At 59.7% G+C, this 55,767-nt stretch carries 57 protein-coding genes and 1 riboswitch (1 of these 58 cut by a window edge); of the genes, 16 read left to right on the top strand and 41 right to left on the bottom strand.

Annotated elements, in window-relative coordinates:
- The 3 genes from cas6 to ftsH all read left to right on the top strand — a co-directional run.
- Window positions 1-236: the 3' portion of a CRISPR system precrRNA processing endoribonuclease RAMP protein Cas6 gene (gene cas6, locus LDN04_RS15475; RefSeq protein ID WP_223912644.1), read on the top strand. It extends 670 nt beyond the left edge of the window; the window shows 236 of its 906 coding nt (coding positions 671-906); the start codon falls outside the window, past its left edge; its stop codon occupies window positions 234-236.
- A 73-nt stretch (window positions 237-309) separates the two neighbouring features.
- On the top strand, window positions 310-507 hold the full coding sequence (locus tag LDN04_RS15470; protein ID WP_223912642.1) for a hypothetical protein: 198 nt from the start codon (window positions 310-312) through the stop codon (window positions 505-507).
- Window positions 507-2,357 carry an ATP-dependent zinc metalloprotease FtsH gene (gene ftsH, locus LDN04_RS15465; protein ID WP_223912639.1) on the top strand — a complete coding sequence of 617 codons (1,851 nt, stop codon included), beginning with the start codon at window positions 507-509 and terminating at the stop codon, window positions 2,355-2,357. Before LDN04_RS15470 ends, ftsH begins: the two co-directional genes overlap by 1 nt.
- A 21-nt stretch (window positions 2,358-2,378) precedes the next feature.
- Here ftsH and dinB read toward each other — a convergent pair whose 3' ends face one another.
- The 3 genes from dinB to lexA form a co-directional block, all read right to left on the bottom strand.
- The gene (gene dinB / locus LDN04_RS15460) at window positions 2,379-3,647 is read right to left on the bottom strand and encodes a DNA polymerase IV (protein ID WP_223912636.1); all 1,269 of its coding nucleotides are present in this window, start codon (window positions 3,645-3,647) and stop codon (window positions 2,379-2,381) included.
- A gap of 11 nt (window positions 3,648-3,658) precedes the next feature.
- Window positions 3,659-3,907 (bottom strand): hypothetical protein, encoded by a 249-nt coding sequence (locus LDN04_RS15455; RefSeq protein WP_223912625.1) that lies wholly within the window; start codon window positions 3,905-3,907, stop codon window positions 3,659-3,661.
- 69 nt (window positions 3,908-3,976) lie between these two features.
- Window positions 3,977-4,588 (bottom strand): transcriptional repressor LexA, encoded by a 612-nt coding sequence (gene lexA / locus LDN04_RS15450; protein WP_223912622.1) that lies wholly within the window; start codon window positions 4,586-4,588, stop codon window positions 3,977-3,979.
- 248 nt (window positions 4,589-4,836) lie between these two features.
- Between lexA and LDN04_RS15445 the strand changes: the two genes are divergently transcribed.
- Together LDN04_RS15445 and LDN04_RS15440 are read left to right on the top strand one after the other, a co-directional pair.
- Window positions 4,837-6,144: a hemolysin family protein gene (locus tag LDN04_RS15445; RefSeq protein ID WP_223912618.1), complete on the top strand. Its 1,308-nt coding sequence runs from the start codon at window positions 4,837-4,839 to the stop codon at window positions 6,142-6,144.
- Between the two features lie 27 nt (window positions 6,145-6,171).
- On the top strand, window positions 6,172-7,275 hold the full coding sequence (locus LDN04_RS15440; protein ID WP_223912615.1) for an AI-2E family transporter: 1,104 nt from the start codon (window positions 6,172-6,174) through the stop codon (window positions 7,273-7,275).
- Here the strand turns inward: LDN04_RS15440 and LDN04_RS15435 are convergent.
- Both LDN04_RS15435 and LDN04_RS15430 read right to left on the bottom strand, forming a co-directional pair.
- Window positions 7,272-8,207 (bottom strand): TerC family protein, encoded by a 936-nt coding sequence (locus LDN04_RS15435; RefSeq protein ID WP_223912610.1) that lies wholly within the window; start codon window positions 8,205-8,207, stop codon window positions 7,272-7,274. The two genes, LDN04_RS15440 and LDN04_RS15435, sit on opposite strands and share 4 nt — an antisense overlap.
- 41 nt (window positions 8,208-8,248) lie before the next feature.
- The gene (locus LDN04_RS15430) at window positions 8,249-9,010 is read right to left on the bottom strand and encodes a TerC family protein (protein ID WP_223912605.1); all 762 of its coding nucleotides are present in this window, start codon (window positions 9,008-9,010) and stop codon (window positions 8,249-8,251) included.
- Window positions 9,011-9,390: 380 nt separating this feature from the next.
- Here LDN04_RS15430 and LDN04_RS15425 point away from each other — a divergent pair, with 380 nt between their 5' ends.
- Window positions 9,391-9,975, top strand: a complete 585-nt coding sequence (locus tag LDN04_RS15425; RefSeq protein ID WP_223912603.1) for a TMEM165/GDT1 family protein — start codon at window positions 9,391-9,393, stop codon at window positions 9,973-9,975.
- Window positions 9,976-10,045: 70 nt separating this feature from the next.
- A complete protein-coding gene (locus tag LDN04_RS15420) occupies window positions 10,046-10,909 on the top strand; it encodes an energy transducer TonB (protein ID WP_223912601.1) in 864 nt (287 codons plus the stop codon).
- Between the two features lie 46 nt (window positions 10,910-10,955).
- Here the strand turns inward: LDN04_RS15420 and galU are convergent, their stop codons facing one another.
- From galU to LDN04_RS15375, 9 genes are all read right to left on the bottom strand, one after another.
- Window positions 10,956-11,822 (bottom strand): UTP--glucose-1-phosphate uridylyltransferase GalU, encoded by an 867-nt coding sequence (galU, locus tag LDN04_RS15415; protein WP_223912598.1) that lies wholly within the window; start codon window positions 11,820-11,822, stop codon window positions 10,956-10,958.
- On the bottom strand, window positions 11,822-12,691 hold the full coding sequence (locus tag LDN04_RS15410; RefSeq protein ID WP_223912596.1) for a methylenetetrahydrofolate reductase: 870 nt from the start codon (window positions 12,689-12,691) through the stop codon (window positions 11,822-11,824). The genes galU and LDN04_RS15410 overlap by 1 nt, the downstream gene beginning before the upstream one ends.
- A gap of 162 nt (window positions 12,692-12,853) precedes the next feature.
- The gene (locus LDN04_RS15405) at window positions 12,854-13,501 is read right to left on the bottom strand and encodes a methylenetetrahydrofolate reductase C-terminal domain-containing protein (RefSeq protein ID WP_223912593.1); all 648 of its coding nucleotides are present in this window, start codon (window positions 13,499-13,501) and stop codon (window positions 12,854-12,856) included.
- A gap of 79 nt (window positions 13,502-13,580) precedes the next feature.
- Complete coding sequence (gene folD / locus LDN04_RS15400) at window positions 13,581-14,438, bottom strand: bifunctional methylenetetrahydrofolate dehydrogenase/methenyltetrahydrofolate cyclohydrolase FolD (protein ID WP_223912590.1); 858 nt, start codon at window positions 14,436-14,438, stop codon at window positions 13,581-13,583.
- 138 nt (window positions 14,439-14,576) lie between these two features.
- Window positions 14,577-14,825, bottom strand: coding sequence for an FmdB family zinc ribbon protein (locus tag LDN04_RS15395; protein ID WP_223912588.1), 249 nt, complete (start codon window positions 14,823-14,825; stop codon window positions 14,577-14,579).
- Window positions 14,826-14,930: 105 nt separating this feature from the next.
- Window positions 14,931-15,395: an HPP family protein gene (locus tag LDN04_RS15390; RefSeq protein WP_223912586.1), complete on the bottom strand. Its 465-nt coding sequence runs from the start codon at window positions 15,393-15,395 to the stop codon at window positions 14,931-14,933.
- Between the two features lie 15 nt (window positions 15,396-15,410).
- On the bottom strand, window positions 15,411-15,719 hold the full coding sequence (locus tag LDN04_RS15385; RefSeq protein ID WP_223912584.1) for a DUF167 domain-containing protein: 309 nt from the start codon (window positions 15,717-15,719) through the stop codon (window positions 15,411-15,413).
- Entirely contained in the window at window positions 15,709-16,158 is a 450-nt protein-coding gene (locus LDN04_RS15380; protein ID WP_223912582.1) for a DivIVA domain-containing protein, read from the bottom strand. The genes LDN04_RS15385 and LDN04_RS15380 overlap by 11 nt, the downstream gene beginning before the upstream one ends.
- On the bottom strand, window positions 16,155-16,472 hold the full coding sequence (locus LDN04_RS15375; RefSeq protein WP_223912580.1) for a YggT family protein: 318 nt from the start codon (window positions 16,470-16,472) through the stop codon (window positions 16,155-16,157). Before LDN04_RS15375 ends, LDN04_RS15380 begins: the two co-directional genes overlap by 4 nt.
- A 188-nt stretch (window positions 16,473-16,660) precedes the next feature.
- Here LDN04_RS15375 and LDN04_RS15370 point away from each other — a divergent pair, with 188 nt between their 5' ends.
- From LDN04_RS15370 to LDN04_RS15360, 3 genes are all read left to right on the top strand, one after another.
- Window positions 16,661-17,161 carry a nitroreductase family protein gene (locus tag LDN04_RS15370; RefSeq protein ID WP_223912576.1) on the top strand — a complete coding sequence of 167 codons (501 nt, stop codon included), beginning with the start codon at window positions 16,661-16,663 and terminating at the stop codon, window positions 17,159-17,161.
- A gap of 276 nt (window positions 17,162-17,437) precedes the next feature.
- A complete protein-coding gene (locus LDN04_RS15365) occupies window positions 17,438-18,313 on the top strand; it encodes a diguanylate cyclase domain-containing protein (protein WP_223912572.1) in 876 nt (291 codons plus the stop codon).
- A 28-nt stretch (window positions 18,314-18,341) separates the two neighbouring features.
- Entirely contained in the window at window positions 18,342-18,686 is a 345-nt protein-coding gene (locus LDN04_RS15360) for a ferritin family protein (RefSeq protein WP_223912561.1), read from the top strand.
- A 147-nt stretch (window positions 18,687-18,833) separates the two neighbouring features.
- Here LDN04_RS15360 and LDN04_RS15355 read toward each other — a convergent pair whose 3' ends face one another.
- The 5 genes from LDN04_RS15355 to LDN04_RS15335 form a co-directional block, all read right to left on the bottom strand.
- Window positions 18,834-19,961: an ABC transporter permease gene (locus LDN04_RS15355; protein ID WP_223912559.1), complete on the bottom strand. Its 1,128-nt coding sequence runs from the start codon at window positions 19,959-19,961 to the stop codon at window positions 18,834-18,836.
- A 64-nt stretch (window positions 19,962-20,025) separates the two neighbouring features.
- Window positions 20,026-21,159: an ABC transporter permease gene (locus tag LDN04_RS15350; protein WP_223912558.1), complete on the bottom strand. Its 1,134-nt coding sequence runs from the start codon at window positions 21,157-21,159 to the stop codon at window positions 20,026-20,028.
- Window positions 21,156-22,130, bottom strand: a complete 975-nt coding sequence (locus LDN04_RS15345) for an ABC transporter ATP-binding protein (RefSeq protein ID WP_223912556.1) — start codon at window positions 22,128-22,130, stop codon at window positions 21,156-21,158. Before LDN04_RS15345 ends, LDN04_RS15350 begins: the two co-directional genes overlap by 4 nt.
- Window positions 22,130-23,068 (bottom strand): ABC transporter ATP-binding protein, encoded by a 939-nt coding sequence (locus LDN04_RS15340; protein ID WP_223912553.1) that lies wholly within the window; start codon window positions 23,066-23,068, stop codon window positions 22,130-22,132. The genes LDN04_RS15345 and LDN04_RS15340 overlap by 1 nt, the downstream gene beginning before the upstream one ends.
- Window positions 23,065-24,078 (bottom strand): efflux RND transporter periplasmic adaptor subunit, encoded by a 1,014-nt coding sequence (locus LDN04_RS15335; protein WP_223912551.1) that lies wholly within the window; start codon window positions 24,076-24,078, stop codon window positions 23,065-23,067. Before LDN04_RS15335 ends, LDN04_RS15340 begins: the two co-directional genes overlap by 4 nt.
- 133 nt (window positions 24,079-24,211) lie before the next feature.
- On the opposite strand from LDN04_RS15335, the gene LDN04_RS15330 reads away from it, so the two are divergent.
- From LDN04_RS15330 to LDN04_RS15315, 4 genes are all read left to right on the top strand, one after another.
- Window positions 24,212-24,775: an ANTAR domain-containing response regulator gene (locus LDN04_RS15330; RefSeq protein ID WP_223912549.1), complete on the top strand. Its 564-nt coding sequence runs from the start codon at window positions 24,212-24,214 to the stop codon at window positions 24,773-24,775.
- 250 nt (window positions 24,776-25,025) lie between these two features.
- Window positions 25,026-26,423: a L,D-transpeptidase family protein gene (locus tag LDN04_RS15325; RefSeq protein ID WP_223912546.1), complete on the top strand. Its 1,398-nt coding sequence runs from the start codon at window positions 25,026-25,028 to the stop codon at window positions 26,421-26,423.
- A 167-nt stretch (window positions 26,424-26,590) separates the two neighbouring features.
- Entirely contained in the window at window positions 26,591-27,571 is a 981-nt protein-coding gene (locus tag LDN04_RS15320) for a rhomboid family intramembrane serine protease (protein WP_223912545.1), read from the top strand.
- Window positions 27,572-27,904: 333 nt separating this feature from the next.
- Window positions 27,905-28,135, top strand: coding sequence for a hypothetical protein (locus tag LDN04_RS15315; RefSeq protein ID WP_223912542.1), 231 nt, complete (start codon window positions 27,905-27,907; stop codon window positions 28,133-28,135).
- Between the two features lie 258 nt (window positions 28,136-28,393).
- Here the strand turns inward: LDN04_RS15315 and LDN04_RS15310 are convergent, their stop codons facing one another.
- From LDN04_RS15310 to LDN04_RS15260, 11 genes are all read right to left on the bottom strand, one after another.
- Complete coding sequence (locus LDN04_RS15310; protein WP_223912539.1) at window positions 28,394-28,615, bottom strand: sulfurtransferase TusA family protein; 222 nt, start codon at window positions 28,613-28,615, stop codon at window positions 28,394-28,396.
- A 2-nt stretch (window positions 28,616-28,617) separates the two neighbouring features.
- Complete coding sequence (locus tag LDN04_RS15305; RefSeq protein ID WP_223912527.1) at window positions 28,618-29,061, bottom strand: hydrogenase iron-sulfur subunit; 444 nt, start codon at window positions 29,059-29,061, stop codon at window positions 28,618-28,620.
- Window positions 29,058-31,022, bottom strand: a complete 1,965-nt coding sequence (locus tag LDN04_RS15300) for a CoB--CoM heterodisulfide reductase iron-sulfur subunit A family protein (RefSeq protein ID WP_223912524.1) — start codon at window positions 31,020-31,022, stop codon at window positions 29,058-29,060. The genes LDN04_RS15305 and LDN04_RS15300 overlap by 4 nt, the downstream gene beginning before the upstream one ends.
- Window positions 31,013-31,504, bottom strand: coding sequence for a hydrogenase maturation protease (locus LDN04_RS15295; RefSeq protein ID WP_223912522.1), 492 nt, complete (start codon window positions 31,502-31,504; stop codon window positions 31,013-31,015). Before LDN04_RS15295 ends, LDN04_RS15300 begins: the two co-directional genes overlap by 10 nt.
- Window positions 31,501-32,997, bottom strand: a complete 1,497-nt coding sequence (locus LDN04_RS15290; RefSeq protein WP_223912519.1) for a Ni/Fe hydrogenase subunit alpha — start codon at window positions 32,995-32,997, stop codon at window positions 31,501-31,503. The genes LDN04_RS15295 and LDN04_RS15290 overlap by 4 nt, the downstream gene beginning before the upstream one ends.
- Window position 32,998: 1 nt before the next feature.
- Window positions 32,999-33,991, bottom strand: a complete 993-nt coding sequence (locus tag LDN04_RS15285; RefSeq protein WP_223912516.1) for a hypothetical protein — start codon at window positions 33,989-33,991, stop codon at window positions 32,999-33,001.
- Between the two features lie 288 nt (window positions 33,992-34,279).
- Entirely contained in the window at window positions 34,280-36,631 is a 2,352-nt protein-coding gene (gene ptsP, locus LDN04_RS15280; protein WP_223912513.1) for a phosphoenolpyruvate--protein phosphotransferase, read from the bottom strand.
- A gap of 232 nt (window positions 36,632-36,863) precedes the next feature.
- The gene (locus LDN04_RS15275) at window positions 36,864-37,364 is read right to left on the bottom strand and encodes a hypothetical protein (RefSeq protein ID WP_223912509.1); all 501 of its coding nucleotides are present in this window, start codon (window positions 37,362-37,364) and stop codon (window positions 36,864-36,866) included.
- Entirely contained in the window at window positions 37,361-38,518 is a 1,158-nt protein-coding gene (locus tag LDN04_RS15270) for a glycosyltransferase (protein ID WP_223912505.1), read from the bottom strand. The genes LDN04_RS15275 and LDN04_RS15270 overlap by 4 nt, the downstream gene beginning before the upstream one ends.
- 44 nt (window positions 38,519-38,562) lie before the next feature.
- Window positions 38,563-39,843: an acetate kinase gene (locus tag LDN04_RS15265; RefSeq protein ID WP_223912503.1), complete on the bottom strand. Its 1,281-nt coding sequence runs from the start codon at window positions 39,841-39,843 to the stop codon at window positions 38,563-38,565.
- Between the two features lie 284 nt (window positions 39,844-40,127).
- Window positions 40,128-40,997, bottom strand: coding sequence for an alpha/beta hydrolase (locus LDN04_RS15260; RefSeq protein ID WP_223912502.1), 870 nt, complete (start codon window positions 40,995-40,997; stop codon window positions 40,128-40,130).
- Between the two features lie 137 nt (window positions 40,998-41,134).
- On the opposite strand from LDN04_RS15260, the gene LDN04_RS15255 reads away from it, so the two are divergent.
- The gene (locus tag LDN04_RS15255; RefSeq protein ID WP_374045177.1) at window positions 41,135-42,655 is read left to right on the top strand and encodes a radical SAM protein; all 1,521 of its coding nucleotides are present in this window, start codon (window positions 41,135-41,137) and stop codon (window positions 42,653-42,655) included.
- A gap of 218 nt (window positions 42,656-42,873) precedes the next feature.
- On the opposite strand, the gene LDN04_RS15250 is transcribed toward LDN04_RS15255, so the two are convergent.
- From LDN04_RS15250 to LDN04_RS15240, 3 genes are all read right to left on the bottom strand, one after another.
- Window positions 42,874-44,148: a hypothetical protein gene (locus tag LDN04_RS15250; protein WP_223912499.1), complete on the bottom strand. Its 1,275-nt coding sequence runs from the start codon at window positions 44,146-44,148 to the stop codon at window positions 42,874-42,876.
- A gap of 97 nt (window positions 44,149-44,245) precedes the next feature.
- Complete coding sequence (locus tag LDN04_RS15245; RefSeq protein WP_223912497.1) at window positions 44,246-45,382, bottom strand: PLP-dependent aspartate aminotransferase family protein; 1,137 nt, start codon at window positions 45,380-45,382, stop codon at window positions 44,246-44,248.
- 1 nt (window position 45,383) lies between these two features.
- On the bottom strand, window positions 45,384-46,526 hold the full coding sequence (locus LDN04_RS15240; RefSeq protein ID WP_223912494.1) for a PLP-dependent aspartate aminotransferase family protein: 1,143 nt from the start codon (window positions 46,524-46,526) through the stop codon (window positions 45,384-45,386).
- Between the two features lie 75 nt (window positions 46,527-46,601).
- A riboswitch (SAM riboswitch) is annotated at window positions 46,602-46,706 on the bottom strand.
- A 235-nt stretch (window positions 46,707-46,941) separates the two neighbouring features.
- Between LDN04_RS15240 and LDN04_RS15235 the strand changes: the two genes are divergently transcribed.
- On the top strand, window positions 46,942-47,433 hold the full coding sequence (locus tag LDN04_RS15235; protein ID WP_223912491.1) for a thioesterase family protein: 492 nt from the start codon (window positions 46,942-46,944) through the stop codon (window positions 47,431-47,433).
- 147 nt (window positions 47,434-47,580) lie between these two features.
- Here LDN04_RS15235 and LDN04_RS15230 read toward each other — a convergent pair whose 3' ends face one another.
- From LDN04_RS15230 to LDN04_RS15195, 8 genes are all read right to left on the bottom strand, one after another.
- Window positions 47,581-48,435: a hypothetical protein gene (locus tag LDN04_RS15230; protein ID WP_223912488.1), complete on the bottom strand. Its 855-nt coding sequence runs from the start codon at window positions 48,433-48,435 to the stop codon at window positions 47,581-47,583.
- 35 nt (window positions 48,436-48,470) lie between these two features.
- Window positions 48,471-49,331 (bottom strand): transporter, encoded by an 861-nt coding sequence (locus LDN04_RS15225; RefSeq protein WP_223912485.1) that lies wholly within the window; start codon window positions 49,329-49,331, stop codon window positions 48,471-48,473.
- 45 nt (window positions 49,332-49,376) lie between these two features.
- Window positions 49,377-49,916, bottom strand: coding sequence for a DNA-binding protein (locus LDN04_RS15220; protein ID WP_223912482.1), 540 nt, complete (start codon window positions 49,914-49,916; stop codon window positions 49,377-49,379).
- A gap of 155 nt (window positions 49,917-50,071) precedes the next feature.
- Window positions 50,072-50,404 (bottom strand): hypothetical protein, encoded by a 333-nt coding sequence (locus LDN04_RS15215; RefSeq protein WP_223912466.1) that lies wholly within the window; start codon window positions 50,402-50,404, stop codon window positions 50,072-50,074.
- Between the two features lie 177 nt (window positions 50,405-50,581).
- Window positions 50,582-51,931: a sigma-54 dependent transcriptional regulator gene (locus LDN04_RS15210; protein ID WP_223912463.1), complete on the bottom strand. Its 1,350-nt coding sequence runs from the start codon at window positions 51,929-51,931 to the stop codon at window positions 50,582-50,584.
- 2 nt (window positions 51,932-51,933) lie between these two features.
- Window positions 51,934-53,169, bottom strand: coding sequence for a nitrogen regulation protein NR(II) (locus LDN04_RS15205; protein WP_223912460.1), 1,236 nt, complete (start codon window positions 53,167-53,169; stop codon window positions 51,934-51,936).
- A gap of 287 nt (window positions 53,170-53,456) precedes the next feature.
- Window positions 53,457-54,269: a sulfur carrier protein ThiS adenylyltransferase ThiF gene (thiF, locus tag LDN04_RS15200; RefSeq protein WP_223912457.1), complete on the bottom strand. Its 813-nt coding sequence runs from the start codon at window positions 54,267-54,269 to the stop codon at window positions 53,457-53,459.
- Window positions 54,270-54,300: 31 nt separating this feature from the next.
- Window positions 54,301-55,602: a nitrite/sulfite reductase gene (locus LDN04_RS15195; protein WP_223912454.1), complete on the bottom strand. Its 1,302-nt coding sequence runs from the start codon at window positions 55,600-55,602 to the stop codon at window positions 54,301-54,303.
- Between the last annotated feature and the right edge of the window lie 165 nt (window positions 55,603-55,767).

The following is a 55,767-nucleotide window of genomic DNA, read 5'->3' as shown; positions in this document are numbered from 1 at the left end:
TTGATTTCAGATGGCTTGCGGAGCGCAGCCTGCACGTCAGCTGCACGGACGGAGATTTTTATTGGCAGGGAGATGCCGGTAAGCATGGCGGCATCGTGGGGAGCGGCACCTTCCGTGGTGACCTGAGCGAATTTCATCCGTTTCTTCTCCTCGGTGAGTACCTGCAGTGCGGAAAGGGGGCAGCATACGGTTATGGGGCCTTCCGGCTGGAAAAGTCGTCCGGAGACTTGTCTTAGCCCTATCTGCGGTTAAACTTACGTGAGAAACCTCGTTGCATGGACGGGCGCGTACCAGGAAGGCGGGAGATGCGTGAAAAAGCGGTCTGAAACGATTACTGAATGTGTTATAGCGGTCAGGAAAAAGCTCGACAGTGTAAAGAGCGACACCAGGAAGGCGAGCCGCCGCATCAAGGAGATGCAGGAGCTGAACAGCCTGTTGAGTGACGACAGTCGACAATTGGCAAAGCTTGACAACCTGCCGGAGGCTGAGGAGAAAGGGTCGCACTGATGGGTCCGACTTTCTGGAAACCGTTGCTGATCATGCTGGTGCTGGCGGTTTTTTTCAACCTGTTCTACGGCATGATCCTGCAGCAGTCTGCGGAACGTGGCGCCGAAATCAGCTACAGCCGCTTTCGCCAAGAGTTGACCGCCGACAATATTGGGAAGGTCACGCTCAAAGGCGCGTCCATCAAGGGTGAGTTCCGCACCAAGGTCGCCGTTCCTGTTGTGGTGCAGGGGAAGCAGACGACGCGCGAGGTGACGGCCTTCTCCACCACCATGCCGGCCATTGCCGATCCGCACCTGATGGACGATTTGACGACGAAAAAGGTTGAAATTGTCGCGCTGTCTACCGAAAGTTCCCCCTATGTCGCCGTTCTGTTCAGTTTCCTCCCGTGGCTCCTCATCCTTGGGATATGGTGGTTTGCGATGCGGGGGATGAAAGGGCAGGGGCCGGGAGCCATGCTGGGAGGTTTTGCCAAGTCCGGCGCACGGATGTACGACGCGGGGGATAAGGTCAAGGTCACCTTTGACGATGTTGCCGGCATGGAGAATGCGAAGCAGGAATTGCGAGAGGTCGTCGAGTTCCTCCGGGACCCGAAGAAATTCCAACGGATCGGCGGCAAGGTCCCCAAAGGGGTGCTGCTGGTGGGACCGCCGGGTACGGGAAAGACCCTCCTGGCCCGGGCGGTTGCTGGTGAGGCGGAGGTGGCGTTCTTCTCCATCTCCGCGTCCCAGTTCATCGAGATGTTTGTCGGTGTCGGCGCGAGCCGGGTCCGGGATCTCTTTACCAATGCCAAGAAGTCGGCACCGAGCATCGTTTTTATCGACGAACTCGATGCGGTGGGGCGGAGCCGGGGGGCCGGTTTTGGGGGCGGCCATGACGAACGGGAGCAGACTCTTAACCAGCTCCTCTCGGAAATGGATGGCTTCGACTCCCATGACGAGGTGATCGTGCTTGCCGCCACCAACCGTCCGGATGTGCTCGATCCGGCCCTTCTCCGGCCGGGCCGGTTCGACCGGCACGTAGTGATCGATCGCCCCGACTGGCGTGACCGGGAACAGATCCTCAAGGTTCACGTCCGCAAGATTGCCATGGACCGGGACGTGGACCTGGCCGTCATCGCCCGGGGGACACCGGGAATGACCGGCGCCGACCTGGAAAGCCTGGTGAACGAGGCGGCCATCCAGGCGGCCCGCGAAAATGCGCCGGTCGTCACCATGTCCCACCTGGAGAAGGCGAAGGACAAGATCCTGATGGGTGGTGAACGGAAGATGTTCATCTCCGACCAGGAAAAAAGCATCACCGCCTATCACGAGGCGGGTCATGTCCTGGTGGCGAAACTCCTTCCTGGCACCGATCCGATCCACAAGGTTACCATCATACCGCGCGGCATGGCCTTGGGTGTGACCCAGCAGCTCCCCGAGGACGACCGTTACCACTACCCCAAGGCATATTTGGTGAATCGCATCTGCGTGGCGCTGGGGGGGAGGGTTGCCGAACGGCTGGTATTCAACGATCTTTCTTCCGGTGCCCAGAGCGATCTGAAGATGGTGACGGATCTGGCGGAGAAGATGGTCTGCCAGTGGGGGATGAGCGACAAGATCGGCGCCATGACCTTTTCCCGCGGCGAGGAGCATCCTTTTCTCGGCCGGAAGCTGGCGGAGGAAAAGAGTTTCTCCGAGCAGATGGCCTGGGTGATCGATCAGGAGATAGCTGCCATCATCAAGGAAGCGGAAGTAAAGGCGGAAGGGCTGGTGGTTGCCAGTCGTCCCAAACTCGATGCCCTGGCCAAGGCGCTTCTTGAGGAAGAGACCCTTGACGGGAAACGGGTGGACGAGATACTCTCTACGTCGTGACCCTCCCCTGACTCTACCAGACTATTCCACCTCGACCCGTTGTATCCCCTCCGGCCGCCAGGCCGGGGAAATGACCCTCGAACCCTTTTCCTCGCCGTCAACGAGGCTCCCGAAGGTGACGGCAAACTCCCCGTAACGGTTGTTGACACTGTCCATGGCACAGGTGGCCAGGGCTTTTTTTCGCTCCGGCCCGAACAGGGGGAGCTGTTCACCCTGGTAACAGAGGTTGGTGATGCGCACCCCCAGGAGCCGGACCGGCTGGGCGAGGCTGATACTGTCCAGGAGTTCCACTGCCGTCCGGTAGAGCTCGTCGCTCCGGTTTGTGTAAGCACGGCGGGTGGTCTGACGACTGAAGGTTGTGAAATCGGCGTAGCGGACCGTGAGGGTGACGGTTTTTCCCAGGACTCCATGTCGCCTGGCCCGCCGGCCGACCATCTCGGCCAGCTGCAGGAGCCAGCGGAGAATATCGTTCCGCCGCTCGATGTCCCGGTCGAATGTGGTGCTGTGGCCGACTGACTTGACCTCTTCCGCCTCCGCCGCCGGTACCACCGGGGAGTCGTCCTCCCCGAGCCCCATCCGGTGGAGACGTTCACCGATGACGCCGAAGTGCCGGGTGAGGATATCAACCGGAAATCGCCCCAGCTCACCGCAGGTCGCGATGCCGTAACGGGCCAGGGCGCGCTGGGTGGTGGCGCCAATGCCGCACAACTCCCTGACGGGGAGCCGTTCCAGGAGATGCGGTATCTCTTCCGGGCGGATGATGGTAAGCCCGTCCGGTTTTTTCATCTCCGAGGCGAGTTTGGCGAGGAGCTTGTTGGGGGCGATGCCGACGGAGCAGGTGAGGCCGAAGTGGTGCCGGATACGGGCTTTCATGAGGTGGGCGACCTGCTCCCCCGAGCCGAACAGCCGAAGTGAGCCGGTAAGGTCGAGGAATGCCTCGTCGATGGAAAACACCTCCACCAGCGGGGTGAAATCGTGGAGCATGGCCATGATGCTGCGGGAGATATGGGTGTAGATCCGGTTGTTGGTAGTAACCAGGATGAGGCCGGGGCAGGCCTCCTTCGCCTCATGGACCCGCATGCCGGTCTTGACCCCAAAGGCGCGCGCCTCATAGGAGGCGGTCAGGATGACGGTCCGCCCCGCCGCGCCGATGACGGCGATCGGTTTGCCCCGGAGGTGTGGGTTTGTCTGTTGCTCCACCGAGGCGAAGAAGGCGTTCATGTCCAGGTGAAGGATGGTGCGATCGTGGATCCGCGCATGTGGGTGTGTGAACGGGTTGTTTTCTGCCATTGACTCCCCTGTCATTGCACGTCTACCGTAGCCAGCCTCCAGGCATGGGCCATGGCGTTGTAGGTCAGCTCGAAGAGGGTTGCCCCATCGCTGACAGCGAAGTGGAAAACGGTGGCAGCTCCCTGTCGTTCCTCCCAGCTGGAGGTGACCTGCAGGATTTCGTATTTGTGCCGGCGCCAGTCGAACCAGACCGGTCTGATGCAGTCCCCCGGCCCGAAGATGACGGCCACCCGAATATGTTCCCCAATTTTTTGCATCATGGTCAACGGTGAAAGGTGAATAGTGAAAGGTGAACAACAGCACCCGTTACCATTTGTCCTTTGCGCTCCTCATTCCAACGGCCGGTAGATTCCCACCACCTTGCCGATAATATTCACCTCTCCCTCTCCATCCCGAACGATGATCGCCGACAGGTTGGGGTTCTCGGGTTGCAGGCGGATGTGCCCCTTTTCCCGGTAAAACCTTTTCAGGGTGGCCTCGCCGTCGACCATGGCAACGACGATGTCCCGGTTTTCCGCCGTCGCCTGGGGACGGATCAGGGCCAGGTCCCCCTCCAGGATGGCGGCGTTGATCATGGAGTCCCCCCTGACCCGCAGAAAAAAAGCTCCTCCCGACCGGGTATGTTCGCGATCGATGGCGAAATACCCCTCGATCTCCTCCATGGCAGGCTGGGGGAGGCCGGCCCTCACCACTCCCACGATGGGGAGGGAGACGGCGGCGGCCATCGCCGGTCGGGCCAGGGCGATGCCCCGGGAATCTCCCGGCTCCCGCCGAATGAATCCCTTCCGGGCCAGGGCTTCCAGGTGCTTCATCACGCCGAGGGTGCCGTTTATTCCGAGGTGGGCGGCGATCTCCCGCAGGGTGGGTGGGTAGCCGCGCCTTTCCAGGCTGGCGGTGATGTGATTGAGAACCTTCTGTTGGCGGGGGGTAAGTGGTCCCATCCGGTACTCCTTTGAGCACGGTTTACATCTGGCTTGTGTGGAGCAGTGGTTGTCAAATGACAACCAAATTGTAGCGACAGAAGTTCAACCTGTCAAGGGGGAGTTTTGCCGAGAGCGGCATGGAACACCGCTACAAACAGTTGACAATCGCGGTTTCTGCGGCGAGAATGGACTGGCATGCATCAAGTCAACTGTGGTGGTGTGGCGCACCATGTCCCCGGTTGTTTTTTACTGCCTGTGGAGGAGATTTGGATACCGTCCTGCTGGAATGCATCATCATTGCGGTTCTTATCGTTATCAACGGCTATTTCGCCTGTTCGGAATTTGCCATCATTTCCATCCGGAAGAGCAAGGTCGCCCAGCTGGTGGAGAGTGGAGACAAGCGGGCGGAGGTGGTGCAAGGGCTTCAGAAAGACCCTCATCGTTTGCTCGCCATCGTGCAGATCGGGGTGACGGTCGTCGGTTCAACGGCTTCGGCGGTTGGCGGAATCATTGCCGTTGAACACCTGAAACCGTTCCTGCTAACGGCATCTTCCACCATGGTGCGGAATGCCGCCGAGCCCATCTCGGTCACCGTCGTGGTTGTCATTGTATCGTATTTCTCTCTGGTTCTCGGTGAACTGGTCCCCAAAACCATCGGTCTGCAGTATGCCGACACCGTGGCTCTCCGGGTTGCAGGCTCTATCAACCTGCTGGAGCGGGTCGGTGGCATTGCCGTCTCATTCCTGACGCTCTCCAGCAGGGCGGTCTTCCGGATTATGCGGATCAAGGGGGAAAAGCGGGCGTTCATCACGCGGGAAGAGGTGCAGCATATTGTGGCCGAAGGGCATGAAACCGGGGTGTTCAGTGCCACGGAGCATGAGTACATCAAGAACATCTTCGACTTTACCCATACCGCGGTGCGGGAGGTGATGGTCCCCCGCACCCGGATGGCAGCCCTCGACCTTGAGCTTTCCCGAGAGGAGATGCTCCGCTTCATTCTCGATAACCAGTATTCCCGCTATCCCGTGTTTCGCGACAGCATCGAGAACATCGTTGGGTTCATCCACGGCAAGGACTTCCTCGGGCGGATGGTGAGTGATCCCCACTTTGACATTACCACCATAACCCGTCCGCCGTTCTATGTTCCGGAGGGGAAAAAGGTCAACGAGCTCTTGAAAGAGATGCAACGCAACCGGGTGCACATGGCGCTTGTGGTGGACGAATACGGGGGGATCAGCGGCCTGGTCACTACCGAGGACCTGCTGGAAGAACTGGTGGGGGAAATCGAGGACGAACACGACATTGGCGAACCGCGGCGGGTGCAGAAGCTTCCCGATGGCAGCCTGGTGGTGGACGCCCTGATATCCATAAGCGACCTGAAAGACCTGCTCTCCATAAAGATGGAGGATGACCTCCCCTACGATACCCTGGCCGGGCTCATCCTGGCGGAACTCGGCCGGTTCCCCGAAAAAGGGGAAGTGCTGGTCTGGCAGCAGTATCTCCTTACCTGTGAAGAGGTGAAGAAAACGGCCATCGTCAAGGTGCGGATCAGTGAAGTACGTAATGATCAGTAATCCGAAGTGATTGGGCTGGAGGGCTCGATGGACCGCAAGATTTTTTTTGCATTGGTGACGTTTTTTCTGCTTGCCCTGGCGTCCACGCTGGTGTTCAAGCTTCTTTCACCCATGTTCGTCCCCCTCGGGTGGGCGATGATTCTCGGGATTGTCACCTTTCCGCTCTACGAAAAGTTGCATCGGCGCCTTCGGGGCCGGGAGACGGTGGCGGCAGCCGTCATGACGGTGGGCATAGTGCTGACACTGGTCATTCCCTTTGTCGGGCTCGCGTTCTTCCTTGTCCAGCAGGGGGTGGTTGCCTACCAGTACCTGGAGACGGCCACATCCCAAGGGGGGAGTGGGGCCATGCTGGAGAGGGTCGCCCATCATCCTGCCATTGCGCCGTTAATTGATCGCATCTGGCCGTACCTGAAACCCCTGGGAATCGACATGGAGGGGACCATCATTCCGGCTGCCAAGAAGCTCGCGGCGTCCTTTCTCGACTATGCAACGGGGATGATTGCCAACCTGTTCGTTTTCGTCTTCATGCTTATCATCATGCTGGTAGTTCTTTTCTTCATCTACCGTGACGGGCGGCGCTTCCAGGAGCGGTTCTGGTCCGTGATCCCCTTGAGCGAGGCACACCGGAAAAAGCTTGAAGATACCCTGGGGAAGGTGGTTTCGGCGGTGGTCTTCGGGTTGCTCGTGACCTGCCTCATCCAGGGGGCGCTTGGCGGTGTCGGTTTCTGGTTTACCGGACTCCCGTCGCCGGCCCTGTTCGGTGCCCTGATGGCCTTTTGTGCCCTGATTCCCGCGGTGGGAACCGCCCTGATCTGGGGGCCGGGCGCCCTCTACCTCTTCGTGCAGGGGGAGACGACCATGGCGGTTGTACTCGTACTCTGGGGGGTGATTGTGGTCGGCTCCATTGACAACTTTATCCGCCCCATCCTTACCGCTGGAAAGGCAAATCTCTCGTTCCTGATGACTATCATCGGGGCGCTCGGAGGGGTGATCACCTTCGGCTTCATCGGCATCGTCACCGGACCGGTCATCCTGGCGCTGTTCATGGCTCTGTTCGATATCTGCCGGGAGGAACTCTTCCCGGGGTCGCCGGCGGAGCCGGAAACCCCGGGGACGAATGACGGGAATTAGGGGGTGTGCGACTTGTGCCCTTTTTGCGGAGCGAGGGTGATGGAGGTAAGGATGGCCAGGGTGAGGGTACCGATGATGACACCGAGGGAGAAATAGACGGGCACGTGGATGATGTCCGTCAGAAGCATTTTCCCCCCCACATAGGCAAGGATGAAGGAGACCCCCAGTTTCAGGTAGGCGAACATCTCCATGACGTTAGCCAGCAGGTAGTAGAGGGACCTGAGCCCCATGATGGCGAAAACGTTGGAGGTGTAGACGATGAACGGGTCGCGGGTTACCGCCAGTACCGCCGGGATTGAATCTACGGCGAAGATGACATCGCTCGATTCGACTACCAGCAGTGTCAGGAAAAGGGGGGTGGCGGCCAGAATCCCCCCCTTATTGATGAAAAACCGGTCGCCCCTGATCCTTTTAGTGATCGGGACGAATTTTCGCACCAGACGCACCAGCAGGTTCTTTTCCGGTTCGATCTTCTCTTCCCCGCCGAACGCCATCTTTATCCCTGTGAAAATCAGAATTCCGCCGAACACGTAGATCATCCAGTGGAACCGCTCGATCAGTTCGATCCCGACGAGAATGAAGACCGCCCGCATCAGGAGCGCGCCGATGATTCCCCATTTGAGGATCTTGGGCTGGTGTGCTTTGGTAATGTGGAAATAGCCGAAGATCATGATGAAGACGAACAGGTTGTCAACCGACAGGGACTCCTCGATGAGGTAACCGGTGAAGAACTCCAGCGCCTTGGTCGGCCCCATGGAAAAATAGATCCAGACGTTGAAGGCGAGCGCCAGGGAAACCCAGACGAGGGTCCAGGCAAGGGCCTCGCGAAAACTGATGGCGTGGCTCTTGCGGTTGAATATCCCCAGGTCGAGGACGAACATCACGGTGATAATGGCGCCAAAGCCGAGCCAGAGCATGGTTTGCGAAGTCATGACGGTTACTCCCTGCGGTTGGTTAAAGTGAGTGGTTTCCCTTATCCCTTGACGTCATGACCGGGTTCGACCACATAGGGCTGATGCAGCTTGACCGGCGTCCCTTTGCCACGGAGTCGCAGGTTCAGCATCTCCACCATGACGGAGAATGCCATGGCAAAGTAGATGTACCCTTTCGGTATGTGCATGTCAAGACCGTCTCCCACTAGGGCAACACCGATGAGGATGAGGAAGGAGAGGGCGAGCACCTTGATGGTCGGGTGCCGGTCGACGAAGGCACTAATCTTGCCGGCAAAAAGCATCATGAACCCCACCGCCAGCACGACGGCCGCTACCATGACCGCCAGCCGGTTGGCCATCCCCAGGGCGGTTATGATGGAATCGAGGGAGAAGACTATGTCCAGCAGCATGATCTGGACGAGGACACCGACAAACGATGCGGCCGCGCGGGCGGACGAGTGCCCTTCCTCGCCCTCCAGCTTCTCGTGAATTTCCAGCGTGCTTTTCCCCAGCAGGAAGAGCCCCCCTGTGATGAGGATGAGGTCACGCCCCGATATCTCCCAGTTGCGGAGCGAAAAAAGGGGTGTGGTCAGTCCCATGAGCCAGGTGAGGGAGAAGAGGAGTGCCACCCGAGTGATGAGCGCCAGGCCAAGACCGATGATCCTTGCCTTCTCCTGCTGATGGTGAGGGAGTTTTCCCGCCAGGATGGAGATGAAGATGATGTTGTCGATGCCGAGGACGATTTCCAGTGCGGTGAGTGTGGCAAGGGCCAGCCAGACCTGTGGATCCGTCAACCATTCCATGTAGATACCTCGATAACCTGAATTTATTCAGGAACATACACCGAATCGCTCGGCCGGATCCCCGGTAACGATGGGTTTCAGCCCCTACGAACAAAAAAAAGACCTTTACCCATGGCGCGGAATCCGCCCTGGATAAAGGTCTTGCATGCGAAGGATCACGTCCTGTGCCCCGGGCCCGGGTGTTGCCACCGTCTTGACGGGCGTCGGGTCGACCATTTCTCCGGCCGATTGCTACTCCCCTTTATTGCTTCGGGGATGATACCCGCTACAACTCCAGCCTGTCAACAGGAAATTGCCGGTTCGTCAGTTCGGGGGGAATCCGGCCTTGCAATTTGCGGTTTAATCTTTTACCATCCCGGGAGTAACTCAGGAGGAAACTTGTGGATATGGCCGTGTTTTTCAGCACCTTCGGCATTATATTCCTGGCCGAACTTGGTGACAAGACCCAGTTGACCGCCATGGCCCTTGCCACCAAGCACCCGTGGAAAAAGATATTTATCGGTATCGCCCTCGCCTTTGCCCTTCTGAATGTGGGGGCGGTACTGGTTGGCAAGCTGCTGTTCGCGTTCCTTCCCCTGTTCTGGATCAAGCTCGTGTCCGGCGGCCTGTTCCTCTTTTTCGGTGTAAGCACGCTGCGCTCCGTCGGGTTCGACGAAGAAGAGGAGGAGGCTGAAGAACGGGGCCTCACGGGGCGGGGGCCGGTGGTTATCTCCTTCTTCATGATCCTCCTGGCGGAGCTGGGGGACAAGACCCAGCTGGTCACCACCAGTCTGGCGGCCCAGCACGAATCGTTCCTGGCGGTATATGCCGGCTCGACCCTGGCCCTCTGGGCTGTTTCCCTGATCGGCATCTTCGTCGGCAAGCAGCTGACCCGCTTCATTCCCCTGGCCCACATCCACCGGGGAGCGGGAACCCTTTTCCTCATTTTCGGTGCGGTCATCCTCTACCAGGTCCTGGCCGGGTGAGGGAATCCGCTGTGCACTATCACGGCGCTAGCCTCATTGGAGGGATAGCACCTTGACCCGGCAGAGTCAGATGTCCGACAGACATATCGAAAAAGTCTTCCTCTACCTGCTTGCCCTCTCCGTGTTGCTCCACGTGGCGATCTTTGCCGTCATCCTCATGGCTCCCGAGAAAAAAACGGTAGCAAAACAGGAGCCGGTAATGATCGATCTCCAGGACCTCCCCCCCGTCAGCCAGCCATCTGCCAGGAATGAGAAGGAAGTTCAGCGCCAGGCTGAACAGTTTCGGCGCGTTCCCCGGGAGACTGCCCCCAAGGGAGAGAGGGAGCGGGACCGGCTAGCCCCCCCGCCGCTCAGGTCTGCACCGGCCCAGCCCTCTATGCCACGGCAGGCTCCAGGGAAGGAGCGGGGCGAGAGTCGGCCGGCGGAAAGGGGGAACGTGCCCCTCAAAGAATCCCCCCGCGGGGTGGATGTCTTCAAGCCGAAGGCGCAACCGGGACCCGACCTCGCAAAGCTCTTGCCGAGCGCCGACAGGATGGCGCACCTGGAAGAGAGCTACCGGAAGAAATACGGACCGGAGGTTGCGGAGGGGGAAACCAGGTTCCTCAACACCGACGACATCATGTTCGGGTCGTTTCTTCGCCGGTTCGAGACCTCGGTCTACGGCGTCTGGCGCTATCCCCAGGAGGCTGCACAGCTCGGTATCGAAGGAGTTACGCCGGTGAGGATAACCTTCAACCGGCGTGGAGAGATCGAAAAGGTGGAAATACTCGAAAGTTCGGGAAGTCGGATTCTGGACAACGAGGTGCTGCGCACCCTGCGGATGGTCGGGCCGATTGGCGGCTTTCCCCGTGGTTACGATAAGGACCAGTTCAACCTGATCGCCTTTTTCCAGTACGGGATCACCCGGGGGGGAAGTCGCGGCATGCTGCACTGACGGGGACACACTGAAAGATACATTGAAGGGGGGGATCCCCCCCATTTTATTTGGCCAGCTTTTCCTTAAGGAACTTACGGAACTCGCCGTTGAACTCCTCCCGCTTCAAAGCCAGATCGACCGTGGCCTTCAGGAATCCCAGCTTGTCGCCGCAGTCGTGGCGTACACCCTCGAACAGACAGCCATAAATAGCCTCTTCCCCGGCGAGTTTGACGAGGGCGTCGGTCAGCTGAATTTCCCCCCCCTTGCCCGGCTCCTGTTTTTCCAGGATCGGAAAGATGTCCGGCGTCAGGATGTAGCGGCCTATGATGGCCATATCCGACGGGGCGTCCTTCGGTTTCGGTTTCTCCACCAGGTCGGTGACCTCGTAAACCTGGTCGGTTATATGGTTGGCCTTGACGCAGCCGTAGGATGAGATATTTGCAATCGGCACTTTTTCCAGGGCGAGGACTGTTCCCCGGTATTTCCGGTAGACCTCCAGAAGCTGGCCGAGGCAGGGCTTTTCACTGTCGATTATGTCGTCTCCCAGGAGGACGGCGAACGGCTCGTCCCCCACGAAGTCCCGGGCGCAGAGGATGGCGTGGCCAAGCCCGAGCGCCTGTTTCTGGCGGACATAGAAGATATTGACCATTTCGGCGATATGCCGCATCTGGGAGAGTTCAACGTCCTTCCCCTTTTCGTAGAGGAGCGCTTCCAGTTCGAAGGAGATGTCGAAGTGGTCTTCGAGGGCCCGCTTGTTCCGGCCGGTGACGAAGAGTATCTGTTCGATTCCCGCCGCCACCGCTTCTTCCACCACGTACTGCACCAGCGGCTTGTCGATGAGGGGAAGCATCTCCTTGGGGGTAGACTTGGTGGCGGGGAGGAACCGGGTGCCGAGCCCTGCCACGGGGAATACCGCTTTCTTTATCTGCATCAGCGTATCTCCTTGATGATCTCCGGAATCAGCTCTTCCCGCCCCATGGCCATGATATGGATACCGTCGCAGTGGTGGCGGGCGGCCGCCGCGAGGCGGGAGGCGATTTCCACTCCCTTGGCGACCGGGTCGGAAGCCTCCTCCAGTTCGGCAATTATATGGTCGGGCACCTTGAGCCCCGGGATGTGCCGTGTCATGTAGCGGGCCATACCGGCGGACTTGAGGAGGATGATGCCGGCGATGACCTTGACGCTGAGGGGTCTGACGGCCGTGGTGAATGCGGCCAGCCGGTCCGGGTCAAAGATGGCCTGGGTCTGGAAGAAACGGGCCCCGGCGGTGGCTTTTTTCTGCAGTTTGAAGAGGGTCAGTTCGAACGGTTCTGCCTCCGGTGCCGCCGCGGCACCGGCGAAGAAGGCTGGAGCACCCTGGAGCCGGTTGCCGGCCAGGTCGAAACCGCTTTCCAGGGTGGAGATTGCCTGGAGAAGCTGGACAGAATCCAGGTCGAAGACCGGCTTTCCTTGCCGGTGGTCGCCGAAGGAGATGTGGTCGCCGGTGAGTGCCAGGATGTTGCCGATACCGAGGGCTGCCGCACCGAGTAGGTCGCTCTGCAGTGCCATCCGGTTACGGTCGCGGCAGGTGATCTGGTAGACCGGCTCGATCCCCTCCCGGACCAGGAGCGTCGCCACCGCCAGGGGGGCGATGCGCATGTTGGCCCCCTGGTTGTCGGTGACATTGATGGCGTCAACCTGTCCCTTCAGGACCCGCGCCTTGCCGAGGAATTCGCCGCAGTCGGCCCCTTTGGGGGGGCAGACCTCAGAGGTGATGACGAACTGACCGGAGGCGAGTTTTTGCTGGAGTCGTGAGATCATATAGTCACCAAAACCTGCCACAGGGACGCGGAGAGAACCAACTGCATTATAGTAGCAAGGATGGACAGGATTTACAGGACAAGAACAAAAAAAATGATTTCCATCCGGACTATCTGGAACATCCCTGTTAGTTTCTCCGCGCTTCTGTGGCGGATTTGACGGTTATTTGTCGAGTTTCAGCTTTCCCGGTTTGAGCATTCGGGAGAAATCCTTGCCAGGGGCGATTTTTTTCAGATTCTCCGTGGCCTGCTGTTCCTTGAGGCGCTGGTATATCTGGTGCCAGACGCACTCCGCCTCCGGGTCGGTTTCGCAGTGCCCTTCGTCCATGCCGCCGCAGGGGCCGTTCAAAAGCCCCTTGGGACAGACGGTTACCGGGCAGATGCCGGCGGTTTCGGTGAGGATACATTCGCCGCAGAGGGAACAGCGCTGTTCGAACTGGCCGAAGCGCCGGATATTGCCGAGGAAAAGGGTGTCTGCTCCGGCAATGGTCGGCTTGCCAGAACTGGCGGCGATGGATTGGACGCCGGCACCGCAGGCAAGTACGAGAAGGGCGTGAGCTTCCTCCACCATCTCCTTCCTGGTCCGCAGGTCGCGGCCGACTCGCAGCATGTGGCATGCCTCGTCGATGACGACGGAACCGGTCACCTCCTTGCCGGCAGAGGTGAGGGATTCTTGCATCTGCCAGATTTCTTCCTCTCCCCCCGATTTGCAGACCGTCGCGCACTTGGCGCAGCCGACCAGGAAGACACGGGAACGCCCGTCAAGGCTGGCGAGGATATCTGCGAACGGTTTCTGTTTGCTGACAATCATGGTTCGCTAGCGCTCCCCGTGAAAGGTGAATAGTGAATGGTGGATAACGCTGGAAAGCGCTTTCCACGCCTTTTTCTTTTCACTGTTCACTTTTCACTGTTCTTTTAGCCGACTCCACGGTGTTGTAGAGAAGCATGGTGATGGTCATGGGGCCTACCCCGCCCGGGACCGGCGTGATGGCGGCGGCACGCTCGCTGGCGGCGGCGTACTCAACGTCCCCCACGAGCTTCCGGTCGCCGACCCGGTTTACCCCTACGTCGATTACGACCGCCCCGGGCTTTATCCACTCCCCCTTGATCATCTCCGGCACCCCGACGGCGGCGATGACGACGTCGGCCTGCCCGACTTTGGCGGCCAGGTCCCGGGTCCGGGAGTGGCATATGGTGACGGTCGCATGCTGTTGCAGACACATGAGGGCGACCGGCTTGCCGACGATGTTGGAGCGGCCGACCACCACCACGTCCTTCCCCTTCAGGTCGACCCCCGTCTCCTTCAGCATGACCATGACACCGTAGGGGGTGCAGGGCTGGAAGAGGGGTTTGCCGACCACCAGGCGGCCGACGTTGTAGGGATGAAAACCGTCCGCATCCTTGGCGGGTGAAATGGCCTCCAGCACTTTTTCCGTATCGATCTGTTTTGGAAGGGGGAGCTGGACCAGGATGCCATGGATGCGCGGATCCAGGTTCAGCTTGTCGATGAGGGCCAGCAGATCCGTTTCGCTGGTTTCTGCCGGCAGTTTGTGCTCATCGGAAAAGATCCCCACGTCCTGGCAGGCCTTTTCCTTCATGCTGACATATACCTTGCTGGCCGGATCTTCACCCACCAGCACCACCGCCAGTCCTGGCTGAACCCCTTGGCCGGCAAGGGTTTTCACGTCGTTGGCTATTTCGCCGCGGATCTTGGCCGCAATGGCTTTACCGTCTATGATCTGGGCCACAGTCGTACTCCCTCCATGCGTTGTAATGTCCGGAAATAATAGAAAACGGGGGGGGATTTGTAAAGCCTTTTCCCGGGCAAAAAAAATCCTCCGGAGGCGGAGGATTCTTTTTCGTGCCGCAGGCTTAGCGGCGTCGAGTCAGGCGGCGGCCGACGGACAGCCGGCGCAGCTGCCACCCGATGGACAGGTCGGGGCATCGGAACTCTTTTTGCTGCCGTACCCTTCGGTATACCATCCGCCTCCTTTGAGGCTGAATGCGGTGTTGGAGATGAGCTTTTTCACCGCACCGCCGCAGGCGGGGCACTCGGTGGCAGGCTCGTCCGAAAATTTCTGGCGCAGTTCGAAGGTGTTGTTGCAGGCGGTGCACTGGTACTCGTAGACGGGCATGGATCGACTTCCTCCTGTAAAGCTATTGATTCATCGGATTATTTCCGAAATTTAAATATAATGGAGCGGGTCCCGGTTTGTCAAGGGGCCCGATGTGCTTCCCCCTCAGGCGAGCAGGGAGTCGACCAGGGCGAAGAGGAGACGGGAACGGTAGATGACACCCGTTACCTTGCCGTTCCGAACCACCGGGATACGCTGAAAGCGGTTGGCAACGAACAGGTCTGCCACTTCGAGAAGCTGGGCGTCCTCGGTGACCGAGATGGCTTGCCAGTCCATGATATCGATGACTTTTTTTGCCTTGATGGTGGTGGAAAGCGTGGCGTAAAACTCCGGCGATTCTTCCCTGGGCCGGCCGGCTCCGTTCGCCTCCGTTCCAAGGGCCTTGAGAATGGAGAGCGGGGAGAGTATCCCGGCAAGTTCGCCGTTGTCATTCACCACCACGAGGCCGGGGGCGGCGTTCATGTAGCTTTCGTCGCCGAAGTTCTTGCGCAGGATGCGGACAGCCTCGCCGACGGAGGCGTGGAGCGAAATCATGGGGAAATCGGTGATCATAATGTCGCGGGCTTTCATGATAACTCCAATGCTTTAATTGAGGAGGGCAAGAACTGCGTCCCGCTCGATGCCGGTTACCTCGATCGTCTTGTGGCGCGACTTGGCGCCGGCAATGATGGTTACCCGGGATTTCGCCACGCCGAGGAGTTTGGCCAGAAACTCCTGGCAGAGCTTGTTGGCCGCGTCGTCCACCGGCGGAGAAGTCAGGCGCAACTTGAGCTCTTCTCCCTGCACGCCGCACAGTTCGGTTCTGGATGCGCGGGGCTGGACGTGGACGGTAAAGATGACGCCGGCGCCGGATTCGGTGATTTTCAGAAGAGCGTCGTTGGTATCACGATTCATCGATGTTCAGCATTTTGTAGTGCGAGTCGAGGAGGGACTTGAACGACGTTTCGAACTGCAGCTTTTCCCTGCGCAACTCCTGTATCTGACTGGTCAGTTGGGCGAGCCTTTTTTCCGCATCGATTAGGATGCGCTCCGCCTTCAGTTCGGCCTCGGAGACGAGGAGGCTCGCTTCCTTCTGGGAGTTTGCCTTCATCTCTTCGGTGACCCGCTGTGCAGCGAGCATGGTCTCACGCAGCTTTCCTTCCCGCTCCGTCATCTCTTCCCGCTCTGTTGCCATCCGGTGCGCCTGTTCCTTCAGGTCGCTATTCTCCCGGAGCAGGTCTTCCATCTCGTGGGATACCATCTGCAGGAAGCTGTCCACTTCCTCCGGGTCAAGACCGCCGAACATCTTTCCCTTGAATTGCTGTTGCTGTATATCCAGTGGTGTTATTTTCACGGCAATCCTCCCCCGCTCATTTTCAGTCGATAGCCAAATTCATAGATGGAGCTGATGGCAAATTTCTGGAGAAAGTAGATCCCCAGAAGAATGACGAGTGGCGAGAGATCGAGGCCACCCATGTCGGGTAGGACCCTGCGGACCCGGTAAAGAAGCGGTTCGGTTGCCCGGTAGAGGAATCTGACGATCGGGTTGTAGGGATCGGGGTTGACCCAGGAGATGATCGCCCGGCCAATGATGACATACATATAGATGGTGAGGAGGATGTCGGCAACCTTGGCGACGGCGATGAGGAAATTGGCTACTACAAACATGGGCGCCCCTTTGTGCATGGCTCGGACAACCTGAAATTTATACAGAATATTCAATAGCATGTCAAGCTCAACACCCCTGGAGTGTGCCCCTTCGCAACTTTACAGCCATAAGGGGCGGTGGTATAGTAAGATTATAATTTGTTTGCTCTAATCAAAACTCAAGATCGCTGAACGTACGGGAGAGCGTCATGGAGGCAGTATTTTCGCTCAAGTCGGTGCGTGAGTTTTCTCCGCAGGCGGTGCCGGAGCCTCTTGTCAGAGACATCCTCAAGGAAGTCATGCGCATGCCGGTTACGGGCCCGCAGCGACCGTGGCAATTCGTGGTCATCAACGACCGCAGCCTCCTAGCGCGGATTCCGGATTTTCTTTCTTCCGCCCACTTGGTCAGGGAAGCCCCGCTGGCAGTGGTTGTCTGTTACGACTCCCGGCTGGGAGAGGACAAAGAAGTCTGGTTCCGCGACTGCACGACTGCCGCGGAAACAATCCTCGTAGTAGCCCGGGCGCGCAACCTCGGGGGGATATGCCTGAGCATCCATCCTCTGTTGGAGCGGGTGGCCGGGATGCAGCGACTCCTCGGACTTCCCGACAGCATCATTCCCGTTTCACTCGTCCCCCTTGGTTATCCGCGGGAACAGGAACACCCGGCCGGGCGGTTCGATGGCCGTCGAGTCCATTATAATCACTGGTGATATGCAGCTATCCCACCCCATCGACAGGGGAAACCCTTCACCCCTCACGGGGGCTGAAGGGTTTTTTCTTTCCGCCCGGCCGGCTTGTTGATCCGGGCGGTGAAAGAAACGGGTAGCACTCGTGACCGCCTGACTGGATTTCCCCGACGCTTCTGGTACACTTCAACCTAACGAGCACCACAACCTATTGAAATTATTTACATTAATTGTTTTTAATTGAACCGACGCCTTGTTTCTGGTATGTTCGCGGCTTTTAAAGGGGTGCGGGGGCGAAAAATGCGGGTTGGCAAGATGAATGAACTGGAAGAGTACCTGCATAAGCAGTCCCGGCTGTTTCTTGCCATGCTGGGATTTGTCCTTGCAGTGCTTTTGGCCTTGGTCGATTATCTGAATCCCGGCATCCATCTGGATTTTGCCTATATGCTCCCCATTGCGTTAGTCAGCTGGTACGGGCAGCGCTGGGGGGGAGTGGCCATGGCCTGCGGCTGTGCCTGCATGTGGCTTGTTACGGGGAAGCAGCCGCTCGACACTCTGGCGACGTCCGCAGTGAACGGACTGAATTTTGCCATGCTGCTGGGAAGCTTTGCTGCTTTCTCTCTGGTTGTATCCGCCCTGCGGCGGGAGCGGGTGGTCAACCGGCATCTGGCCCTTTACGACAGGGGGAGCGGCGCCTGTACCCGCAACTTCTTCACCGAACTGGCCGGCGCCGAGATCAGTCGGGCGCAACGCTACGGTCGGCCGTTTACCCTTGCCTGCGTCAATTTCCGGTATGGGGAGGGTGCTCCACCCAACCTTGGCTGTCGCAATGAAGGGGCCGTCCTGCGGAAGATTGCCCGTGCCATCCGTGTCAACACCCGCAGTTCCGACGTGGTCGGTCTGCAGCGGGACAACGAATTCGTCCTGCTGCTGCCGGAAACGGACAACGAATCGGCCGATATCGTGCTCAGGAAACTCTACGACCGGCTTGCCGAACTGCTCCGGAAAAACGAATGGGGGCTCCTGATGGGGGTCGGCGCGGTGACTTTTCTGCGTCCCCCTGAAACGGTGGATGAACTGCTGGAAAAGGCTGAACGGCTGGCGACAAGGGTGCGCGAAGGCGGCATGGGCAGGACTGTTCACGAGGTATGCACTAACCCGTCGCTGTACGCATGATCACCACACAACAGAGGAGGTAAGAGCAATGCCTGACTTTGGAACACCCTTCGCCGGGTTGGCCCATGACCGTAAACTGACCCACGAGGAACTGGTTCGCGCCATCAGGTTTCTTGTTGCGGCCGAGTACGAGGCGATCCAGCTTTACATGCAGCTGGCCGAGTCCACTGATAACAAGCTGGCGATCGAGGTGCTGAAGGATATAGCCGACGAAGAGCGGGTCCATGCCGGCGAATTCCTCCAACTCCTGCGGCACCTGGCCCCGGACGAGGAGACGTTCTATGACAAAGGTGCGGAGGAAGTGCGGGAGTTGATGGAGGAGCTGCAGAAGAAGTGCAAAGATAAGAAGGGGAATAACTGCAAGATGAAGTAACTTGCCGCTTCCCTGTACACTACGAAAGGCGCCGGGTAACCAGCGCCTTTTCTTTTGCGTGAACTCGCGAGGGCTGAGTGTCCTTTAGACTCAGAGCGGTGGCGAGCACTCGGGTCCAGGGTCACTCGGCTTCGACCGATTCAGGTATCAAACTGTTTTCCGGAAGCGCTGGACGGCAAAGGAAAGGATGACGGTGCCGAGGACGAAGAGTCCGAGCAACTGGGGCCAGAGGATGGACAGACCAACCCCTTTCAGGAAAATGCTCCGGATGATGACGAGGTAGTAGCGGAGGGGGTTGAGGAAGGTCAGCCACTGCACCGCTTCCGGCATGTTTTCGATGGGGAAGGCGAACCCCGAAAGGAGCATGGCGGGGAAGATGAACATGAACGAGCTCATCATCGCCTGCTGCTGGGTACGGCTAATGGTGGAGAGGAAGAGACCGAAGCCGAGACTGCTCATGAGGAACAGTCCGGTAGCGGCAAAAAGGAGGGTGAGACTGCCACGGATCGGCACTCCGAACCAGAAATAGGCCACCACGGTGATGAGCGCCACGTCGATAAAGCCGATCAGGACGAACGGGATGGTTTTGCCGAGGATGAATTCCCCCCGGCTGATGGGGGTGACAATCATCTGTTCCATGGTGCCGATCTCCTTTTCCCGCACCACGGCCATGCTGGAGAGGAGCATGGTGATTATCAGCACGATATTGGCGATGACTGCCGGAACATAGTAGTTGCTGCTTTCCAGGTTGTCGTTGTACCAGGCGCGGCTCTGCAGCACGACACCCCCCGAAGCTGCCGAGGTTCCCCGCTGCCGGGCGATCTGTTCTACCCGGAGCTGTTCGTTGTAGCGAGCGGCGATGTTCATCGCGTAATTGAGAACGATGCCGGCGGTGTTGGAGTCGGCTCCATCCAGTATGAGCTGCAGGGGAGCGGCGCGCCCCCCCCGCAGGGCTTCTCCCATCCCCCGGTTCATCCGGAACACCGCTTTTACCTCGCCGTGGTCCAGAATATCCCTGACACGCTCTTCCCGCTGGATATGTTCGGTCACATCGAAATAGCCCGATCGGACCAGCCGGGCGGCAATGTCCCGGCTTTCGACGCTGTTATCCAGATCGTAGATTGCGGTCCGTACCTGTCGTACGTCAGTGTTGACCGCATACCCGAAGATAACGGTCTGGAAGGCCGGAATAATGAACAGGATAAAGCGCATCCGCGGATCCCGCAGCGTCTGGATGATCTCTTTCTTCAGCATGCAGAGCAGGCGTTCGAACATGTGTCTCCAAGCGCGGAAGGGGTGGATTCACTAATTTCCCCTTCCGATCTGCAGGTCTCTTGCGTTACACGATCTTCTTCTTGAATTTCCTGATGGCCAGGGTTATCACCACACCACCGAATACCGCCAGGAATCCCGCCTCTGTAGCCAGGACCTCGATTCCCACATCCTTGAGATAGATGCCGCGCAGGATAGTGACGAAATAGCGAGCGGTGATGATATGGGTTATCCCCTGGATCGGCAGCGGCATGTTTTCAATGGGAAAGATGAACCCCGAGAGGAGGAAGGCCGGCAGCATGGTCGACACGATGGCAAGCTGGCTGGCCATCCGCTGGTTTTTCGTGATGATGCTGATGAGCATTCCAAGGGAGAGCGCGCCGATCAGGAAAACGACCGACATGCCGAAGAGCAGCCAGAGACTTCCCCGCAGGGGTATGTGGAAAAAAAACTCGCCAACCAGTACCGAGAGAAGCAGGTCGATGATGCCGACGGTGAAATAGGGGATGAGCTTCCCTGTAATAAGTTCCGGTCCGGTGAGGGGGGTGGATATCAACTGCTCCATGGTGCCGGTTTCCCATTCCCGTGCCACCGTGAGCGAGGTGAGGAGGGCGGTGATGACCATCATGATGACGGCAATGAGGCCGGGGAAGATATAGTTTCGGGATATCATGTCGGAATTGAACCAGATGCGGGGTCTCACATCCAGCTGTCCCACGGCGATGTCCCCGCCGGCGCGCCTGGCCTGCTCCAGGACGATGTCGCGGGAGTAACCCATGGTCACCGCATTGGCGTAGCCGAGGGCTATGGTGGCGGTGTTGGAGTCGCTGCCGTCAAGGATCGCCTGGACTTCTACTTGGCGGCCCGCTTCGAGTCGGCGAGCAAAGTCCACGGGGATGACCAGGGCGATGAGCGCATCGCGCCGGTCGATGGCCCGTTCGATTTCACGGTAGGTGTCGGTGGTGCCCTGCAGGGAGAAGTAACGGGAACCGGCGAAGCGGCTGACGAAGTCCCGGCTCGCTGCGGTGTTGCTCTGATCCCAGACCATGAGCGGCACCCTGTCCACGTCCAGAGTCAGCGCATAGCCGAACAGGAAGAGGAGGAGCAGGGGGATGGCGAGTCCCATCATGAGGCTGCGCGGGTCCCGTATGACGTGGAGAAATTCCTTGCAGGCGACTGCTTTTATCCGCCGGGGCTTCATCGTTTAAATTCCTGCTGTGGTGCTTCCTGCCGGTCACGGGCCTCGATGAGCGATACGAACACATCTTCCAGGGAGGGGACGATCCGCTCCAGCTCCACTGCCGGATAGCCGGCATCGGTCAGTTTCTTTTCGATGGCCGGAATCGCCTCTTCCGCCCGGTCCGCCACCACGTGCAGTCCCCGTCCGAAAAGGGCTGCGTGGCGAACTCCTGGCAGCTCCTCGATGAGTCCCATGGCATCCTGGGGACGGTCGCAGAATACCTCCACGATCTCTTCCGACATCTGCCGGTTCTTCAGTTCCTCCGGGGTGCCGAGGGCGATCAGTTCCCCTCGGTAGATGAGGCCGAGCCGGTCGCAGTATTCTGCTTCATCCATGTAGTGGGTGGTAACGAACACCGTCACCCCCTGGCCCGCCAGATGGTAAATCAGATCCCAGAAGTTGCGCCGGCTTATGGGGTCCACTCCCGAGGTCGGCTCATCCAGGAAGATGATGGGGGGCTCGTGGAGGATGGCGCATCCCAGGGCAAGGCGCTGTTTCCAGCCGCCGGAAAGGATGGCGGTGCGGGAGGAGCGGTGCTCCTTGAGCCCGGCCATCCCGATCACCCACTCCTTCCGTTCCCGCTTCTTTGTGGCGGGAATCCGGTAGATGCCGCTGTAGAAGTCAATGTTCTCCTCCACCGTCAGGTCGTCGTAGAGGGAGAACTTCTGGCTCATGTAGCCGATGTTCTTCTTGATCTCCTCCGCCTCGCGCTTTATGTCGAATCCTGCCACGGTCCCGTTTCCGCCGGAGGGGGGGAGGATGCCGCAGAGCATCCGGATGGTGGTGGACTTGCCGGCGCCGTTGGGGCCGAGGAAGCCGAAAATCTCCCCCCGCTTTACGTTGAGATTCAGACGATCCACGGCAACGAAGTCGCCGAACTGCTTGGAGAGTTCCGTAAGGGTGACGGCGTAATCGGTGACGGCGCCGTTCATCACACACCATCCTGGCGGGAGAGTACCGACACGAACACATCCTCCAGGCTCGGCTCGATCTGCCGGATGCCTCGGAGCTCGATCCCCTCCGCACTCAGCAGAGAGACGGCGGCGGTTTCTCCCGTGACAGGATCACCGGTCACCAGGTGGACCCGGTCACCAAAGAGCCCGACCGAGGCATCAGGAAACCGGTTGCGCAACAGGCGCGCGGTGCGGCGGGGGTCGGCGGTGCGTATTTCGAGGATTGCGCCGCGCATGAGCTGTTTCAGGTTGGCCGGGGTCTCGCAGGCGAGGAGCTTTCCCTTGTGGATGAGCCCCACCCGATTGCAGCGGTCTGCCTCGTCCAGGTAGGCAGTGGTGACGAAGATGGTGACTCCCTCCTTCAGAAGCTGGTAGAGGATGCGCCAGAAATCCCGGCGCGACACCGGATCGACGCCATTGGTAGGTTCGTCGAGGAAGAGGACCTTGGGGGTGTGGACGAGGGCACAGGCGAGTCCCAGCTTCTGTTTCATCCCGCCGGAGAGGTTTCCTGCCTGGCGTTTTCTGAAGGGAGTGAGGTTGCTGAAGGCGAGGAGCCGGTCGATTTTTTCGGCACGCCCGCGCCGGGGGAGTCCGTAGATGTCGGCGTAGAAGAGGATGTTCTCCATTACCGTCAGGTCGGGGTAGAGGCCGAAGCGCTGGCTCATGTAGCCGATGTCGTCCTTGATTGCCTCGCTGTCGCGCACCGAGTGCCGCCCCAGGACCCACGCATTGCCGTCGCTCGGGTCCATGATGCCGGCGAGCATCCGCATGGTAGTGGTCTTCCCTGCTCCGTCCGAGCCGACCAGGCCGAACAGTTCACCCGTGGCGATGGAGAGGGTAAGGCCGTCCACAGCGGTGAGCCCGTCGAAGCGCCTGGTAAGGTTTTCGGTCTTGATAGCTGGAGGGGGGGAAATCATTTGCCGGTTCCCGGTCCCCGGTCCCCGGCCCCTGTGATGATTTCTCCGTCCGCCGGCATTCCCGGCTTCAGTTCCATGTTCGGGTTGGGGATGGTGACCTTGATCCGGTAGACGAGCTTGACTCGCTCCTTCTGGGTCTGGACGTTCTTGGGGGTGAATTCCGCTTCACTGGCGATGAAGGAAATCTTCCCTTGGTAGGACTTGCCGGGGTAGGTGTCGGTGGTGACTTTGACCTCCTGGCCGAGCTTTACCTGTCCCAGGTCGGTTTCGTTGATGTAGGCCCGGACCCAGGTGTTTTCCAGGTCGCCGATGGTTATCACCGGGGTGCCGGCGGCCACCTGCTCTCCCGGCTCCACATGCTTGGCCATCACCATGCCGGCTGACGGTGCTACAAGGGTGGCATAGGAGAGCCGCTCCTGGGCGATGGCCAGGGCTGCCTCCGCTTCTTTTGCCTTTGCACGTCCCTGGTCAATCCGTTCCTGCCGTGGTCCCTTGCGGGAGAGGGTGAGACTTTCCCGTGCCAGCCGCACATTTGCGGTTGCCGCATCGGCGGCTGCCCGTGCGTTGTCCAGGTCACGCCTGGCGACCACTTCCCGCTCAAAGAGGCTTTTGACCCGTTTGAAGTCAGCCTCGGCGCGGGTCGCCTCGGCGTCAGCCCGAGCCAGAGTTGCCTCCGCCTGGCCGATCTCCTCCTTGCGGGAACCTGCTTCCAGTTCGGCCAGCGCCGCGCGGGCCGCCTGTACATCCGCTTGGCGGAGCGCCACTTCCTTGGCGAGGTCGCTACTGTCGAGACGCGCGACGAGTTGACCGGCCTTGACCCGAACTCCTTCATCCACCAGCCGTTCCATGACCCGTCCCGGTATCTTGAAGCTCGCCTCGACGGTGGTTATCTCGATATTTCCCGATACCCGGACAGAGCCGTCTGCCGTGCGGGAATTCCTGAGCATGAAAAACGCGGTAGCAGCTACCACCAGAGCCAGGACAATGATCACCACGAGCTTTTTACTCACCTAAACCCCTCCCGTTCTAAATTCCATAGTGATTTATACCACCTAATGACGCCGATTGGAATGCTTTGTGCTCTTTACCCTTTAAGACGTTGTTGACGAACGGGGGCAAATCCATCATAAGGCGGTGATTTCATTGAAAACAGTACTTATCTGCGATGACGAACCCATCATCAGAATGAGCCTAAAAAATAGGCTGAAGGAACTGGGGTTTGATGAAATTATGGAGTGTGGCGACGGTGAGGCGGCGGTGAAAACGGCCCTCGCCCGGATTCCCGACATGGTCATTCTGGACGTGGCAATGCCGAAGCTGGACGGCATCTCCGCAGCCCGGGAGATCAGAAAAAAGCTGAAGATTCCTATCCTCCTCCTCACCGCCTGCTATGATCAGGAGACAGTGAAGAAGGCAAAGGAAGCGGGCGTTGCCGCGCTCCTCACCAAGCCCTTCCGCGACCAGGACCTCTGGCCTGCCATCGAGCTCGCCTTTGCCCATGCCTCGGAGGTGGAGGAACTCAAGGAGGAGGTAGAGGACCTGAAGGACTCCATCGAGAGCCGGAAGGTGATCGAGAGAGCCAAGGGGGTGCTCATGCAACGACAGGGGCTTACCGAACCCGAAGCGTTTCGCAAGATGCAGAAGCTGGCCATGGACAAGCGGAAAAGCATGCGCCAGATCGCGGAAGCGATACTTCTTACCGAGTAATTGACGACCGGATGTACGACGAGCGGCCAGTTCCCGTCTCCGTCGTGCATCCGGGCTTTACGTGCTTCTTTTTTCCCCATTTTTTCCCGCGTACTGTATTCCCCTTCTGTAGCTCTGCGTAAAAACGCCACGACTTCCTATTTAGAGATTGAAAATCTTGCGTATCTCTTATATCTTGCCGTAAAATTCCAAGAGTACTCCCTTCAGTTTCCATCAATGCAACGTTTTTCGGGAGATCACCACAACAACCATGGTGCCACGCTTGTTTGTCCTTACCATGATGCTGCCGATGTCCATTCTTTGCGGCTGCTCAGGCACGCCGAAGAGCAGGCCTGATGCGTTGGCGACCCTTGCCCGCCTGTGTGACGCGGATGCGCCTGCACGGGCCTATGATGAGTACCTGAGCGTCGAGGAGACCTACGCCCGTGGGGAAGCATTTCTGAAAAACAGCGATGACCGGATGGCCGAAAATTATTACCGGCTCGCCCTGGTGAAGGGGAAACTGCTGGAAGAACAGATGGCAGGGAAGGGGGAGCAGCATGTTGCATCCCCCGCGAAACGCCCGGTTGCCGGTCAGGACAGGGTCTTGTCTGAGGTACCGCTCAAGGAGTCCCCTGTCGACCCGGACAGTCTGGTGCCGGAATATCCCTCTCCTGTAGAGGAAGCTGTCCCTGTCGAGCTTGGCCGGCCGATTGAAAATCAACCACTTTCTGAGTGGGATGGAAAGACAGGTCAGGCAGATGCTTCGCGTGCGCCGAAGGTTGGAGATGGGAAAGCAGGACAGGCCAAACGTCTTATTTCTCCTCCGGTCATTAAATCTGACCGAATAATCGGCGGTGAAGAGCAGTATGTGGTGAAAAAAGGAGACACACTGGGGCTGATCGGCGCGAGGCTGGGAGTCAGCTGGCGGTATCTCGCAAAGACCAATAATCTCGACCCGAAGCAGTATCTCTACGAGGGGCAGGAACTGAAGGTGGTGAACCGGAGGATCGTTCCCAAGAAGGTCAGGAACGGGCTGGTTATCAATATCCCCGATCGCATGATGTACTATTTCAAGCAGGGTCGGCTTGTGAAATCCATTCCCGTTGCCCTGGGGAAACCAAACCCTCGGGATATCCAGGAAGATGACGTCGTCTGGCACACCCCTACCGGCGTTTTCAGGATACTGGCCAAGGAAAAAGATCCCGTCTGGCGCGTTCCCCCCTCCATCCAGAAGGAGATGGAAGAGCAGGGGAAGGAGGTCGTCAGCAAGGTCCTGCCGGGGGACAAGAACCCGCTGGGTAAATATGCATTGCGGACATCGATACCGGGGATAATGATCCACAGCACTATTCGCCCCGCCTCCATTTACGGGTTCAGCAGCCACGGCTGCATCAGGGTTTCGCCCGGTATGATGGAGGACCTGTTCAACGAGATCGAGGTCAATACCAGGGGCGAAATCATCTACAGCCCGATCAAGGTGGCAGTCACCGAAGACGGCCGGGTGTTTCTGGAGGTTAACCGCGATGTGTACGATAAGAAGATAGACTTCGAAAAGGAAGTGAAAGAGGCCCTCCGAAAAAACAGGGCAACCGGTAAGGTGGACTGGAAGAAGGTCGATCTTGTTCTCAGGAGCAAGCTGGGGGTAGCCGAAGATGTGACGATGTAAGTTGAATGCCAGCTTGCCCCCCCTGGCCAGAAACTGCCAGTGTGTTCTTTATCCGATGGTGCTTGATACGTACGAGGCCATTTTGAAGGGACACTCCCGGAGAAGGGAGCGCGTCTCTCTTTTTTTGCGGTTTAATTTGTCGGTTAGGGTGGTAAAGGCCATCGTTGATGCTTATAGTAGTGAGTATGGCGCGCGAGTATGAGCATAACGGGGAGCTTGGAGATGAATGGCTGGCAATCGTCCCCCCCGACCTGGGAAAGGGGGGAGCCGCCGGCCCCCTTTCCGAACGGCGTGCCCACCTCTGGTCACTGGTCCTTGAGGCGCGTTATATCCCCTCGCGCATCGAACCTGACGACGGTGGGTGGATACTTCATGTGAAGGCGGCTGACTTTGCCGTTGCCTGCAACGAGCTGCGCCTCTTTGAGGAAGAAAACCGCAACTGGCCCCCTCCCGCGATTCCCCACCGACCCCTGGTTGAAAATACCCTCCCCACCCTTTCGGTGCTCATCCTCCTTGCCACCTTCCACAATCTCACCCGGCTTGGCATCTCCCTGTCCGGCCATGACCCCATCGACTGGATCGACCTCGGCAACGCCCATGCTGCCAGAATTCTGGACGGCCAGTGGTGGCGGCTCGTCACCGCCCTCACTCTCCATGCCGACTGGCTGCACCTCATCAGCAATCTGACGATCGGTGGTATCTTTATCCTTCTCCTCTGCCGCGAACTCGGTTCGGGTCTTGCCTGGAGCCTCCTCATCGGCGCCGGCGTACTCGGCAACCTGGCCAATGCCATCCTTCAGCTTTCGAGCCACCGGTCGGTCGGTGCCTCTACCGCCGTATTCGGTGCAGTCGGTATATTTGCCGCCATCAGCATGGTGCGTTATCCTTCCCATCTGCATCGTCGCTGGCTGCCCCCCATCGCTGCCGCCCTGGCTCTTCTGGCGATTCTGGGTACGGAAGGGAAGAACACCGACCTGGGTGCGCACCTGTTCGGTTTCGTTTTCGGCGTGGTGCTCGGAGCGATAGCGGAAAAGGTGGAGGGGAGGTACGGTCGTCCCGGCAGGAGGCTGAATGCCTTGCTGGCTCTTGTATCCGGTGTCGTTGTGGTGTCTGCATGGTGGTGGGCGCTGCTGTGTGGGTGGGGTTGAGAGCGTATTTCGACCACGTATAAAAGAAATATCTGCTGAATGTAAATACCACAGCGTAGGCCTTTTGCGTATACAACTCAATAAATACAGCTAGTTATGCTTTGGGCTTATCACCTTTACGTGCCCGGTGCTTTGAAATAAGTACAAAATATATATACAGTTAGCATCTCGATTTGAGGTGCGAACTACATTGTTAGGAATATTTAAAAAATTTATTCTGTTTGATATAAGGTGTTTATGGTTTATTTGTGAAATTATTTTTATTTTGGCCCGGTCGCTGCAATAGGTAAGACAAAAGCTGAGAAGCAAAAAAAAGGATTCGAGGAGGATGTCATGAGAACACTAGCTAATGTAACCGCAGCGATGGCCATGATGATCGGGACTGTTTCTTCTGCCTTTGCGGCCTCCGGCGCCCGGGAAGACAATAGCGGCATCTTCGCAGGGATCTTCCTCGCATTCTGCGCGCTGATCGTGGTAGCCCAGATGCTCCCGGCCGTGATGATGATGCTCGGTTTCGCGAAAGGGATCAAACGGGAAGTGGCCCATGAACATACAGCGCACTGAAGGAGGTGCGGTGGTACACCACAATAGAATAAGTATCGGGGACCAGGGGTGAAAGGGGGGCGATCGAAGGATCAGCCCCCCTTTCAGTTTGAGCGTCCCGAAAGCAGGGCAGAATACTGCCACGTTCTCAGGACAAAGGGCCGGGCCTAAGTGCTTTCGTTCTGGCTTGGTAGATTTTGGCAAATGGAGAGAGATGTTGGCTGCAGCACGGGAGAGAATGATTGGGGCGACTCGCTGGCCGCCCCTGTCACGGTGTCATCAGAACTGGATCTGGCAGCGCATGGCGGGACCTTCGCTTCGCACCCAGAGCAGAATCTTTTTGCAGCGGTCGCACCATTCGCGGACGTCCTTTTCGAAGGTTGCGCAGTCCGCTACGACTTCCAGCACTTCTCCCGGCTGCATCTTGAGCGACATTGTGGTAAGCCGGAGGGTCGGTTGCGGGCATTTCATCCCGCGGGCATCAAACGTGGTGACAGACATATTCATGCCTCCTTTCTATGGTGGTTAGTGGCGAACGGACCAAGCAGCCTGAGCGACTCGACCATCTCCGTGACAATTCTCGCAAACCGATCCCCTTCACCGGCGGAGACGTAGTCAAACCGGCAGCGTTCCTCTTCAATGCCAAACTGGCCGAGCAGCAGCTTCAACAGCCTGTTGCGCTGGGCAGTGCGGTAATTCCCCTCTTTGTAGTGGCAGTCCCCCGGGTGGCAGGCCAGTATGAGCACACCATCCGCCCCTTTGTGGTATGCCTGCAGGACAAACTGGGGATCGACACGTCCGCTGCACATTACCCGGACCACGTGGATATTGGGAGGGTAGGCGAGTTGCGCAGTTCCCGCCTTGTCGGCTCCTGCGTAGGAGCACCAGTTGCAGAGAAAACCGATGATCTTCGGCTCGAAATCTGCCGGCACGTTATGGCGCATCATCCGAGGGCCTCCTCCAGTTCCGCCGTGATCTCTGCGGAGGTGAAATGGTGTCCTTCCATGGCGCCGGCCGGACAGGCCGCCACGCAGGTGCCGCAGCCGTGGCAGAGGACCGGGTTGACGGCGGATTTGCGGCTCTCTTCGTCAAAACCAGTTGCCTTGTAGGGGCAGACAGCTACGCAGACACGGCAGCCACCGCACCGATCGGTCTGCACGGCGGCGGTAATCGGCTCGATCTCCAGCTTGCGACCGGGGACCAGTCCGGCAAGTACATACCCCGCAGCCGCCATCCCCTGCTGCATGGCCTGCTGAATGTCCATGGGGGCTTGGCAGGTTCCCGCCAGATACACTCCCTTTAGCTTGCTCTGGGCCGCATCGAGCCGACCATGCAGTTCTTCGAAGAACCCCCAGCGGTCACGGCTGACGTCGAGCACCTCGGCCAGGGTGTCTGCTCCCGGAGCAGCGATCATGGCGGTGCAGAGGATGACAAGGTCCGCATTAAGCTTATTTTGTTGGCCTGTGCTAATAATAGTTCCGCCATTGCCTGAATTGCAAGAGTAAAGTGAGATATCGCTAATATTTTCATAGCGAATCAGGTCCACGGCATGGCTTGTTACCGCCTCCCGGTAGAGAGAGGTGCCGTCCTTGCCGGGAAGGACCAGTTGCCGGTAGAGATGGGTAATCCGGATATCGGGGAACCTTGACCGCAGCAGGTGGTCGAACTTGAAGGCATACTGGCAGCAGACGCCCGAGCAGTAGGGCCGGTGCGTCTCGTTGAGGCTGCCGACGCAGTGGATGATGGCGACACTTCCCGGCAGCTTTCCTTCTTTCGTCACCAGTTCTCCGCCGGTCGGTCCGGTGGAGGAGAGGATTCGCTCGAATTCGTAACTGGTATAGACGTCCGGCAGTCTGCCGTAGCCGAGGTTTGGCAGGGCCGAGCAGTCATAGAGACCGGAACCGGTGGCGACAACGATGGCGCCGACGTTCCGTTCCTTCACCAGTTCACCCGCATCAAGGTCGATGATGTCAGGGCCGAGGGGGCAGGCGTCCTTGCAGAGGCGGCATTCGTCCCCCCTGTTTTTTCTGGTGCAGGTCTGGTGATCGAGGTAGGGGGCATAGGGGAGGGCACCGGCGAAGGGAAAGTCGATGCCCTTTCGTTCGCTCATGCCGCAGTTGAATTCGTTGGGCGCGCTTGCGGGGCAGGCGGCGACGCATTCACCACAGCCGATGCACTGGACCGGATCGACGTGACGCGACTGTTGACGGAGTTTGACGATGAAATTACCGTAGTAGCCGGTCACCTCCACCACCTCGGTCTGGGTCAGGAGTTCCACGCGGTCGGCGTGTTCCCCGTGGAAGACATCACCCATGAGCGGTTCCAGCATGCAGGGGGCGCACTCCATGGCGGGAAAGAGCTCTTCGTAGCGAACCGGCTTGCCGCCGATGACCGGGTCCTTTTCCACGAGCACCACGCGCCGGTCGGCGGCAGCCAGCGCGAGGGCGGCCTTGAGGCCGGCCGGCCCGGCACCAATCACGAGTACGTCGGGGACGATGTCCAGTTTCTGTTTTTCCAGCGGTTCGTGGAGACGCACCCGGGCTATTGCACTCCGGATGGCGCTGACTCCCTTGCTCAGAGCCCGTTCGGGATCGGTGGTCACCCAGGCCACCTGCTCACGGATGTTCGCCATCTGGAAAAGATAGGGGTTAAGCCCGGCGTTTTCCAGAACCCGCATGAAGTTCGCCTCGTGGTCCCGGGGCGAGCAGGCGGCGATGACCACCCGGTCAGGCTCCTTGCTTCGAATATCTTCGGCCAGAAAGCGTTTGCCGTCTTCCGAACAGAGAAACCCGCAGGTCTCGAAATAGTCAACTTCCGGCATGTCCCGGAGTTGTGCCTTGACCTGCTCCGGGTTGATCTTGCCGGCGATATTGGTGCCGCAATTGCAGAAGTAGACCCCTACACGCATGATGACCTCCCGACGGACGACAGCTCTCCGAGAATGCTGGCGATGACCAGTGGTACGGCCATGGCTACGGCGGGGGTGGGGAGTTCGCCGAACTGCCCCACTTCCGCCGCTTCCACCCCCCAGATCGTGATCTCGCGGGGGAGCCGGATGCCGAGGAGGCGCGCCGTTTCCAGCGCCGTGGCCAAGTCGGTGTCGTGGCTCGATGCGGTATGGCGGGTGGCGACGAAGTCGGCCGGCGAGAATCGGCGGAGCGTGCCGGGGGGGACGGTGCCGGTCACCATGGCATCCACCACCCACGCCCTGTCGAAGCCCGCCATTGCTTCCATGAGCCGGATTCCGCCGGTATAGAGTTCCTGGAGCACGATATCGTCTCGCCCGCCCAGAGTTTCCTGCAACCGACGTACGGTGACGATTCCGACGGCGTCGTCCGTGAGCAGAGGGTTGCCTATGCCGATAATGGTCGCTTTCGCGGTGGTCATCATAGATTTCTCCCCAGTTCCCGGAGGATATTACCCTGTGGGTCGCGGATAAGAAGCCGAAACGGCATCTGGCCGGGAAGGGCATGGGTGGCGCATGAAAGACAGGGGTCGTAGAGGCGGAAGGCCATCTCGATCCGGTTGAGGAGCCCCTCTTCGATAACCTCTCCTCCCTTGATGAGCCCCTCGGCCGCCCGCTTCACCGACATGGCCATGGGAGCGTAGTTGTTGGTGGTGCCGACGATGAGGTTCACCTGCTGGAGTACTCCGCGTTTGTCGGTGACGTAATGGTGGGTGAGGGTGCCGCGAGGCGCCTCCACCGAGCCGATGCCGGACCCTTTTATGCCGCGCGGGTCGGGGATGGTGCGTATGTGTGGAGAGATGATTTCCGGGTCTTCGGCAAGTTCCAGCATCCGCTCGGCGGCGTAGAGAAGTTCCACGAGCCGGGCCCAGTGGGTGGCGAGGCGATGGTGCACCGGCTGGTAGCGTCCTTTGTCGTTTTTCGTGCTGCCGAAGGTGGCAAACAACCGGTCGAAGTGCTCCTGTGCCCGGGGGGTCGCCATGCCGTCCGCAACGTTCAGCCGGCTCAAGGGGGTTGTGGTATAGACACCGCTCTCCGGGCCATCCACGAATCCCTTCCAGCCAACGTTTTTAAGAAAGGGAAACTTAAGATAGGTCCAGGGTTCGACCCGTTCGGCGATATGGTCCATGTAGGAGGAGGGCGGGTAGGTAACCAGTTCATTCCCGTCAGGATCCACCACCCGGACGAGGCCGTCGTAGAAATTGACCCGCCGGTCCGCGTCAACCGTTCCCATGGAGTAGGTGCGGTGGAGATAGAGGTCCGAGGTGACGAGCTCCCGGTAGACCGGATTGGCGAGCACGATGTCGGCGAACAATTGCAGGGTGAAGAGGGCGAATTCCACGTTCTGCCGGGCTGCCTCGACGACTTCCGTCTGCTCGGCCGAGGTTACGGGCCGGCTCCACCCTCCCGGCACTCCTGCCACCGGGTGGATTCCCCGTCCACTCAGGAGTTGGATGATGTGATGATTGCGTGACCGGCAGCCGATTACCTGTCGGGCGATGTCGAGCCCCACCTTGCGGGCCACGCCGAGGATGTTCCGCTCCCCCGGGGGAGCGTCGGGACCGACGATGAAGTCGGGGCCGCCGAGGGCGTAAAAATGGGTGGTGTGGTCGGTGACGAAGAATGCCATGTAGAGCAGTTCGCGAATTTTACGCGCGGCCGGCGGCGATTCTACCGCGAAGAGGTCGTCGAGGGCCTTGACCGATGCCATGTGGTGGGCTTCGGGGCAGACTCCGCAGATCCGGTTGGTGATGATCGGCATCTCCTCGGCCAGCCGGCCGATGCAGAACTGTTCGAATCCCCGCAGTTCGGGAACTTGAAAATAGGCGTTGGCCACGTTCCCCGCGTCGTCGAGGAAAATTTCGATTCTGCCGTGCCCTTCCAGGCGGGTTATGGGGTCGATGCTTATCCGCTCCACGTTATCTCCTGACCGTACCTTTCAGCAGTGATTCCGCCAGCGTGAACTTGTAGAAAGTCCCCGCGTAATCGGGGATGGAGCCGAGCACCTTGTCGATGTGCGCGGTAATCTCACTCTCCGGCAGCCCCTTCAGGGCGTCGATGTCGATGATGGAGCCGAGGGCTGCCACCATTTTCGCCCCCTGGTCGAGTACCCCTTCCGGAGCGCCGTAACATCCGGAACAGGGCATGTTGGCTTGGGGGCAGGGAGCGCCGCAGCCGTCCCGTGTGGCAATCCCCATGCAGACAAGCCCCTGCTCCAGAAGACATCGCTCGGTGTCGGGGATGATTTCCCAGGTTCGGTAGAAGCGCGTGATTTTCTTGTCTTCCTTGCGGCGGCCGCATTCCTCGCAAACCGTTGTCTGTCCGGCGCCGAGCACGCTCCCCCGGGGGGGGAGGGGGCCCCCCTGAAGTACCAGTTCCATGACGTTCCAAATCTGGTGGGGTTCGGGAGGGCAGCCGGGGATGACGTAGTCCACATCGACCACCTGTGAAAGGCTCTTCACCGTGCCGTAAAAGGCCGGCAGATGCAGTTCTCCCTCCGGCACGGAGGTTTCGGTCTGGGGGAAGATGAGGCCGTGATTCTCCACGGTGGGATTGTCCAGATAGATGCTGGCAAAATGGTCCACGGGGGCATGGAGGTTGGAGAGGGCCGGAATGGCACCCCCCTTGGCGCAGGCGCCGAAGGCGATGAGGAACTGGGACTTGCGCCGCATGAGATGGGCCATCTCCTCGTTTTCGGCGGTCCGGATTGCGCCGTTGAAGAGGGTCAGGGCGATCCCCCGGTCGGGCAGCGCATCGATGTCGCGCCGTTTGGTGTCCATGAGGCAGGGGCAGAACATGAAATCGAAGGCCTCGTCTATGTCGAGTAACCGTTCGTGCAGGTTAACGAGGGCTATTTCACAGCCGCCGCACGATGCGCCCCAGAACATGGCGAGTTTTGGTTTGTCCGACATAACCGACCTTTCTCCGACAGGTGAAATGGGGAGCCTGTCCAGGGTCCATTATCCCGGCGGCTCCGTTCTTGGGGGTAGGGATGCAAGATTACTGCCGTTTAATTATTTATGGGTAATTGGACTATGGTAAATGCCTGCGGAGTCCCCGATTGGCTGTTTGGATTCGGTGACGAAGTGTGGTGGTGAGGGTTAATTCGGGGAATAGAGGGATAGTCAAACGGGTAATAACGAAAGAGTTGCTGTCATTTGGCAGGGTTACGGACGGCATGTGGTGATACGGCAGGAGAATCATATCCCCAGGGCAGCCTGCTGCTCCATCAGGTATGTCCTGATGTCGCGACTGCTTTCCATGGTCAGTACTATCATGGCCATTTCCCGGGCGAAGGCCAGACTTGTCTTGCGGATGGCCTGCTTGACGAGCGGGATGTAGGGGGCAGAGAGGCTGAAATCGGTGATCCCGAGGCCGAGGAGGAGAAGGGCGTTGATCGGTTCCGCGGCCATCTCGCCACAGAGTGAGACCGGCTTGCCGGCGGCCCGCCCCACGTCGGCCACCCGCTTGATGGAGTGAAGGATGGCTGGGTGATAAGCGTCATAGTACTGCTTCACCTTGGGGTTGTTCCGGTCCGCGGCCAGGGTGTACTGGATCAGGTCATTGGTGCCGATGCTGAAATAGTCCACTTCCCGGACGAGGAGATCGGCGATCTGCACAGCCGCCGGCAGTTCCACCATGATGCCGGTCCGGATGGAGTGGTCGAACGGCTTCCCCGCGCGCTCCAGTTCGGCTTTGACATCTGCCAGGATTCCTTTGACGGTCCGGATCTCGTCCACCCCCGATACCATGGGGAACATGAGACTGGCCTTGCCATGGGGGGAGGCGAGGAGAATGCCCGCCAACTGCTCACGAAAGATTTCCTGCTGGTCGAGGGAGACCCTGATGGAGCGCCATCCCATGAAGGGGTTGTCTTCCTTGGGATAGGTGAAATAGGGGAGCCCCTTGTCGCCGCCGATATCGAGGGTCCGGATGTTCACCGGCAGGTCGGCGAACCCTTCCAGTATCTTCACATAGAGGGCCTGCTGTTCGATCCTGCCGGGGAAGGCCTTGCGTGTCATGAACGGGAATTCGGTGCGGTAGAGCCCCACTCCCTCGGCGCCGTTGGCGAGGGCGACGCGGATGTCGGAGAGGAGGCCGATGTTGGCCTTCAGGCTTACCCTCACGCCGTCGGTGGTTTCCGCCGGCAGGTCGCGGAGTTCCTCCAGTTCCCGCTGGCGCACCCCATGGTCGCGCTGCAGCCGCTCGTACTCTCCCCTGATCTTGTCGTCCGGGTTGAGGTAGATATGGCCGGAGTTGCCGTCGATGATTACGTCGTCCCGCAGGCCGATCTGTTTGAGCAGATCGGGGAGGCCGAGCACGGCCGGAATGCCGAGTGACCTTGCCATGATGGCTGCGTGGGAGGTGACATCCCCCTTTTCGGTGATGATGCCGAGAATCTTTTCGTGGTCGAGGGTTGCCATGTCCGACGGGAAGATGTCCCGGGCCACGATAATCCGTTTCTCCCGCAACCGGTCGCGACGATCGGAGCCGTCGAGAGCGCTGATGATCCGCCGGCCGATGTCTTCCATGTCCGCCGAACGCTCCCGCAAGTAGGGATCATCCATGCGGGCAAAGGCCTGCACGTAGTTCTCCACCGCCTCCCGGACGGCGCGACCGGCGCTGGCTCCCCCCTCGATGAGGTCGGTCACCTTGGCGAGAAAGCCCCTGTCCTCCATGATCATGAGGTGGGTGTGGAAGATGGAGGCATCTTCCTTCGACAGCATATCGCCAACCCGCTTTTCCATGTAGAGGGTCTGGATCTTGGTCTTTTCCAGGGCGACCTGGAAACGCTTGCGCTCTTCCTCCCGGGGGAGGACGGATTCCAGCTCCACCCCGGCGTTATTGCTGCGCTGGCTGAGGACATATACCTTTCCCCAGCAGAATCCCGGCGAAGCGGCTATTCCGATCAGGGAGAGGGGCTGGCGGCCTTTTTTCTTGCGGGTCGAGCCCCCTTTTTCTTCTTTGATCAGGCCGGCTGCCTTCATCCGCTCCAGTTCCTGCTGGAAGAAGGCGCGTTCCTCCTCCTTGCGGCGGATGGAGTCGAGGAGCTTGGCGTTGATAACGATGCTGGCTATCTGGTAGGCGATGGTGGTGATGGTGCTTATTTCAGCGGGAGTGAAGACCCGTGTCTCGCGGGTCTGGACGACGATGACCCCGACCGGGGTCTTCCGTTCGAAGAGGGGAATGCCGAGGAACGAAAGGAATTTCTCCTCCTTTGTCTCCCGGAAGTATTTATAGCGGGGGTGGGCCGGGGCATCCTCGATGGCCACGATCCCTTTCTGCTCCATGACGAGGCCGGTGAGCCCCTCCGAGGTCTTCATGGTGATCTTGCCGACCGAACTTCGGGAGAGGCCCTTGGTGGCAGCAAGGCGGAGGGTTTCTCCGTCGTCTTCCAGGAGGTAGATGGAGCAGACGTCCGACCCCATCCGCCGGGCAACGAGGGTGACGATGTTGTCGAGGGTTTCCTGAAGATCGTGGGAATGGAGGATCAGTCCGCTGATGTCCTCCAGCGTGCGTAACCCCAGGGTTTCCTGCCGTGCTTCGACCATTCAGGCCCCTTTGCCTGCAAATTTACCACTTTTCAGTATAGTCCATCCATCGGCAAAACGGAAGGCTGTGGGAAATTTTTATCGACAAGTAACCGTGACCCAGCAAGAACTTTGCCATTGGCCGAAGACGGCCGCCATATATGATTTGATAGCTCTATTTAAGCGTTTCTAAATAATCGGCTTGCCGTCTCTCCCGCCATTTCGACAGTAGTGCCGTATCATTATGGTGATATCACCGGTTATCTGCGGCGTTGGCCATGGGCCGCCGAAACGACCAGGCCAGGAGTGCCCCTCCGACCAAGATGAAAACGAGATAATCCAGGGGGAAGCCGGCCAGCCAGTGCTTGTGCCAGGGGATATGCAGCGGGGTGAATTTCGCCCAGCCGTACGCCGGGTTGAGAAGAAACCAGAGGAGGTCCTCCATGATCCAGAAGAGCATGAGGGCGCCGAGGCACCGGGCCTCCAGCCGCCAGGAAAATGTGCCATGGAGCGCGAGGGGAAGGTGGAAGGCAAGGAGCATGAAGGGGAAGACCCAGGCGTGGTAGCCGGTCATAGGCCGTCCCCCCCAGAAGATGTCCAGGAGCCAGTGCTTCTCGATACGCCAGGTAGGGAGGGAGGCGGCCCAGCCATGGGCACCCTCGATCTGGATTTCGGTCATAGCGAAAAAAAGGGCGAGCAGAGCGACCCAGGCGACGAGGAAGAGGGGGTGACGAGACGGGGATCCGGATTTCATGACGGACGCTTCCCGATAGCCGTACCGAGCACGATATCGAGCACATGCCGTGCCGCATCGGGCCGGCCGACCCGCCGGGCATTCTCCCCCATAAGGGTGAGCCGCTGTCGGTTGTCGAGAAGCGTGTTAACTCGCCAGGCCAGTGCCCCCGCGTCACATGCCTTCATGGCGGCACCGTTTTCCAGGAGAAAGTCGGCGTTGCGCTCTTCCTGTCCCGGGATGGGAGAGACCACGATCAGGGGGAGCCCGACGGCCAGACACTCCGAGGTGGTGAGTCCCCCCGGCTTTGTGATGGCCAGGTCGCTTGCCGCCATGAGCCGTTCGATGACACGGGTGAACCCCATGGGGAAAAGGCGTCCCGGCCGCCGCTCCGCCAGCCTCCGCAGTTCCACCAGCAGTTGCTCGTTCCTGCCGGCAAGAGCCACTATCTGAAAATCCCCTTCCAGCCGGAGCAGCCGGTCTGCCAGCACCTCGATTCCCCCCACGCCGGCTCCCCCCGACATCATGAGGATTGTCGTCCTGTTCGGATCGAGGCCGAATTCCGTGGCACACTTGCTTCGTGACTGAGGTTCACCGAAAACCGGCATGATCGGGATGCCGGTGACGTGGATCGTGTCGGCGGGGATTCCCCGCTCGGCCATGCGCCAGGCTACCTCCTCGTGGGCGGCAAAGTAGCCGCTCATCCGGTCGTGGAGCCAGAGGGCATGGATATCGAAGTCGGTGACCTGGACCCAGACCGGCTTGCCGAAGCTCCCCGTGCGAAGCTTCCGGGCCAGGAGCTGGGCCGGCAGGAAGTGGGTGCAGATGACGTGGTCCGGGGCGATATCCACGAGGAGCTGCCGCAACTTCCGGGTGTTGAGCCGTTCGACGGCGATCCTCAGTTTCGAGAGGGCGGAATCCACCCGTTCACGGTCGCTCTTGTCGTAGAGGTAGCCCCAGAAGGCGGGGTGGCGTTCCACCACCTTGATGTAGGTATCGGCGTAGACGGTCTTGAAGAGCTTGGGGACCAGTTCCATCAGGTCGACGTGGACGGTCTCCACGTCCGGGTACCATTTCATGGCCGCCGCTTCCAGCGCCTGGGCGGCCCGGACATGGCCGGCGCCGGCGGAGACGCTGAAGATGGCTATCTTCTGTTTTCTGCCGGAAGGTGTCATTGCAGAATCTCCTCTGTAGCGTACCTGTCTTTACTCCCTGCCTTTCAACCCTTTGCCCCATCCCCTCCACCCGCCGCCGGCCGGGCAAACCGGTAATCGTAGGAGAGGGGGTCGGGATGGTGACCTGCGATGATGGCGGCCACGTCCTCCGTAAAGACCAGTTCCTCGTTGGTCGGGATGACGAGCAGCCGAACTGCCGAATCGTCCCGGGAGATGCACCATTCCCCTTCGTCACCCACGGCTGCGCGGTTCCGGTCGTTGTCCAGGGCGATGCCGAAGCATTCCAGCCCCTGCAGGACCTTTTCCCGCAGCTGCCACTCCGTTTCACCCCCTCCGGCGCTGAAGACCACCGCATCCGGTCGGCCGAGGGCGGCGATGTAGGCGCCGATGTACTTGCGCAGCCGGTAGCTCTCCATTTCCAGGGCGAGCCGGCAGCGTTCGTCCCCACCGGCGGCCTTTTCCCGCAGCTGGCTCCGCTCGGCGGCGCTGCCAGTGATGCCGGCCATGCCGCTCTTCTGGTTGAGGATGTTGTCCATGGCCCGGGCGGTGAGATTCCCTTCTTCCATCATGAAGGGGGGAATCCCCGGGTCGATGTCGCCGCAGCGGGTTTCCATGACCGCTCCTTCCAGGGGGGTAAGTCCCATGCTCGTGTCGATGGAGCGGCCGTTTTTGACGGCACAGAGGGAAACCCCCTTGCCAAGATGGATGGTCACCAGGTTGCAATCGGCCGGCCGTTTATGGAGAAGCAGGGTGGCCCGCCGGGAGAGATAGAGGTGGGAGGGACCGTGAAACCCGTAGCGCCGGATGCCGTGCCACGTGTACCACTCAAGCGGCAGGGGGTAGAGATAGGCGTGCTCGGGCATGGTCTGGTGGAAGGCGGTGTCGAATATCGCAACGTGGGGGATGTGGGGAAAGAGGTCCCGCGCTGCTTCGATGCCGGCGATGTTGGGCCCGTTATGAAGTGGCGCCAGCTGCTGAGCGTCCCGGATGGCGTTAAGGACCTCGTCGTCGATGAGGGTGGAATGGGTGAAGGTGTCCCCTCCATGTACCACCCGGTGGCCGATGGCGCTTATGGCTTGCAGGCTGGAAATGGCCGGGGAGCCGGGATCGGTGAGGGCTGCCAGAATGGCGGCGATGCCGGCCCGGTGGTCGGGACATTCCACCTCCCGTCGGTAACCGGTACCGTTTGTCGCGGTGTGGGTAATGGTCGTGTCGCCGACGGTGATCCGCTCCACTTCACCGTGGGCGAGGACGGCGTGGTTGTCCCAGTCGAACAGTTGATAACGTATGGAATAGCTCCAGCAATTGAGGGTAAGGATGAGCACGGGTGACTCCGGGAAGAAGAGTGAGGGGAGGCCGGGAGGAGAATCCCGGTTCGCGGAAACCTTACTGTCTCACATGTGGCAAAGCGCGTCAACCCGTCTTGCGCTGAGAAATGCTTGAGAGTTGTGAGTTCCGTTTTGCTCAGCTTCCCCTCGTGCCGCTGCTGTACGGCTCATTTCGCGCCGGCCGATCGGCCGGCTTTGCTCAAATTTCGCCTACAGCTGCTGGCACTCGGGCACATTCGCTCCACGGAACGCTCAGCTCTCATGGATTGGTCAATAACCGGTCAATTGCCTTTACGCGTGCCCACTGTCTCCCGGAAGAAGGCGACAAGCCGCAGGCGATGGGGGGAGCCTGTTTCGATGAAGGCTTCCGTATGCTCTCCGCCGTCGATGGTCCAGAACTGCTTCGGCTCCCGCGCCAGGGCAAAGAGCCGGGTGCCGTGGTCATAGGGGATTATCGGATCAGAGGTTCCGTAGACGAGGAGGAGCGGGATGGGGGCGATTTTTCCCACGGCGTTTGCGGGACTCAGGTCGTCGTCCATGAGAAGCCGGGCGAGGGGCGTTTTGAGGAGAGAGAGGAGGGGGATGTCGCCGATCTTGTCGCGGACGATCTCCCGGTAGGAGAAGAAGGTGGATTCGATGGCCACCCCCTTGACGCCGGACCGGTTGCCGCCGCCGACGGCGGCTATGGCCTGGGCACCCCCAAGGCTCTGGCCGAGAACCACCAGTCGGTCCCGGTCCAGGTCCTTTCGCGTCCGGATGTAATCGAGGGCGGCCAGGGAGTCTTCGTACAGGCCGCGCCGGTCCGGTCTGCCGGCCGATTTGCCGTATCCGCGGTAATCGAAGACGAACAGGTTGAAGCCTGCCGCGGGGAGCCAGTTTACGAAGCCGAAGTGGGCGGACATGTTCTGGGCATTGCCATGAAAATGGATGACCGTGCCGTGGGCCGGGCCGACCGCCGGCACGAACCAGCCGGTGAGCCTGGTCCCGTCCCTGCTCGGGAAGGTGACCTCTTCGTATTTGAGACCAACATCGGCCGGCGTGCCGTAGCTGACATGGTCCGGGTAATAGAAGAGCCGGCCGACGCGCCAGCGGGCGAGGAGGACGAGGAGGACGGTCAGCAGCAGGATGGTCATGATTCTTCTCGGGTTCATGGGGGCGGGCCCTCGTGGGGAATGTTCCTGGCGGCGCTTTCTCCCATCATACCGGTTATGCTGGAGAAATAAAGGATGAAAATGCGGTGCGGGCCAATCCCCTTGCCATGGCGTTGTGCATCACGCATAATGGGGCCATGCTCCTTATCGCGCCACCCGTTGCCAAGCCGTGCGAACCGCCGGCCGGCATTGCACAACTTTCGGCAGTGCTTCGTGCCCACGGCATCCCCTGCCGGATGCTGGACGCCAACCTGGAAGGGCTCCTTTACCTGCTGGAGCGGCCACAGGTTGCGGACGACACCTGGAGCCGCCGGGCGCTGAAAAACGTTTCGAACAATATCGCCGCCCTGCGGGACCCCCGGACCTACGGCTCCCCCGACCGTTACGCCAGGGCGGTGAGCGATGTGAACCGGGTCCTCGCCGTTTCCTCCCGGGAAAGCGGTGCCGTCGTGGGGCTTTCGGACTATGAGCATCCCCGCCTCTCCCCCCTCCGGAGCGCCGACCTGCTCGCGGCGGCGGAGCATCCCGACCGGAATCCCTTCTACCCCTATTTCAGCACGCGCCTGCCGGAACTGCTGGATAACCTGCACGGTGGGGCGGTCCGGGTCGTCGGCTTCTCCCTCAACTACCTGGGGCAGGCGTTGTGCACCTTCGCCATGATCGGGTACCTGCGGCAGCGGTTCCCCGGACTCATCATCGTTATCGGCGGCGGGCTGGTGACATCGTGGATGAAGCGCCCCGGTTGGCGCAACCCCTTTGGCGGTCTCGTGGATCACCTGGTTGCGGGAGCGGGGGAAGTTCCTCTGCTGAAACTGTTCGGCGTCGACGGGGCGGGGCGGCAGCATGTTCCCCCCGATTACATCCCCCTGCCGCTGGACGCCTACCTCTCCCCCGGCTTCATCCTCCCCTACAGCGCCGCCAGCGGCTGCTACTGGAACGACTGTTCCTTCTGCCCCGAACGGGCCGAGGGGAACCGGTACCATCCCGTCCCCGTGGGAGAGGTGCTGGACGACCTGCAGACCCTGTCCGCAGAAACGAGGCCGGCCCTCATCCATCTCCTGGACAACGCCATCAGCCCGGCGCTGTTGCGCAGGTTGATCGACTCCCCCTTGCCGGCCCCCTGGTACGGGTTCGCCCGATTCGGGGAGGAACTGGCGGATGCCGATTTCTGCCGGGCTCTGAAGCGCTCGGGGTGCGTCATGCTCAAGCTCGGGCTGGAATCGGGTGACCAGGGGGTGCTGGATCGGCTGCGGAAAGGGATCGATGTGGGGATGGCGTCACGGGTGCTGGCGAACCTGCGGGAGGCGGGGATCGCGGTGTATCTCTATCTCTTGTTCGGTACCCCTGCGGAAACGGAACCGGCAGCGCGGCGGACCCTAGAGTTCGTGGTCCGGCACCGGGACTCCATCGGTTTCCTCAACCTGGCGATCTTCAACATGCCGGTCTGCGGGGATGAATCAGCCGCATACGATACCGAACCGTTCTACGAGGCGGACCTCTCCCTCTATACCGGGTTTCGCCATCCCCAGGGGTGGGACCGGCAGCAGGTGCGACGGTTCCTGTCCCGCGAATTCAGGCGCGACCCCGCCGTCGCTTCCATCCTGAGACGCGATCCCCCCCTCTTTACTTCCAATCATGCCCCCTTTTTCACCCTGTAAAAGGCCTGAATCTGTGAGGGACGAATGCCCCGTAGAGCGAATGTGCCCGAGTGCCAGCCGGTGTAGGCGAAATGGAGCAGAGCCGGCCGATCGTGTTCGAGTCCGTCAGGGCGAGTTGATCGACCAGCGCGGAATGAGCCATACAGCGGCGGCACGAGGGGACTCTGAGCGGAATGGGGCACTCGTCCCTCACGCCCGCGGATGCGGGCATTTCAGTATCATCCGAAGCGGTAGATCTGCCTCCCCTCCTGGTACAGTTCGACCGGACCGTCCTGCGACACCTTGATCACCTTGCCGAAAAAGGACGCCGCGCTGGCGGCCGTGGTCCGTCCCCCTCCGGTGACTACCTCCCGGGCATGGGAGGTGTCGATGATGAAGCCGGTTTCCAAGAGCCTGCCGCTCCGGCTGAAAACCGTCATCCCGTCGGAGGAGAGAAGGCGGAGCAGGGTCCCCGAATGCTTCAGGTCGCCGATGGTTTTTCCCTTTACCCGGCGGGTGAGGAGCCGGCCGATGGGGTCGTCTCCGCCGACTGACCCCTTCTTCAGGGAGGCCAGCTGCCGGGGGCCCCGGTCATGGATGAGGATAACCGTGCCGTGCCGGACCTTGGAGAGGGCGTAGACCGTCCAGATCAGGTCGTCCGTCGCCTCGCCAACCAGGCTTCCGGCGAGGAAGGAGCGAAAGATGTCCGGGTCGAAGATGGCCCAGCTTCCCTTGCGCCGGACGAGCAGCTTGTCGGGGCTGGCCATTACCTCGATTTCGGAGGCATCGTTGACGGTCACGGCAAAGGCCCCCGTCCCGGTGTTCCTGACGAGGGAGAAGATTTCCCGGTTTGTCAGGCGCTCGACATCGTTGTGGGTTTCGGCGTTGCTGGTCCTGATGATGCCGGTCACCTGCATCTGGATGTTGGCGACGAAAAACAGGTTGTTGCCGTCAATGAAGCGGTAGGCGAGGGGGTTGTCGAAGAAGGTGGGGGTGATGGGTTGGTAGGGCTGGAGGGGGAAGAGGGAATGCTTACGGTACCTGATCAGCCGGCGTAGTTCGGGAAGGGTGGTACGGTGGACGAGAAAGCCGGTGGTGGCCGGTGTCCCTTCGTACTGCTGATAGGAGAGGTTTTTCAGCAGCTGTATCAGTTGCTGGATCGGCCAGAACCCTTTTCGGTGGTCTCCCCGGAGGAAGCGTGCCACCGTGATGTCCATGATGGAGGCGAGGAGTGCCGTCCGAAAGTGTGCCGCGTAACCCTCCTGCCGGAATCCGGAGTAGAGTGCCGAGAAGGCGATGAGAAGCTCCCGGCAGAAGGCCTCTTCGGTGCGGGTGAAGGGGAGGGGGGCGCGCCTGGCGGTGAAGGTGTAAGGGCGTTCCTCGATGGAGATGCCGATACGGATGGCGGGCTCCGTCGCCACGGCTTCTTCCGTGCCGGCAATGAGGTCAACCTCGGCCCCGCCGAGAAAGGAGCGGATGTTTCCCCTCAAGGTATCGAATGCGGTGATAGGCATGGTCGCTCCTGGTGCGCACTATTTCATTCACCCCTTGCGGGATTCCACCGTAGAATTGTAACAGCTGCGGGACGGGGGGACAATGTCGAATTTTCCCCTATCCCGCCAGCACCCTCCCCAGGTCGGCGATCAGGTCGTCTGCGTCCTCCAGTCCCACCGACAGGCGGACCAAGGTGTCGCTGATGCCGCGTGCAGCCCGCTCCGCCGGTGGCATGGCGGCATGTGACATCCTGGCCGGGTAGGAGAGGATGCTCTCCACCCCGCCGAGGCTCACCGCGAAGGCCGCCAGCTCCACCTGCTCCAGCAGCTTCTTCGTCAACTCGAAGCTCGCCAGTTCGAAGGAAAGGACTGCGCCGGGACCGTCCGCCTGACGGTTGTGGATGGCGTGGCCCGGGTGGTCCGGCAGGCCGGGGTAGAGGACCCGGGAGATCTGGGGCTGTTCCGCGAGCCATTGGGCGACCCGGCGGGCAGTGGCCTGGCTCTCCTCCATCCGGATCTTGAGGGTCTTGAGCCCGCGCAGCACGAGCCAGCAGTCCTGGGGGCCGAGGATGGCGCCGAAGCCGTTCTGGATGAAGCCGAGCCGCTTGGCCAGATCGGGGTCGGCGACGACGGCAAAGCCGCAGATCACGTCGCTGTGGCCGTTGAGGAACTTGGTCCCGCTGTGGAGAACGATGTCGCACCCCAGTTCCAGCGGTCGTTGCAGGTAGGGAGTCATGAAGGTATTGTCGACGATGGTGAGGATGTCGTGCTCTTTAGCCAAGGCGGCTGCCTCGCGCAGGTCGGTGACCTTCAGGAGGGGATTGGAAGGGCTCTCCAGGTAGAGTGCCCTCGTCTCCGGCCGGATGGCCGTGGCAATTGCGTTGGTGTTTGTGGCATCGACGAAGGTGACCTCCAGTCCCCACTGGCTGAAGAGCCTGGTCAGTACCCGGAAGGTGCCGCCATAGACGTCCTCGCAGACCACCAGGTGATCGCCGGGGGCGAACAGGAGAAAGGTTGAGGAGATGGCCGCCATTCCCGAGGCGAAGGCGAATCCGTGGGTTCCTCCTTCCAGTCGGGCAACCGCTTCTTCCAGCGCCTCCCGGGTCGGATTGCCGGAGCGGGCGTAGTCGTATTTGCCGAAATGGTCCACCGATTGCTGGGCGAAGGTGGAGGTCTGGTAGATGGGGAGGCTCAGCGAGCCCGTCGCCGGGTCGATGGTCTGGCCGCCATGGATCAGTTGGGTTGCGAACTTCATGTCATTCCTCCGTTGAAAATGCCTGGTCGAGGTCGTCGATCAGGTCCTGCACGTCCTCGATACCCACCGATAGCCGGAGGAGGAGGTCGTTGATGCCTAGTTTGTGGCGCTTTTCCGGCTCGATGTCGGCGTGGGTCTGGACGGAGGGGAAGGTGATGAGTGTCTCGACACCCCCCAGGCTCTCGGCAAAGGATATCAGTTTCGTCCGGAGAAGCAACCGCTCCACCAGGGCCGGTTCGTTCACCTCGAAGGCGATCATGGCGCCGAATCCCTTCCCCTGACGCTTCAGTATGTCATGGCCGGGGTGGTCGGCAAAGCCGGGGTAGTAGACCTTCCGGACCTGGGGATGGTTGCGCAGCCAGGCGGCGATCTTCCCGGCATTCTCCTGCTGCCGGTCGAGGCGCACCGACAGGGTCTTCATCCCCCGGATGGTGAGCCAGGAATCCTGGGGACCGAGCACGGCACCCGCCGAGTTCTGGTGGAAGTAGACCCGTTCGGCCAGCACCGGGTCCTTCACGACGACCAGGCCGCAAACCGTATCGTTGTGTCCCGCCAGGTACTTGCTGCCGCTGTAGACCGTGATGTCCGCCCCGAGATCGAAGGGGCGCAGCAGGTAGGGGGTGAGGAAGGTGTTGTCCACGATGCAAAGCAACCCCCGTTCCCGGCAGAGCGTGGCCAGCGCGCCGATGTCGGCGACCTTGAGGAGCGGGTTGGTGAGGGATTCCACGAAGAGGGCGCGGGTGGTCGGCCGGATGGCGTTTTTCACCGCTTCCAGGTCGGTGGTGTCCACATAGCTGAACTCCAGGCCGTACTGGGGAAATATCTGCTCGAAGAGACGGTAGGTGCCGCCGTACAGGTCTTCCGTCACCACCAGGTGGTCGCCCCGCTGGAAGAGGAAGAGGAGGTTCGTGATGGCCGCCATGCCCGAGGCGTAGGCGAAGCCGCGCGCACCGCCGTCGAGGCGGGCGATCCCCTCCTCCAGCGCCTGACGGGTCGGATTGCCGGAACGGCTGTAGTCGTAGCCTGTGCTCTGGCCCAGCCCCGGATGGCGGAAGGTGGCGGTCTGGTAGATGGGGACGGTGACGGCTCCGGTCCGCGTATCCCACTCCAGCCCGATGTGTGCTGTCTCAGTTGCGATCTTCATGTACTACCTCCACAAAAGAAAATCCCCTTCCGGGGTTCGGAAGGGGATTCTTAGCTTACGTAAGTGATCCGCGCTCCCTTATCTCCCGGAACCTCTCGGTTCCGCAGGAATTGGCACCTTCCCTGACGGGAGGTTGCCGCGACGTCACCGGGCCTGTCCCTCGGTCGCTCTAGATAAGAAATGCTGCTATTCAATTGTTGTCTGAACTTTACTAAACGTACGTGTGAATGTCAATTTAATTTTTGACCATTTATGTCAGCAACTGTTTGTTAGAGTACACGACCTTGGATATGATGACAAATATGTTTGCACGTAGTGCGCAAATGGGTAATCATGGGGAAAAGAAAAGTAATCCATCTTTAAAAATGATAGTCGCATTTGCCAGTAACTACTGCAACCGAAGGGGAATATGATTATGGATTCTTCGAGTACAGCCGTTCGCCGCTCTCCGGAGGAGCAGGCACATCTTGAGGCGATGTTCATGGATATCTTTGAACATCGCTTCAGCTTCAATGAGCTTATTGGTCTTCACGTCGAGTCCCTTGCCCCCGAATCGCCTCGTCTTGCATTCGCCATGCGGCCGGAACTGGTCGGCAGCTATCTTCATAACCGGCTCCATGGAGGTGTCATTGCGACGGCACTGGATACGGTTGGCGGCTTTGCCGTTGCCGTGGCAGTTGCCGAAAAATATGCATATGAAACGGCAGAGCAGATTGTCACGCGTTTTGGTCGCTTCGGTACCATTGATTTGCGGGTGGATTACCTGCACCAAGGTATTGGCCGCAGCTTCCACGCCAGTGCGAAAATTGTGCGCCTGGGCGGGCGTATTGCCTCCGTGCAGATGGAGTTGAAAAACGATGCCGGACTGTTGATTGCAACCGGTACGGCTGCCTACGTCATCAGCTGACCTTCGTTCAACACGATATAGCCACCATTGTTCACGAAAACGCCGTGAAACCTTTTATGTCGAGGTTCCACGGCGTTTTCGTGGCTACTGATGAATTGTGCGGCAGTTCCCGGAATGACCTCCGGAGCAGACACCCCGATCGTTAGATCACATCATTTTGCCGGGTAGCATCTGTCCGCCGGAGTAATTCCAGAAATACTGATGGCTTGTCATGTTGCGAAACATCCCCGAGAAGTTCATGAACCCGCCGGACATGGGCATGGCCGCCAACTGCGTCTGCATCAGGTTCTGCATGCTGGTCATGAAGGGACTGTTCATGCCTGAACCGCTCGTTGCATTCGCATAGATGGCGGGCATGTTTGTATTGATCGTCCCCATCATGCCCCGGTAGCGGTTGACGTTTACGCTGCTGCCATTCATGACGAGCGCCGCTTGTCCGGCCATGAGCCCCGCCATCTGCCGGGCTGTTGTGCGCATGGCTTGGTACGGGGCAGCGTTTGCTCCTCCCTGGGAGCCGGCCACGTAATTGCCGAGCATAGAGACGCCGGTCGGCATGTTAAGCTGGTTTCGAAGCTGGGTCATGGCATCGGTCATGGTCATGCCGGAATTTGCCGCCATCTTTTCCCGGATGAGAGTGGACATCGGGCTGACAAAGTCTGTAGCACCTGCCGGCGCCGACATGACATAGCTGCCGGATACGGTCGTACCGGTATCCTCGTCAATGGTGGTTCCCGCAATTGCCCTGCACACGACCGGGTACTTGGCTGCATCTGCGGCAGGCACCATCAGGGTGTATGTGCCGCCGGGGCCGGTCGTGGTTTTCGGTTCCCCTGCATCCCACTGGTAGTTGCCATTCTTGTCGAGGAATACTTCTGCTCCGTTAAGATAGCCGTCGGCAACGACGCCGCTGACGGCTGTCGTTTGGGTGGTGCTGCCACTGCCGCCGCACCCGGTGGTGATGCCGATTGCCACCAAGCCAAGTAGTGAAATCAGTTTTTTCATGTCACAACTCCTTTACCTTTATGGTATGAACGTAGTTAGAAATCGTAGAAAACGGCCAGGCCGGTGCCGTAGTCGGGGCTTGACGTGGTGATCCCCTTGGCGAAATAGCCCTCGATCCCGGTGTGGTTTGTGGCCTGGTATTTCAGCTTCAATCGTGCTTCCAGAAGAGACGATGAGCCGTCAGCCGGCGCAGTGGCTCCCTTGAGTATGAACATGGGACGGAAATTATTGGTGACCTGGTAGCCCGCGCCGGCGCTGTAGCTCATGTAATTCTTCAGGGCAAGGTCAGGAGATTTTCCCTGGATGGTATAGCCGGGTTCAATGAACGTATACCAGTCCCCAAACCACTTGGAGACTTCCACGGCAAATCCTTCGTCGAACTCCCCGGTTCCCAGCCCTTTGTTCTTGTCGGCGGTGGGGAATTTAACAAAGAGATTGGGACGAATCTGGGGAATGGCATTCCCCTCCTTGAGGATGACGTAGCCTGTCCGGAACGTAACGTCGCCGATGCCGCTTTGTGCCTGTGACGGATTGCTGTTGGAGCTTGAACGGATGGTGCCGCTGCCCATTCCTGAACCCGAACCGGTCATCGCAGCCGCAACTGCCTGCGCCGTCATCGTCCCCCCCTGCATCTGCCTGAACTGTCCCGCTATCACATTGGTATTGCTCTGATAGACATAGGGGACCTCCAGGGAGACTCCCCAGCGCTCCGTTGGAGTGACCTCGACCGTCAGCGGAATGAAGACCGAATTAGTTGTGGTACCGGTGCCATAGTCCCCGGACGTGAACTCGAAGCCGAGTCCCACCGAGGCCGTCTTGTCTTCAGCGCGACCGGCGACCGGCATACTGAGTAGCAGCAGGGTGGTTACCGCAGCGATTTTTCCTGAAATTCCCATGTTCATCTCCTTATCTTCCCCATCTGTTCACGGGCAGCAACTGCATCAGCGCCGCATCATCCCGCCACCGCCTCGCATCATGCCCCCACCCTGGTTTCTCATGCCTCCGGCAGGGCTCTCCGACCGCATGCCGCTCGTGTTCCTTCCGGACCAGGCGGGTTCCCCTTTGTCGCTGCGCAGTTCCATCTGGGCGCCGGTGGTCCGGTTTACCAGCTTCTGTGCCAAAACATAGGATTTACCGTCGAGCCCCAGGGCTTTGGAGCCCTTGACCGTAATCTCGTCGTTCAAGTTGATGACGATTCCTTTCTTCTCCCAGTACGCGTGCGGTCCCACATAGATGTGAAACGTTTCGTTACCACTCTTGATTTCGACGATGATGTTTTCCTTCTCCCCAGGGTAGGGAAGTGAAATCGCCCGTCCCGACATGGTACTTACGGTGTTGACGTCGTACCCACGGTTAAAGTCCAGGCCGCTTTTTCCCTTGTCATCGCTGCCGAAAAACCCGGCGAAGACGGTACCGATCAGCAGGCAGTTGAGAATGGTTGCCCAAACGATGATTGAAAAAAAGCGGCCTGTGGTCACCACGTGTCACTCCAGATGTGTTGATAAACTACGAATGGGCCATTACATCCCGTGCATCATCCCCATACAGCCGGTCAATGATGCAAAAACAAACAACAACAACATCAACATCATAAACTTTTGCATACCTGAGTATCCTTTTTTCATCTGCGTGGAAGTTACTTGGTTGACGCGGCGACATGCTGTTGTTTTGTCGTCGCGCCCGTGCCGCTTGCATGCGTCTGCCCCGTCTGATGGCCGCCGCTGGTTCCGGAACCGCCTTGTTTCATGGTCTGTTGGCCGGATCCGGCAGCCGGTCCGCTACCCTGCATGGTGCGCTGTTGCATGCCATTGTCGGCGGCAGCGGGCATGGACGAGTCCATCTGATGAGTGCCACCCGTGCTGCCATGGCCCTGGCCGCCTCCCATGCTTCCTCCCCTGGCGAAAGCCTGACCGGCAAAAGAAAGAGCTGCGATGGCCGTTACTGCATAAAGTGCGGTGGATCTTTTCATTGGTGTGTTCCTCCCCAAAAGTTTTTGTGCTGCGGGAGGAAGTATTACACGGTCCATGCCAAAATCTTGCGGCATTATAACTTGCCGATATTAATGATGTTTATGCTTGTGGTACGGAAATATTGAAGATAATTTGGTGCAAGCTCTTGCACCTGTTGTGAACGGTTTTGCACTCCGTTACTTGTCGTCGAGCAGGTCGAATTCTTTAAGCTTGTACTGGAGCGTGCGGCGGGAAATCCCCAATTCCGTTGCGGCCAGACGTCGATTCCCCCCGTGCTTGCGCAGGGCCTTGGCGATCATCTCCTTCTCCACCGATTTCAGCAGGTCCTTGCCCTCGCGGGGTTCCTGCCCGTTGCTGCGCACCACTTCGTCAGGAAGATTGCTGCGCCTGATGAAATCCTTGGCCAGGATCACCCCCCGTTCCATGACATTCTGCAACTCACGGATATTTCCCGGCCAGGGATAGGTTTTCATCGCGGTCAGTGCTTCGGGTTCGACCCCCTTGAGCTTTTTGCCGATCTGACGGCTGAAGCGATGCAGGAAGTAATCAACCAGGAGCGGAAGCGCGTCGATCCGCTCCCGTAAAGGGGGGAGTTGGAGAGGAAAGACGTTCAGCCGATAGTAGAGATCCTCACGAAACCGCCGCTGTGCCACCTCTTCCTGAAGATCACGATTCGTGGCGGCTATCACCCGTACCTCCGCCCTGATCTCCCGACTGCCTCCCACTCGCTCGAAAACCCGCTCCTGAAGGACGCGTAGCAGTTTGGCCTGGAGAGGCGGCGGCATCTCGCCAATCTCATCCAGAAAAATGGTTCCCCCTTTGGCCAGCTCGAATTTCCCCTGTCGCGCCTGGCTTGCCCCGGTGAACGCACCTTTCTCATGGCCGAAGAGTTCGCTTTCCAGGAGATTTTCCGGGATGGCGGCACAGTTGAGGGGGACAAAGCCGGCCCTGTTTCGTGGGCTGAGCAGATGGATGGTCCTGGCCACCAGTTCCTTGCCGGTGCCGCTTTCTCCATAAATAAGCACGTTGGCAGTGGTGGAGGCCACGTCATGCACGAGTTTTTGCACCACCTTCATTGCCTGCCCGGCAAAGATGAGCTCTTCCGGTGGCAGTCCGGACGCTTCCGCTTCTTTGAGAGAGAGGTATTCCCGGGAACGCCCCTGGCTTTCGATTGCCCGGTTTACCAGGGCAAGCAGCGTATCGGGATTTTCCAACGGTTTGGTGAGGAAATCCACGGCACCCTCTTTCATGGCGCCAACCGCCTCGTCTACTCTGCCAAAGGCGGTTATGAAGATGAACAAGGGGGGATTCGGGTCGTGCCTGGTTTCGCGAAATAGCTCCAGACCGGTCTTGCCGGGCATCTTCAGGTCGGTTACCACCAGATCGAAACTTTCCTGTCGCAACAGATGCAACCCCCTGAGCCCATCTTTGGCGGTCAGTACCTCGTGGCCATCGTCCTCCAGGATCGTCTGCACGAAACTCCTGAAGGTTTCATCGTCTTCAACCAGTAGAATGTGTCCCTTCATGGTCAACTCCTGCCTTGGTGATTCCTGCGGACAGGAATGGTGATGGATACGGTCGTCCCTTGCCCCACAGTGCTGTGCACTTCGATACTGCCACCATGCTCTTCGGTGATTTTTTTGCACAGCGCCAATCCCAGTCCGGTTCCTTTGGCTTTGGTGGTAAAAAACGGTTCGAAAATCCTCGGCAGTTCGCCCGGGCCAATACCGTGTCCGCTGTCCTTCACCCTGATCACCACCTGTTTGCCATCAGCACCTGCCGTTATCCGGAGCGTGCCGCCTTCAGGCATGGCCTGGATGGCGTTCTTGCCCAGGTTGAGCAGGGCCTGGCCCAATCTGTCCCGGTTTCCGGTAATCAGCATCCCTTCCGGGCATTCAGTGATGATGTTTACATGGAGTTGTTCCGCTTCATGGCGAAGAAAAGCCGCAGTATGGGCTATGACCTCGCACATATCTACCGTGGCCATTGCACGGTCGCTTCTGGCGTAGGCGAGAAGGTCGCTGACGAGCGTTTCGAGGCGCTGGGCTTCCGCCACGATGCGCCGGGCAAAGCCGCTGTTTCGCTCATCCTGCGGCTTTTTCTCGATTATCTGGGCATATCCCTTGATGCCTGCCAAAGGGTTTCTGATCTCGTGGGCGAGCATGGCGCCCATCTCGCCAAGTTGTGCCAGGTTTTCCCGCCGCGCCATTTCAAGCTGGCGCCGTTCTTCTCGCCGGGTCAGGCGATAGAGCGCCACGGCCAAGATCCAGCCTGCGGCGAGGAGGCAGAGAAGGATTGTCATATTTAGCCGGGCGCGCCGGATAACGGCGTCGGCACGGTAGGTGTGGAGCGTCAGCCGGAGAGCGAGTGTCTCACCGGGGAGATACAGGGGAGAGTTGAACTCGAAAGCGTTCTCTCCCGTGCGCAGGGTAATCCGTGTGCTGGAGGTCGCTCCATCCTGAAGCGTAGCTCGTGGCATGGTTCCCTGGAGAGGCGTGCCGATCAGGTCCGGGTTGGTGTGAAAGCGGTAGAGACCCTGCCGATCCACCAGGGCGAAAAATGCTATGTCATGCGTCCGGAAGGTACTGAGATTCCGCAATGAGGGATCATGGAGGGCGATGTTTTCTATGGCGGCGGTGAGAGACAATGCGAGCCCGCGCAGGTTTTCCTCGGCTACCGGGCGGGCGCTCAGATAATTGCTTATGGCAAACCAGGTAAGGGCAGCGGATAAAAGAATTCCGCCTAAGAGTACGAGCTTTCTCATCCGGCTTTGCAGTCAGAGCGCAACCGGGACACGTGCTTTCCCGGCTCGCCCCTTCTGTTTTACCTCCCCAAGGGATACACCAACCACTGCTCGGCTGCAGTTAGTGCCGTATCGTTGAGTTTACCACCTTTCTCAGCGTTTCGGGGAGGTACTACCGATTTTCGCACGTCTTGAGTCTGACGCAGGGGATCCGAAGGCGGTCTGCAGATATGAAGGCGCCGTGAAGTCTTGCAGGTGAACATCCACGACGGCATTAGGTACCAAAGTGATTGTGCATTGACTTCTGGTTACCCGACGTCATCCGTTTCGCCGAGCAGAATCCTGATCACCTGGTTGGCCTGGTGGGAGGCGGCGATGCCGACGCGGGGGGCCATGAGGCCGTTCCCCGGTTGGGCTTCTGAGGTGAGATCCCCCACGAGGTAGAGGCGGCGGGAGATTTTCCGGGTGGTGATGGTGTTGTTCGGGCCGTACCCCGCCAGTCCCGAGGCGGCCACTACCATGGCGTCCGCCATGTTAGTGATGACGGAGTCCACCAGCATGCTCTTCATGTCTGCCCGGTCGAACGCTTCCACCACCACGCTGCAGCCGGCGAAAACGGCCGGCACATTGTCCGGGTCGAGCAGGATACGGTGGGGGGTTACGGCGACATAGGGGTTGATGCGGCGCAGCGTCTCGGTGAGGGCGTCTACCTTGAAGCGCCCCAGCTGGTCGACGAAATACTGCTGCCGGTTGAGGTTGGACGGCTCCACCACGTCGAAGTCGGCGATGACGAGCTCACCTACCCCGACCCGCGCCAGGGCCACGGCGACGGTGGAGCCGAGCCCCCCCACGCCGGCGATCCCCACCCGGGAACCTTTCAGCCGTTCATAGACCCGCGGGGTGTGGCGGGCGACCAGCAGGTGCTCGAGCTCCTCCCGGGGCGGGATTTCCCCCCGCCGGATCAGGTAGAGCTCGTCCCCCTCGTTGACCGTCGTGTCGGGGGGGACCGGAAAGCCGTTCAGGATGACCAGGTCGGCCCCCGGCTTGAACCGGTCCCGGACGACATCGACCCGCACACCGTCGGCCACGTCGGCCCTCTGTTCATTCACCTTTATCTGCATGGATACCGTCTCCGGAGTTTTGCACGGACGTTCAGCCGAGTCGCTTGAGCTCGGCAAGCAGGGCGTCTTTGTCGAGGGCTTCCCCCGTTTTGATCCCCAAGCCCCCTTCCTGGGCCCGATAGATGTCGAACCTGGGGGAACGCTGGCCGTCTTCCCCCGTCACCAGTCGCGAGGAAACGATGCCGATGTCGGCGAGCTGGGGCTGGCTGCAGGAGTTCTGGCAACCGGAGATGGCCCAAGTGAGGGACTCCGCTACGGGGCCCATGGCGTCGATGACTTCGCGTGCCACGTCCCGGGTCGGCGTGAGCCCCATGATGCATTCGTGGCTGCCGGGGCAGATGCGGAAGGTCACCCGCGCCTCCCGTGTGTCAGTGGTAAAGCCGGTCCGCACCAACGCGTCCCGACCAGAATCGGTATCGCTGCCGGCCGGAAGCGTGACGGCCATGTTCTGGGTGCCGGACACCATGAGCATGCCGCCGGCGTGGGTGTCGGCAAATACGGCCAGGTCGCGAAGATTGGCACTTGTCATCTCCCCGGCGAAGAATGGCACCTCGATGTGGTTTCCCCCGTCCATGTCATCGGGAACAAGGGATTCGGGAAGCCCCGTGACGGGGGGGAGCTCTTCGTGGGCGGTTGGTTCCGCCTCTATGCGCCGGAGCAGCTCTTCTCGCCCGATCTCCCGCACCAGGTGCTTGAGCCGTTTCCCCGCGGGGGTGTGCGCTGCATAGACCCGGATGATCGCCTCTATCAGGGGGATGAGTCGCGTTTCCGCCACCGCCTCAGCCAGCAGGAACCCCTCCTGGGGCTCCCGTCCCAGCCCTCCGGCAATCCACACGTCGTACCATGCCTGGCATCCTTCCGTCCGCGCCAGGACAAGCGCCACATCCTGGATCAGGTGCCGTTTCTTGGCGGTGCTCGCCTCGATACCGATCTTGAACTTCTTCGGGAGCCGCTCGAAGCGGGGGTTGCCGGTGAAGTGCCGGTGTAGCCGGCGCGCCAGCGATTCCAGAACTGGAAAGCCGGTCGTTCCCTGGCTGTTGCAGGTAACGCCGCGGACCGCTCCACCACAGGCCCCGCGGGAGGTGAGCCCGGCCCGGCCGAGTGATCTCTTTACGTCGGGAAGGCTTTCTTCCCGGATCCAGTGGATTTCAATGCTGCCGCGGACCGTCAGGTGCACCAGCCCCCGACCGAACTGCTCCGCAATCTCCGCAACGGCGTGCGCCTGTCCGGCGGAAATCGCCCCCGCCGGCAGCTTGACCCGTTGCATGAGGAAGCCCTCCTGGCGCTGCCGGTAAATGCCGTCAAGCCGATATTCCGTGCCGTGTGTCGTCATCGTGAATCCCTTCCGTGATCATGTGAGATGTGAAGATAGACCGTAACGCCGGTCTTTTTCAACTGGTTTCTTTCGGAGACTTGTGGCCACCATGTTCTTCCAGGATTTCACCTTTGTCAAGAGGATAAGTGGTGTTTTGGCTGAACCTGTTGCTTATTAATATAG

The organism is Geobacter sp. AOG1 (assembly GCF_019972315.1).
In the GTDB taxonomy this organism is placed as follows: Bacteria; Desulfobacterota; Desulfuromonadia; order Geobacterales; family Geobacteraceae; genus Geomobilimonas.
Note: the sequence above shows the minus strand (reverse complement) of the source record. Positions and strands in the feature narration are given on the sequence as shown.

Bases quoted from the DNA above. Each gene is read 5' to 3' on its own strand.
- LDN04_RS15295 (WP_223912522.1), bottom strand. From the start codon at position 31,504: ATGATGACCACCGCGAAAGCGACCATTATCGGCATAGGCAACCCTCTG.
- LDN04_RS15420 (WP_223912601.1), top strand. From the start codon at position 10,046: ATGTCCGACAGACATATCGAAAAAGTCTTCCTCTACCTGCTTGCCCTC.
- LDN04_RS15385 (WP_223912584.1), bottom strand. From the start codon at position 15,719: ATGAATCGTGATACCAACGACGCTCTTCTGAAAATCACCGAATCCGGC.
- LDN04_RS15325 (WP_223912546.1), top strand. From the start codon at position 25,026: ATGGTGCCACGCTTGTTTGTCCTTACCATGATGCTGCCGATGTCCATT.
- LDN04_RS15375 (WP_223912580.1), bottom strand. From the start codon at position 16,472: ATGTTTGTAGTAGCCAATTTCCTCATCGCCGTCGCCAAGGTTGCCGAC.
- LDN04_RS15300 (WP_223912524.1), bottom strand. From the start codon at position 31,022: ATGCGTGTAGGGGTCTACTTCTGCAATTGCGGCACCAATATCGCCGGC.
- LDN04_RS15320 (WP_223912545.1), top strand. From the start codon at position 26,591: ATGCTTATAGTAGTGAGTATGGCGCGCGAGTATGAGCATAACGGGGAG.
- LDN04_RS15285 (WP_223912516.1), bottom strand. From the start codon at position 33,991: ATGTCGGACAAACCAAAACTCGCCATGTTCTGGGGCGCATCGTGCGGC.
- dinB (WP_223912636.1), bottom strand. From the start codon at position 3,647: ATGGCAGAAAACAACCCGTTCACACACCCACATGCGCGGATCCACGAT.
- ptsP (WP_223912513.1), bottom strand. From the start codon at position 36,631: ATGGTCGAAGCACGGCAGGAAACCCTGGGGTTACGCACGCTGGAGGAC.
- LDN04_RS15250 (WP_223912499.1), bottom strand. From the start codon at position 44,148: ATGCCTATCACCGCATTCGATACCTTGAGGGGAAACATCCGCTCCTTT.
- LDN04_RS15305 (WP_223912527.1), bottom strand. From the start codon at position 29,061: ATGATGCGCCATAACGTGCCGGCAGATTTCGAGCCGAAGATCATCGGT.
- LDN04_RS15435 (WP_223912610.1), bottom strand. From the start codon at position 8,207: ATGACTTCGCAAACCATGCTCTGGCTCGGCTTTGGCGCCATTATCACC.
- LDN04_RS15430 (WP_223912605.1), bottom strand. From the start codon at position 9,010: ATGGAATGGTTGACGGATCCACAGGTCTGGCTGGCCCTTGCCACACTC.
- LDN04_RS15215 (WP_223912466.1), bottom strand. From the start codon at position 50,404: ATGAAAAGATCCACCGCACTTTATGCAGTAACGGCCATCGCAGCTCTT.
- LDN04_RS15315 (WP_223912542.1), top strand. From the start codon at position 27,905: ATGAGAACACTAGCTAATGTAACCGCAGCGATGGCCATGATGATCGGG.
- LDN04_RS15405 (WP_223912593.1), bottom strand. From the start codon at position 13,501: ATGATTGTCAGCAAACAGAAACCGTTCGCAGATATCCTCGCCAGCCTT.
- LDN04_RS15410 (WP_223912596.1), bottom strand. From the start codon at position 12,691: ATGATCTCACGACTCCAGCAAAAACTCGCCTCCGGTCAGTTCGTCATC.
- LDN04_RS15230 (WP_223912488.1), bottom strand. From the start codon at position 48,435: ATGAAAAAACTGATTTCACTACTTGGCTTGGTGGCAATCGGCATCACC.
- lexA (WP_223912622.1), bottom strand. From the start codon at position 4,588: ATGGGACCACTTACCCCCCGCCAACAGAAGGTTCTCAATCACATCACC.
- LDN04_RS15360 (WP_223912561.1), top strand. From the start codon at position 18,342: ATGCCTGACTTTGGAACACCCTTCGCCGGGTTGGCCCATGACCGTAAA.
- LDN04_RS15210 (WP_223912463.1), bottom strand. From the start codon at position 51,931: ATGAAGGGACACATTCTACTGGTTGAAGACGATGAAACCTTCAGGAGT.
- LDN04_RS15365 (WP_223912572.1), top strand. From the start codon at position 17,438: ATGCGGGTTGGCAAGATGAATGAACTGGAAGAGTACCTGCATAAGCAG.
- LDN04_RS15240 (WP_223912494.1), bottom strand. From the start codon at position 46,526: ATGAAGATCGCAACTGAGACAGCACACATCGGGCTGGAGTGGGATACG.
- LDN04_RS15340 (WP_223912553.1), bottom strand. From the start codon at position 23,068: ATGATTTCCCCCCCTCCAGCTATCAAGACCGAAAACCTTACCAGGCGC.
- galU (WP_223912598.1), bottom strand. From the start codon at position 11,822: ATGCAGATAAAGAAAGCGGTATTCCCCGTGGCAGGGCTCGGCACCCGG.
- LDN04_RS15255 (WP_374045177.1), top strand. From the start codon at position 41,135: ATGCTCCTTATCGCGCCACCCGTTGCCAAGCCGTGCGAACCGCCGGCC.
- LDN04_RS15275 (WP_223912509.1), bottom strand. From the start codon at position 37,364: ATGAAATCCGGATCCCCGTCTCGTCACCCCCTCTTCCTCGTCGCCTGG.
- LDN04_RS15270 (WP_223912505.1), bottom strand. From the start codon at position 38,518: ATGACACCTTCCGGCAGAAAACAGAAGATAGCCATCTTCAGCGTCTCC.
- thiF (WP_223912457.1), bottom strand. From the start codon at position 54,269: ATGCAGATAAAGGTGAATGAACAGAGGGCCGACGTGGCCGACGGTGTG.
- LDN04_RS15440 (WP_223912615.1), top strand. From the start codon at position 6,172: ATGGACCGCAAGATTTTTTTTGCATTGGTGACGTTTTTTCTGCTTGCC.
- LDN04_RS15390 (WP_223912586.1), bottom strand. From the start codon at position 15,395: ATGAAAGCCCGCGACATTATGATCACCGATTTCCCCATGATTTCGCTC.
- LDN04_RS15395 (WP_223912588.1), bottom strand. From the start codon at position 14,825: ATGCCCGTCTACGAGTACCAGTGCACCGCCTGCAACAACACCTTCGAA.
- LDN04_RS15310 (WP_223912539.1), bottom strand. From the start codon at position 28,615: ATGTCTGTCACCACGTTTGATGCCCGCGGGATGAAATGCCCGCAACCG.
- LDN04_RS15205 (WP_223912460.1), bottom strand. From the start codon at position 53,169: ATGAGAAAGCTCGTACTCTTAGGCGGAATTCTTTTATCCGCTGCCCTT.
- LDN04_RS15235 (WP_223912491.1), top strand. From the start codon at position 46,942: ATGGATTCTTCGAGTACAGCCGTTCGCCGCTCTCCGGAGGAGCAGGCA.
- LDN04_RS15355 (WP_223912559.1), bottom strand. From the start codon at position 19,961: ATGTTCGAACGCCTGCTCTGCATGCTGAAGAAAGAGATCATCCAGACG.
- LDN04_RS15195 (WP_223912454.1), bottom strand. From the start codon at position 55,602: ATGACGACACACGGCACGGAATATCGGCTTGACGGCATTTACCGGCAG.
- LDN04_RS15260 (WP_223912502.1), bottom strand. From the start codon at position 40,997: ATGAACCCGAGAAGAATCATGACCATCCTGCTGCTGACCGTCCTCCTC.
- LDN04_RS15455 (WP_223912625.1), bottom strand. From the start codon at position 3,907: ATGATGCAAAAAATTGGGGAACATATTCGGGTGGCCGTCATCTTCGGG.
- LDN04_RS15370 (WP_223912576.1), top strand. From the start codon at position 16,661: ATGGAGGCAGTATTTTCGCTCAAGTCGGTGCGTGAGTTTTCTCCGCAG.
- LDN04_RS15345 (WP_223912556.1), bottom strand. From the start codon at position 22,130: ATGAACGGCGCCGTCACCGATTACGCCGTCACCCTTACGGAACTCTCC.
- LDN04_RS15225 (WP_223912485.1), bottom strand. From the start codon at position 49,331: ATGGGAATTTCAGGAAAAATCGCTGCGGTAACCACCCTGCTGCTACTC.
- LDN04_RS15245 (WP_223912497.1), bottom strand. From the start codon at position 45,382: ATGAAGTTCGCAACCCAACTGATCCATGGCGGCCAGACCATCGACCCG.
- ftsH (WP_223912639.1), top strand. From the start codon at position 507: ATGGGTCCGACTTTCTGGAAACCGTTGCTGATCATGCTGGTGCTGGCG.
- LDN04_RS15350 (WP_223912558.1), bottom strand. From the start codon at position 21,159: ATGAAGCCCCGGCGGATAAAAGCAGTCGCCTGCAAGGAATTTCTCCAC.